General features: G+C 66.4%; 59 protein-coding genes and 3 tRNA genes (2 of these 62 cut by a window edge). 27 read left to right on the top strand and 35 right to left on the bottom strand.

Features of this window, described 5'->3' with window-relative positions; genetic code table 11:
• Positions 1-672: the 3' portion of a site-specific integrase gene (locus EF834_RS07865; RefSeq protein ID WP_127946621.1), read on the top strand. 456 nt of this gene lie to the left of the window's left edge; only the last 672 of its 1128 coding nucleotides appear in the window; its start codon lies beyond the left edge, outside the window; the stop codon is at positions 670-672.
• Between the two features lie 51 nt (positions 673-723).
• Here EF834_RS07865 and EF834_RS07860 read toward each other — a convergent pair.
• The 3 genes from EF834_RS07860 to EF834_RS07850 form a co-directional block, all read right to left on the bottom strand.
• Positions 724-795 (bottom strand) — tRNA-Val (locus EF834_RS07860).
• A 31-nt stretch (positions 796-826) separates the two neighbouring features.
• The gene (locus EF834_RS07855; RefSeq protein WP_127946620.1) at positions 827-1291 is read right to left on the bottom strand and encodes a peroxiredoxin; all 465 of its coding nucleotides are present in this window, start codon (positions 1289-1291) and stop codon (positions 827-829) included.
• Between the two features lie 109 nt (positions 1292-1400).
• Entirely contained in the window at positions 1401-1823 is a 423-nt protein-coding gene (locus EF834_RS07850; RefSeq protein ID WP_127946619.1) for a DUF3052 domain-containing protein, read from the bottom strand.
• A gap of 365 nt (positions 1824-2188) precedes the next feature.
• Between EF834_RS07850 and aceE the strand changes: the two genes are divergently transcribed.
• The 6 genes from aceE (at position 2189) to EF834_RS07820 (ending at position 10787) form a co-directional block, all read left to right on the top strand.
• A complete protein-coding gene (gene aceE, locus EF834_RS07845) occupies positions 2189-5080 on the top strand; it encodes a pyruvate dehydrogenase (acetyl-transferring), homodimeric type (RefSeq protein WP_127946618.1) in 2892 nt (963 codons plus the stop codon).
• A 122-nt stretch (positions 5081-5202) separates the two neighbouring features.
• Entirely contained in the window at positions 5203-6564 is a 1362-nt protein-coding gene (locus EF834_RS07840; protein ID WP_127946617.1) for a PucR family transcriptional regulator, read from the top strand.
• 127 nt (positions 6565-6691) lie between these two features.
• The gene (locus tag EF834_RS07835) at positions 6692-7609 is read left to right on the top strand and encodes an ACP S-malonyltransferase (RefSeq protein ID WP_127946616.1); all 918 of its coding nucleotides are present in this window, start codon (positions 6692-6694) and stop codon (positions 7607-7609) included.
• A gap of 80 nt (positions 7610-7689) precedes the next feature.
• Complete coding sequence (gene acpM / locus EF834_RS07830; RefSeq protein WP_127946615.1) at positions 7690-8001, top strand: meromycolate extension acyl carrier protein AcpM; 312 nt, start codon at positions 7690-7692, stop codon at positions 7999-8001.
• A gap of 7 nt (positions 8002-8008) precedes the next feature.
• The gene (locus EF834_RS07825; RefSeq protein ID WP_127946614.1) at positions 8009-9256 is read left to right on the top strand and encodes a KasA/KasB family beta-ketoacyl-ACP synthase; all 1248 of its coding nucleotides are present in this window, start codon (positions 8009-8011) and stop codon (positions 9254-9256) included.
• A gap of 97 nt (positions 9257-9353) precedes the next feature.
• Positions 9354-10787 carry an acyl-CoA carboxylase subunit beta gene (locus tag EF834_RS07820; protein ID WP_127946613.1) on the top strand — a complete coding sequence of 478 codons (1434 nt, stop codon included), beginning with the start codon at positions 9354-9356 and terminating at the stop codon, positions 10785-10787.
• 90 nt (positions 10788-10877) lie between these two features.
• On the opposite strand, the gene EF834_RS07815 is transcribed toward EF834_RS07820, so the two are convergent.
• The 5 genes from EF834_RS07815 to EF834_RS18175 all read right to left on the bottom strand — a co-directional run bounded on the left by EF834_RS07815 (position 10878) and on the right by EF834_RS18175 (position 15620).
• Positions 10878-11390: a DUF3145 domain-containing protein gene (locus EF834_RS07815; RefSeq protein WP_127946612.1), complete on the bottom strand. Its 513-nt coding sequence runs from the start codon at positions 11388-11390 to the stop codon at positions 10878-10880.
• 142 nt (positions 11391-11532) lie between these two features.
• Entirely contained in the window at positions 11533-12354 is an 822-nt protein-coding gene (locus EF834_RS07810) for a serine hydrolase domain-containing protein (RefSeq protein ID WP_127946611.1), read from the bottom strand.
• Between the two features lie 34 nt (positions 12355-12388).
• The gene (locus EF834_RS07805; RefSeq protein WP_127946610.1) at positions 12389-13516 is read right to left on the bottom strand and encodes an NDMA-dependent alcohol dehydrogenase; all 1128 of its coding nucleotides are present in this window, start codon (positions 13514-13516) and stop codon (positions 12389-12391) included.
• Between the two features lie 655 nt (positions 13517-14171).
• A complete protein-coding gene (locus tag EF834_RS07800; protein ID WP_127946609.1) occupies positions 14172-14846 on the bottom strand; it encodes a hypothetical protein in 675 nt (224 codons plus the stop codon).
• Between the two features lie 222 nt (positions 14847-15068).
• Positions 15069-15620 carry a hypothetical protein gene (locus tag EF834_RS18175; RefSeq protein WP_164874083.1) on the bottom strand — a complete coding sequence of 184 codons (552 nt, stop codon included), beginning with the start codon at positions 15618-15620 and terminating at the stop codon, positions 15069-15071.
• A gap of 170 nt (positions 15621-15790) precedes the next feature.
• On the opposite strand from EF834_RS18175, the gene EF834_RS07790 reads away from it, so the two are divergent.
• From EF834_RS07790 to EF834_RS18630, 5 genes are all read left to right on the top strand, one after another.
• Positions 15791-15973, top strand: coding sequence for a hypothetical protein (locus EF834_RS07790; RefSeq protein WP_127946608.1), 183 nt, complete (start codon positions 15791-15793; stop codon positions 15971-15973).
• Positions 15970-16281, top strand: coding sequence for an HNH endonuclease (locus EF834_RS07785; RefSeq protein ID WP_127946607.1), 312 nt, complete (start codon positions 15970-15972; stop codon positions 16279-16281). Before EF834_RS07790 ends, EF834_RS07785 begins: the two co-directional genes overlap by 4 nt.
• Positions 16282-16734: 453 nt before the next feature.
• On the top strand, positions 16735-17112 hold the full coding sequence (locus EF834_RS07780) for a helix-turn-helix domain-containing protein (RefSeq protein ID WP_127946606.1): 378 nt from the start codon (positions 16735-16737) through the stop codon (positions 17110-17112).
• Positions 17109-17483, top strand: a complete 375-nt coding sequence (locus tag EF834_RS18470) for a hypothetical protein (RefSeq protein ID WP_235871037.1) — start codon at positions 17109-17111, stop codon at positions 17481-17483. The genes EF834_RS07780 and EF834_RS18470 overlap by 4 nt, the downstream gene beginning before the upstream one ends.
• 55 nt (positions 17484-17538) lie before the next feature.
• A complete protein-coding gene (locus EF834_RS18630) occupies positions 17539-17670 on the top strand; it encodes a hypothetical protein (protein ID WP_268960953.1) in 132 nt (43 codons plus the stop codon).
• 84 nt (positions 17671-17754) lie between these two features.
• Here the strand turns inward: EF834_RS18630 and EF834_RS07770 are convergent, their stop codons facing one another.
• Both EF834_RS07770 and EF834_RS18295 read right to left on the bottom strand, forming a co-directional pair.
• On the bottom strand, positions 17755-18213 hold the full coding sequence (locus EF834_RS07770) for a hypothetical protein (RefSeq protein WP_127946605.1): 459 nt from the start codon (positions 18211-18213) through the stop codon (positions 17755-17757).
• 459 nt (positions 18214-18672) lie between these two features.
• Positions 18673-19092 (bottom strand): putative Ig domain-containing protein, encoded by a 420-nt coding sequence (locus EF834_RS18295; protein ID WP_206615203.1) that lies wholly within the window; start codon positions 19090-19092, stop codon positions 18673-18675.
• Positions 19093-19281: 189 nt separating this feature from the next.
• Here EF834_RS18295 and EF834_RS07760 point away from each other — a divergent pair, with 189 nt between their 5' ends.
• Entirely contained in the window at positions 19282-19791 is a 510-nt protein-coding gene (locus EF834_RS07760; RefSeq protein ID WP_206615202.1) for a tyrosine-type recombinase/integrase, read from the top strand.
• An 83-nt stretch (positions 19792-19874) separates the two neighbouring features.
• On the opposite strand, the gene EF834_RS07755 is transcribed toward EF834_RS07760, so the two are convergent.
• A tRNA-Ile gene (locus EF834_RS07755) sits at positions 19875-19948 on the bottom strand.
• Positions 19949-20118: 170 nt separating this feature from the next.
• Here EF834_RS07755 and EF834_RS07750 point away from each other — a divergent pair.
• Positions 20119-20832, top strand: a complete 714-nt coding sequence (locus EF834_RS07750) for an exonuclease domain-containing protein (protein WP_127946603.1) — start codon at positions 20119-20121, stop codon at positions 20830-20832.
• A gap of 144 nt (positions 20833-20976) precedes the next feature.
• Here the strand turns inward: EF834_RS07750 and EF834_RS07745 are convergent.
• Positions 20977-21049 (bottom strand) — tRNA-Asn (locus EF834_RS07745).
• Positions 21050-21181: 132 nt separating this feature from the next.
• Between EF834_RS07745 and EF834_RS07740 the strand changes: the two genes are divergently transcribed.
• Positions 21182-21430 carry a hypothetical protein gene (locus EF834_RS07740; protein WP_127946602.1) on the top strand — a complete coding sequence of 83 codons (249 nt, stop codon included), beginning with the start codon at positions 21182-21184 and terminating at the stop codon, positions 21428-21430.
• Positions 21431-21446: 16 nt separating this feature from the next.
• Here EF834_RS07740 and dnaG read toward each other — a convergent pair whose 3' ends face one another.
• From dnaG to EF834_RS07725, 3 genes are read right to left on the bottom strand one after another with little or no spacing between them, the layout of a single operon-like run.
• The gene (gene dnaG, locus EF834_RS07735; RefSeq protein ID WP_127946601.1) at positions 21447-23369 is read right to left on the bottom strand and encodes a DNA primase; all 1923 of its coding nucleotides are present in this window, start codon (positions 23367-23369) and stop codon (positions 21447-21449) included.
• A gap of 33 nt (positions 23370-23402) precedes the next feature.
• Positions 23403-24692 (bottom strand): deoxyguanosinetriphosphate triphosphohydrolase, encoded by a 1290-nt coding sequence (locus EF834_RS07730; protein WP_127946600.1) that lies wholly within the window; start codon positions 24690-24692, stop codon positions 23403-23405.
• The gene (locus tag EF834_RS07725; protein WP_408014483.1) at positions 24689-25309 is read right to left on the bottom strand and encodes a YdcF family protein; all 621 of its coding nucleotides are present in this window, start codon (positions 25307-25309) and stop codon (positions 24689-24691) included. Before EF834_RS07725 ends, EF834_RS07730 begins: the two co-directional genes overlap by 4 nt.
• Positions 25310-25464: 155 nt before the next feature.
• Here EF834_RS07725 and EF834_RS07720 point away from each other — a divergent pair, with 155 nt between their 5' ends.
• On the top strand, positions 25465-27519 hold the full coding sequence (locus tag EF834_RS07720; RefSeq protein WP_127946598.1) for a TPM domain-containing protein: 2055 nt from the start codon (positions 25465-25467) through the stop codon (positions 27517-27519).
• A 136-nt stretch (positions 27520-27655) separates the two neighbouring features.
• Here EF834_RS07720 and EF834_RS07715 read toward each other — a convergent pair whose 3' ends face one another.
• Positions 27656-29047, bottom strand: coding sequence for a glycine--tRNA ligase (locus tag EF834_RS07715; RefSeq protein ID WP_127946597.1), 1392 nt, complete (start codon positions 29045-29047; stop codon positions 27656-27658).
• 186 nt (positions 29048-29233) lie between these two features.
• Here EF834_RS07715 and EF834_RS07710 point away from each other — a divergent pair, with 186 nt between their 5' ends.
• Both EF834_RS07710 and EF834_RS07705 read left to right on the top strand, forming a co-directional pair.
• Positions 29234-29599 (top strand): ArsR/SmtB family transcription factor, encoded by a 366-nt coding sequence (locus EF834_RS07710; RefSeq protein WP_206615201.1) that lies wholly within the window; start codon positions 29234-29236, stop codon positions 29597-29599.
• Positions 29596-30033: a Fur family transcriptional regulator gene (locus tag EF834_RS07705; RefSeq protein WP_127946595.1), complete on the top strand. Its 438-nt coding sequence runs from the start codon at positions 29596-29598 to the stop codon at positions 30031-30033. The genes EF834_RS07710 and EF834_RS07705 overlap by 4 nt, the downstream gene beginning before the upstream one ends.
• 18 nt (positions 30034-30051) lie before the next feature.
• On the opposite strand, the gene EF834_RS07700 is transcribed toward EF834_RS07705, so the two are convergent.
• From EF834_RS07700 to recO, 3 genes are read right to left on the bottom strand one after another with little or no spacing between them, the layout of a single operon-like run.
• Positions 30052-30447 (bottom strand): hypothetical protein, encoded by a 396-nt coding sequence (locus tag EF834_RS07700; protein WP_127946746.1) that lies wholly within the window; start codon positions 30445-30447, stop codon positions 30052-30054.
• Between the two features lie 11 nt (positions 30448-30458).
• Positions 30459-31256 carry an isoprenyl transferase gene (locus EF834_RS07695; RefSeq protein WP_235871036.1) on the bottom strand — a complete coding sequence of 266 codons (798 nt, stop codon included), beginning with the start codon at positions 31254-31256 and terminating at the stop codon, positions 30459-30461.
• Entirely contained in the window at positions 31222-32037 is an 816-nt protein-coding gene (gene recO / locus EF834_RS07690) for a DNA repair protein RecO (RefSeq protein WP_127946593.1), read from the bottom strand. Before recO ends, EF834_RS07695 begins: the two co-directional genes overlap by 35 nt.
• A gap of 122 nt (positions 32038-32159) precedes the next feature.
• Between recO and EF834_RS07685 the strand changes: the two genes are divergently transcribed.
• On the top strand, positions 32160-33587 hold the full coding sequence (locus EF834_RS07685; RefSeq protein ID WP_127946592.1) for an amidase: 1428 nt from the start codon (positions 32160-32162) through the stop codon (positions 33585-33587).
• A gap of 2 nt (positions 33588-33589) precedes the next feature.
• Positions 33590-34159: a TetR/AcrR family transcriptional regulator gene (locus EF834_RS07680; protein WP_127946591.1), complete on the top strand. Its 570-nt coding sequence runs from the start codon at positions 33590-33592 to the stop codon at positions 34157-34159.
• Between the two features lie 2 nt (positions 34160-34161).
• Here EF834_RS07680 and EF834_RS07675 read toward each other — a convergent pair whose 3' ends face one another.
• The 9 genes from EF834_RS07675 to hrcA form a co-directional block, all read right to left on the bottom strand.
• The gene (locus EF834_RS07675) at positions 34162-34674 is read right to left on the bottom strand and encodes a nitroreductase/quinone reductase family protein (RefSeq protein ID WP_164874082.1); all 513 of its coding nucleotides are present in this window, start codon (positions 34672-34674) and stop codon (positions 34162-34164) included.
• Positions 34675-34769: 95 nt separating this feature from the next.
• Positions 34770-35675 carry a GTPase Era gene (era, locus tag EF834_RS07670; protein WP_127946589.1) on the bottom strand — a complete coding sequence of 302 codons (906 nt, stop codon included), beginning with the start codon at positions 35673-35675 and terminating at the stop codon, positions 34770-34772.
• On the bottom strand, positions 35672-37003 hold the full coding sequence (locus EF834_RS07665) for a hemolysin family protein (protein WP_127946588.1): 1332 nt from the start codon (positions 37001-37003) through the stop codon (positions 35672-35674). Before EF834_RS07665 ends, era begins: the two co-directional genes overlap by 4 nt.
• Positions 37004-37027: 24 nt before the next feature.
• Positions 37028-37570: an rRNA maturation RNase YbeY gene (gene ybeY, locus EF834_RS07660; RefSeq protein ID WP_127946587.1), complete on the bottom strand. Its 543-nt coding sequence runs from the start codon at positions 37568-37570 to the stop codon at positions 37028-37030.
• 86 nt (positions 37571-37656) lie between these two features.
• Positions 37657-38748: a PhoH family protein gene (locus tag EF834_RS07655; protein ID WP_408014479.1), complete on the bottom strand. Its 1092-nt coding sequence runs from the start codon at positions 38746-38748 to the stop codon at positions 37657-37659.
• Between the two features lie 228 nt (positions 38749-38976).
• The gene (locus EF834_RS07650) at positions 38977-39732 is read right to left on the bottom strand and encodes an alpha/beta hydrolase family protein (protein ID WP_127946586.1); all 756 of its coding nucleotides are present in this window, start codon (positions 39730-39732) and stop codon (positions 38977-38979) included.
• Between the two features lie 52 nt (positions 39733-39784).
• Positions 39785-40546 (bottom strand): 16S rRNA (uracil(1498)-N(3))-methyltransferase, encoded by a 762-nt coding sequence (locus EF834_RS07645; protein ID WP_127946585.1) that lies wholly within the window; start codon positions 40544-40546, stop codon positions 39785-39787.
• A gap of 16 nt (positions 40547-40562) precedes the next feature.
• On the bottom strand, positions 40563-41711 hold the full coding sequence (gene dnaJ / locus EF834_RS07640) for a molecular chaperone DnaJ (protein ID WP_127946584.1): 1149 nt from the start codon (positions 41709-41711) through the stop codon (positions 40563-40565).
• Between the two features lie 108 nt (positions 41712-41819).
• On the bottom strand, positions 41820-42863 hold the full coding sequence (gene hrcA, locus EF834_RS07635; protein ID WP_127946583.1) for a heat-inducible transcriptional repressor HrcA: 1044 nt from the start codon (positions 42861-42863) through the stop codon (positions 41820-41822).
• A gap of 267 nt (positions 42864-43130) precedes the next feature.
• On the opposite strand from hrcA, the gene EF834_RS07630 reads away from it, so the two are divergent.
• Positions 43131-43463: a type II toxin-antitoxin system VapB family antitoxin gene (locus tag EF834_RS07630; protein WP_127946582.1), complete on the top strand. Its 333-nt coding sequence runs from the start codon at positions 43131-43133 to the stop codon at positions 43461-43463.
• A 32-nt stretch (positions 43464-43495) separates the two neighbouring features.
• Here EF834_RS07630 and hemW read toward each other — a convergent pair whose 3' ends face one another.
• A complete protein-coding gene (gene hemW, locus EF834_RS07625) occupies positions 43496-44761 on the bottom strand; it encodes a radical SAM family heme chaperone HemW (RefSeq protein WP_127946581.1) in 1266 nt (421 codons plus the stop codon).
• A gap of 325 nt (positions 44762-45086) precedes the next feature.
• On the opposite strand from hemW, the gene EF834_RS07620 reads away from it, so the two are divergent.
• The 5 genes from EF834_RS07620 to EF834_RS07600 are packed head-to-tail and all read left to right on the top strand — an operon-like array spanning position 45087 to position 50667.
• Complete coding sequence (locus EF834_RS07620; protein WP_127946580.1) at positions 45087-46802, top strand: nitrite/sulfite reductase; 1716 nt, start codon at positions 45087-45089, stop codon at positions 46800-46802.
• Positions 46799-47512: a phosphoadenylyl-sulfate reductase gene (locus tag EF834_RS07615; RefSeq protein ID WP_127946579.1), complete on the top strand. Its 714-nt coding sequence runs from the start codon at positions 46799-46801 to the stop codon at positions 47510-47512. Before EF834_RS07620 ends, EF834_RS07615 begins: the two co-directional genes overlap by 4 nt.
• Positions 47509-48495 carry a sulfate adenylyltransferase subunit CysD gene (cysD, locus tag EF834_RS07610; RefSeq protein WP_206615200.1) on the top strand — a complete coding sequence of 329 codons (987 nt, stop codon included), beginning with the start codon at positions 47509-47511 and terminating at the stop codon, positions 48493-48495. The genes EF834_RS07615 and cysD overlap by 4 nt, the downstream gene beginning before the upstream one ends.
• A 2-nt stretch (positions 48496-48497) precedes the next feature.
• Positions 48498-49826, top strand: a complete 1329-nt coding sequence (locus EF834_RS07605; protein ID WP_127946578.1) for a sulfate adenylyltransferase subunit 1 — start codon at positions 48498-48500, stop codon at positions 49824-49826.
• Positions 49827-49830: 4 nt separating this feature from the next.
• Positions 49831-50667, top strand: coding sequence for a sirohydrochlorin chelatase (locus EF834_RS07600; protein ID WP_127946577.1), 837 nt, complete (start codon positions 49831-49833; stop codon positions 50665-50667).
• Between the two features lie 42 nt (positions 50668-50709).
• Here EF834_RS07600 and EF834_RS07595 read toward each other — a convergent pair whose 3' ends face one another.
• The 6 genes from EF834_RS07595 to EF834_RS07575 all read right to left on the bottom strand — a co-directional run bounded on the left by EF834_RS07595 (position 50710) and on the right by EF834_RS07575 (position 54983).
• Positions 50710-51657, bottom strand: a complete 948-nt coding sequence (locus EF834_RS07595; protein WP_127946576.1) for a sulfate/molybdate ABC transporter ATP-binding protein — start codon at positions 51655-51657, stop codon at positions 50710-50712.
• Positions 51654-52460, bottom strand: coding sequence for a sulfate ABC transporter permease subunit CysW (gene cysW / locus EF834_RS07590; RefSeq protein WP_127946575.1), 807 nt, complete (start codon positions 52458-52460; stop codon positions 51654-51656). The genes EF834_RS07595 and cysW overlap by 4 nt, the downstream gene beginning before the upstream one ends.
• Complete coding sequence (gene cysT, locus EF834_RS07585) at positions 52457-53278, bottom strand: sulfate ABC transporter permease subunit CysT (RefSeq protein ID WP_127946574.1); 822 nt, start codon at positions 53276-53278, stop codon at positions 52457-52459. Before cysT ends, cysW begins: the two co-directional genes overlap by 4 nt.
• On the bottom strand, positions 53278-54309 hold the full coding sequence (locus EF834_RS07580; RefSeq protein WP_127946573.1) for a sulfate ABC transporter substrate-binding protein: 1032 nt from the start codon (positions 54307-54309) through the stop codon (positions 53278-53280). Before EF834_RS07580 ends, cysT begins: the two co-directional genes overlap by 1 nt.
• Positions 54310-54538: 229 nt before the next feature.
• Positions 54539-54628 carry an Ms4533A family Cys-rich leader peptide gene (locus tag EF834_RS18735; RefSeq protein WP_408014478.1) on the bottom strand — a complete coding sequence of 30 codons (90 nt, stop codon included), beginning with the start codon at positions 54626-54628 and terminating at the stop codon, positions 54539-54541.
• Positions 54629-54761: 133 nt separating this feature from the next.
• Complete coding sequence (locus EF834_RS07575) at positions 54762-54983, bottom strand: hypothetical protein (RefSeq protein ID WP_127946572.1); 222 nt, start codon at positions 54981-54983, stop codon at positions 54762-54764.
• A gap of 102 nt (positions 54984-55085) precedes the next feature.
• On the opposite strand from EF834_RS07575, the gene EF834_RS07570 reads away from it, so the two are divergent.
• Positions 55086-56550, top strand: the 5' portion of a protein-coding gene (locus EF834_RS07570; protein WP_127946571.1) for a glycoside hydrolase family 15 protein. It continues 506 nt past the right edge of the window; only the first 1465 of its 1971 coding nucleotides appear in the window; it begins with the start codon at positions 55086-55088; its stop codon lies off the right edge, out of view.

Here is a 56550-nt window from a genome sequence, read left to right as displayed (position 1 = left end):
ATCGCATCGAATCCGGCACGCGGTGTTAAGTTGCCACGCAAGCGGAAGAAACGACACGTCTACCTCGATCACGAGCAGGTGGCTCTACTCGCGCGCGCAGCAGGCGAGCACGAGACCCTGATCTACATGCTCGCCTATACCGGCGTGCGCTGGGGCGAGGCAACAGGAATGCGCGTGCGCGACCTCGACCTGCTACGGCGCCGCGCAACAGTCGACGAGAACGCCGTCGAGATCGGCAATCAGATCGTCGTCGGGACAACCAAGGGACACAAGCGGCGCACAGTCCCGCTCCCCGACTTCCTGATTCCATATCTTGCCCGCCAATGCGAGGGACGAGCCCGCGACGCACTCGTATTCCCCGACGAGGCCGGCAACCATCTCAGTCGGCCGCATACCAAGTCCGGTTGGTTCGACAAGGCCGTCACGGCCGCGGGTATCGCTCGAGTCACTCCCCACGATCTACGGCACACTGCGGCGTCACTGGCAGTCTCAGCTGGCGCGAACGTGAAGGCAGTACAGAGGATGCTCGGACACGCTTCCGCCGCAATGACGTTGGACGTCTACGCCGACCTGTTCGACGACGACCTCGAGGCAGTGGCGACCGCACTCAGTGACGCTCGATCTCGGGCAAGTGTGGGCAAAATGTGGGCAGACCGCGCCCGAGGTTCGTAAAAGAATGGCTCCGACCTGCACTTACACGCAGACCGGAGCCAATCTGTTGAGTGGGCGCGGAGGGTTTCGAACCCCCGACCGCTGGTGTGTAAAACCAGAGCTCTACCACTGAGCTACACGCCCCAGACCCGGCGGTCTAACCGCCGGAACCGCATCAGGACTTTAGCGCGGTGAGCGCTTTCTCCCAAGCCGCCTGGTCACGGGGCTCGCCGGGACCGTTCATCTCGGCGAATCGGATGATGCCGTCCTTGTCGATCGCGAACGTGCCGCGATTAGCGAAACCGAGCGCGTCGTTGAATACCTCATATGCCTGGGCGACAGCGCCGTGCGGCCAGAAGTCCGACAGCAGCGGGAACGTGTAGCCCTGTTCGGCCGCCCAGATCTTGTGAGTCGGCGACGGCCCGACCGAGATCGCGAGGATCTCGGCGGCGTCGTTCTGGAACTTGGGCAGCTCGTCGCGCACGCGGCACAGCTCGCCCTGGCACACACCGGTGAAGGCCAGTGGGTAGAAGACGAGCAGAACGTTCTTCTTGCCGCGGAAATCCGACAGGGTGACTTCCTGGTTGTCTTGATCCTTGAGTGTGAAATCGGGCGCGATGGCGCCCACCTCGAGAGGCATACGTGGTCCTAACGTCGGATATGTCAGCGCATCCGCCACGACAAACCTACGCCGCGTGGATGAGGCGGATGAACCGGAAAGGGACATCGAGCGTGATGAGCGCTCTCGATCAGCGTTTCGGGGCGCGAGCCTTCGGCTGAACCAGTCGACTACCGCTCCACGACCCGAGGTTCGACGCGGAGGTCTGCGTCAGCCCCGCGGTGGGCGCCGATTCGGCGATCTCGCTGGGCTCGACGTGCCCCGGCTGCCCTGTCTTGGGGGTGAGGACCCACACGAAGCCGTCGTCGGAGAGCGGACCGATTGCATCCATCAACGCATCGACCAGATCGCCGTCACCGTCCCGCCACCACAGCAGCACGACGTCCACGACCTCGTCGGAGTCCTCGTCGACCATCTCTCCACCGATGGCGTCCTCCACCGCTACGCGCAGTTCGTCATCGGTGTCCTCGTCCCAGCCCAGTTCCTGAACCACCATGTCGTGGGTAATGCCAAGCTTCTGAACGAAGTTCTGAGCGTCCGCCGCGGCGACCACGGTGGTGTCCTCCTTTGTTCGGTGGGGTGCGGGTATCACGCACATCGGGTCGGGATCGAGCGTGCCTCGATCAGTAGATGAAAGCGAACATGGTCGAAGCCATTCGCGCAAGCCGACGAACCCGAAAATCTCGAGAAAGTGTGCGGAAGGCCCGGCAGATCGCCTCGATCAGGGCAAACCGACGAGATCACATCTGGTCGCGACGCGCCGAGTACCGAAGTACGGCGGTGGGGGTGATCCTCCCGCTCGGATGGTGAAAGATGAGAGTTGCGCCATATTCATAGGGAAACTCGGACGTCCCAACAAGGACGGTCCGTACGGAGCGGACGCGACACCACGCGTCTCACCACAACGAGGAGCACACCTTGTCAGACCTGATCCAGGGGCCCGCGACTTCACCGAATGCCGACACGCCACGCATCTCCGGGGAGTCCTCGTCATCCGCTGCACACGCACCCGGATCCGACGGTCGGGTACGCGTCATCCGTGAAGGGGTGGCCTCCTATCTGCCGGACATCGATCCGGACGAGACGAACGAGTGGCTCGAATCGTTCGATGGCTTGCTCGCTCGGGCTGGTCACTCCCGCGCTCGCTATCTGATGCTGCGCCTGCTCGAGCGCGCCGGTGAGAAACACGTCGCCATCCCCGCACTGACGTCCACCGACTATGTCAACACGATCCCCACCGAGAACGAGCCGTGGTTCCCCGGCGACGAGGAAGTCGAGCGTCGGTACCGCGCCTGGATCCGCTGGAACGCCGCAATCATGGTTCATCGCGCACAGCGTCCCGGCGTAGGCGTCGGCGGCCACATCTCGACCTACGCCTCCTCGGCAGCGTTGTACGAGGTCGGCTTCAATCACTTCTTCCGCGGCAAGGACCACCCGGGCGGTGGCGACCACATTTTCGTCCAGGGCCACGCCTCGCCCGGCATCTACGCTCGCGCCTTCCTCGAGGGCCGCATCGACGCCGAGCAACTCGACGGGTTCCGCCAGGAGGCCAGCCACGCGAAGTCCGGCGGCGGCCTTCCGTCGTATCCGCACCCGCGGCTGCTCCCCGACTTCTGGGAATTCCCGACGGTGTCGATGGGCCTGGGCCCCATGAACGCCATCTACCAGGCGCGTTTCAACCACTACCTGCACGACCGGGGCATCAAGGACACGTCCGACCAGCACGTGTGGGCGTTCCTCGGCGACGGGGAGATGGACGAGCCGGAATCGCGCGGTCTCGCACACGTCGCGGCCACCGAAGGCCTCGACAACCTGACGTTCGTGGTCAACTGCAACCTGCAGCGTCTCGACGGCCCGGTGCGCGGCAACGGCAAGATCATCCAGGAACTCGAGTCGTTCTTCCGCGGCACCGGCTGGAACGTCATCAAGGTCGTGTGGGGTCGCGAGTGGGATGCGCTTCTCCACGCCGACAAGGACGGCGCTCTCGTCAACCTGATGAACGAGACACCCGACGGTGATTACCAGACGTACAAGGCCAATGACGGTGCCTTCGTCCGCGAGCACTTCTTCGGACGCGACCCGCGGACCAAGGCCTTGGTCGCCGGTCTCACCGACCAGGAGATCTGGAACCTCAAGCGCGGCGGCCACGACTACCGCAAGATCTACGCGGCGTACGCCGCCGCGATGGCGCACAAAGGCCAGCCGACCGTGATCCTCGCCCACACCATCAAGGGCTACACGCTGGGCAAGCACTTCGAGGGCCGCAACGCGACCCACCAGATGAAGAAGCTCACGCTGGACGATCTCAAGCGCTTCCGCGACATCCAGCGCATCCCGATCTCCGACGAGGAACTCGAGAAGGACCCCTATCTGCCGCCGTACTACCACCCGGGGCCGAATTCGCCGGAGATCCAGTACATGCTGGAGCGTCGCAAGGCCCTCGGCGGATTCCTCCCCTCTCGGCGCACCGACGCCGCACCGCTGACGCTTCCGGACGACAAGGCGTACGCTCCTGTCCTCAAGGGTTCGGGCAAGCAGGACGTCGCCACCACGATGGCGACCGTTCGCGTGCTCAAGGAATTGTTGCGGGACAAGGAGATCGGTCACCGTATCGTGCCGATCATCCCGGACGAGGCGCGCACGTTCGGGATGGACTCGTGGTTCCCCTCTCTGAAGATCTACAACCCCAACGGTCAGCTGTACACGTCCGTCGACGCCGAACTGATGCTCGCCTACAAGGAGAGCGTGGTGGGCCAGATCCTGCACGAGGGCATCAACGAGGCTGGTTCGACGGCGTCGTTCACAGCGGCGGGGACGTCGTACGCCACGCACGGCGAGCCGATGATCCCGGTGTACATCTTCTACTCCATGTTCGGCTTCCAGCGGACCGGCGACGGCCTGTGGGCGGCAGCGGACCAAATGGCTCGCGGCTTCGTGCTCGGCGCGACCGCAGGCCGAACGACGCTCACCGGCGAGGGCTTGCAACACGCCGACGGTCACTCGCTGCTGCTCGCCTCGACCAACCCGGCCGCGGTCTCCTACGATCCGGCGTTCTCGTACGAGATCGCGCACATCATCCGGGACGGCCTACGTCGCATGTACGGCGGAACCCGGAACCCGGACGGAACGACGGTGCCGGGATTCGGCGGCGAGAACATCTTCTACTACCTCACTGTCTACAACGAGCCCTACATCCAGCCTGCCGAGCCCGAGGACCTCGACGTCGACGGCCTGCTTCGGGGCATCTACCTCTACAAGGCGGCAGCGATCCCTGGCGACGCGGCGGGACGCCCTGTACCGCGTGCCCAGATCCTCGTCTCGGGCGTCACGATGCCCGAGGGGCTGCGCGCCCAGGAACTGCTCGGCGAGGAGTGGGGCGTCGCCGCAGATGTGTGGTCGGTGACGTCGTGGGGCGAGTTGCGGCGTGAGGGCCTCGAGTGTGATCGGGAGGCGCTGCACAAGCCTGGCATCGACGCCCCGCAGCCGTACATCGCCAAGGTCCTGGCGCAGGCTCCGGGTCCGTTCGTCGCCGCATCGGACTGGATGCGGGCGGTGCCGGACCAGATCCGCCAGTGGGTACCGGGCCCGTACACGACGTTGGGAACCGACGGATTCGGTTTCTCCGACACCCGACCGGCTGCCCGCCGGTACTTCAACGTGGACGCGGAGTCCATCGCAGTCGCGGTGCTCTCTGCCCTTGCAGAGACGGGCGAACTCGACCGTTCCAAGGCTGTCGAGGCGGCCGCGCGCTACCGGATAGACGACGTTCTCGCCGCACCGGAGCAGACATCGGACCCCGGCGTGGCGTAGGGCTGCACCAACCAGCAGGACCGACACGTGGGACCGACACGTGGGACCGACAAAGCACGCACCCGGAGCCGGCACGAGTGTCCGCGAGGCCTCGTGCCGGCTACGGGCGTAAGTTCCTTCTCATGACAGTGGATCAGCCGGAGAGTTCCCCCACCTCCCCGCCTCAACCGGCCGGCACGGAGGCTTCATCTCCGCTGCGTCCACGTCGCACGCGCTACCAGCCATCCGCCCAGAACACCTCGAGCAGGCCGAGCCGTGACTCCCTGCCCGATGCGCTGCTGCGTCGGGTCAAGCAGTTCTCGGGTCGGCTCTCCACCGAGGCGATCGCCTCGATGCAGGATCAGCTGCCGTTCTTCGCCGACCTCGACGCCGAGCAGCGCGCAAGCGTGCAAATGCTCGTGCAGACATCCGTGGTCAATTTTCTAGAGTGGCTCTCCGACGCCGATACCGATATCGGTTTCAGCATCGACGCATTCCAGGTGATTCCGCAGGATCTCGCCCGACGCCTGACGTTGCGTCAGACGGTCGACATGGTGCGAGTGGCAATGGAGTTCTTCGAGCAGCGGCTGCCCGCGCTCGCGCGCAACGACCAACAGCTCGTCGCGCTCACCGAGTCGATCCTGCGCTACGGCCGTGAGCTGGGCTTTGCGGCCGCGGCCGTATACGCGGGTGCCGCTGAGTCCCGCGGGGCATGGGACACCCGACTCGAAGCGCTGGTCGTCGACGCAGTGGTCCGTGGTGACACCGGATCCGACCTGCAGTCACGGGCCGCGACACTGAACTGGGACGCGACCGCGCAGGCCACGGTGATCGTCGGCACGCCCCCACCCGAGGAGAGCGTGTCAGTGATCGGCACGGTGCACAGCACCGCACAGAAACACGGCCGGGCCGCGCTGGCCGTGGTCCAGGGTGAACTGCTCGTGATGGTGGTCAGCGGCGAGTTGCACGGCAGTAGGGGCGCGCGCAAGTTCATGGACGAGTTGATGGAGAGCTTCTCCGGCGGTGCGGTCGTGATCGGCCCCACCACCCCGACCCTCGGGGCTGCTCACTTCAGCGCGGTCGAGGCGCTGGCCGGAATGGAAGCAGTCGTCGGCTGGCGCGGCGCACCCCGGCCGGTGTTCGCCGCGGATCTGCTTCCCGAACGTGCCCTACTCGGAGACACCGCGGCGGTCGTCGCGCTCAACGAGCGCCTGATCCATCCGCTCTCGGTCGCCGGAACTGCACTCTCGGAGACCCTCGACGCCTATCTGGACTCCGGCGGCGCCATCGAGGCCTGTGCCCGTCAGCTGTTTGTTCATCCAAACACCGTTCGGTACCGCCTGAAGCGAATCTCGGAGATCACGGGACGCGATCCGACAAACCCGCGCGACGCGTATGTGCTCCGCGTCGCAGCTACAGTCGGCCGACTTGCCCAAACAAACACACATACTTCAACTTCTGACACATCTATCCCGAAATTCACATTCCGGAATGTCGGGGCGTAACACTCGGACCCCCGATTCCGATCTTGGGCTCCGACGTGCAATTTTGTAGGAAACCTACAAATCATGTGTGCAGAGTTCATCCTCGATAACATCTCGCGGGCGACGCTCACAGTGTTCCCATGAATGCGTGATTTCGTTGCTTGCCCCGGGTCAGGGCTCTCAAACTCCCGGCATGCTCGGCCCATGGCTGGAGCTGCCGGGCACACACGATCGCATGGCACTGTGGTCGAAGACATCCGGCCTCGACCTCGTTCGCCTGGGCACCACGGCGTCGGCCGAGGAGATCACGGACACCGCCGTGACCCAGCCGCTCGTAGTGGCTGCCGCCCTCCTCGCATACGAGGAACTCGAACGCCGGGACCTGGTCCCAGAGGACACCATCGTCGCCGGTCACTCCGTGGGTGAACTCGCCGCCGCGGCGATCGCCGGAGTCCTGTCCGCCGACGATGCCGTGCTGCTCGCCGCAATCCGAGGCAGGGAGATGGCGAGGGCGTGTGCGCTCGAACCCACCGGAATGTCCGCGGTCCTCGGCGGTCACGAGGCCGCCGTCTTGTCCCGGCTCGAAGAACTCGATCTCACGCCCGCCAACCGCAACGCGGCGGGTCAGATCGTCGCAGCGGGATCCCTCGACGCGCTCGAGCAACTGGCCGCGAACCCGCCCGAGAAAGCCCGCGTTCGGGCACTGCCGGTAGCGGGTGCGTTCCATACTCGGTACATGGCTCCCGCCCAGGACGCCGTCGCCGAGGCCGCGTCGCGGATCACACCCAGCGATCCCGCACGCACCGTGCTCTCCAACTCGGATGGCGCGCCGGTCACCTCCGGTGCCGACGCCCTGACCAAACTGGCCGCTCAGGTGACCCGACCTGTGCGCTGGGACCTGTGCACCGAAAGCCTCCGGGCTGCGCAGGTCACCGCAATCGCGGAACTCCCCCCGGCAGGAACCCTGATCGGGATCGCCAAGCGTGAGATGCGCGGCACACCGACCGTGGCGCTCAAAGAACCCGGAGATCTCTCGGCACTGACCGAGTTCACCGGAGGCGGCTAGGACACCACACGCTCACCCAGCGCGTGACCGATGGCCCAACGACCATCCCACCGAAACCCAACCAAGAAAGGAGCCACATAGTGGCCACCAACCAGGAAGACATCATCGCCGGCCTCGCCGAGATCATCGAAGAGGTCACCGGCATCGAGCCCTCCGAGGTCACGATCGACAAGTCCTTCGTCGACGATCTGGACATCGACTCGCTGTCCATGGTCGAGATCGCCGTCCAGACCGAGGACAAGTACGGCGTGAAGATCCCGGATGAGGATCTGGCCAGCCTGCGCACCGTCGGTGACGCGGTCGCGTACATCCAGAAGCTCGAAGCCGAGGGCGGCGAGGCTGCCGACGCGGTCAAGGCGAAGCTCGAGGCCGCCAAGAACGACGACGAGTGAGCCCATCGTGACTTCCGCTTCTACCAAAGGGAGATTTCCCAACATCGTCGTCACGAGCCTCGCGGCTACGACGTCGGTCGCCGGAGATGTGGATGGCACGTGGAAGGGCCTGCTTGCCGGTGAGAGCGGCATCGACGTGCTCGACGGCTCATTCGTTGAGGAGTTCGATCTACCGGTGCGTTTCGGTGGCCAACTGAAGGTCCCGTTCGACGACGCACTGAGCCGGGTCGAGATCCGTCGGATGAGCTACGTCGAGCGTCTCGCGTTGGTGTTGGGGCGGCAGGTCTGGCGAAACGCCGGCAGCCCCGAGGTCGACAAGGATCGTCTCGGGGTTGTCATAGGCACCGGGCTCGGCGGCGGCGAGGCGCTCATCGACGCCGTGGACAAACTGCGTAAGGGCGGATACCGCAAGGTGTCACCGTTCGCGGTTCAGATGGTGATGCCGAATGGTCCTTCGGCCACCGTCGGGCTCGAACTGGGCGCACGAGCCGGCGTCATCACACCGGTATCGGCGTGTTCATCCGGGTCGGAGGCCATCGTTCATGCGTTTCGCATGATCGCGATGGGTGACGCGGACATCGTCGTCACGGGCGGAGTCGAGGGCAACATCGACTCGGTGCCGATCGCGAGCTTCGCCATGATGCGAGCGCTCAGCACCCGAAACGACGACCCGAAGGCGGCCTCGCGCCCCTTCGACAAGGACCGGGACGGGTTCGTCTTCGGTGAGGCCGGCGCCATGATGGTCCTCGAGACGGAGGAGCACGCGAAGGCGCGCGGGGCGACGATCCACGCTCGCGTATTGGGCGCAGGCATCACCTCGGACGGCTACCACATCGTGGCGCCCGATCCGGAGGGCACCGGGGCGGCTCGCGCCATGACCCGGGCCATCGAGACCGCTGGTCTCACCAAGGCCGACATCAAGCACGTCAACGCGCATGCGACCGCAACGCCGATCGGCGACATCGCCGAGAGCATCGCCATCAAGGAAGCGGTCGGCACGCATCCTGCGGTGTACGGGCCCAAGTCGGCTCTGGGTCACTCGATCGGCGCCGTAGGCGCTCTCGAGGCAGTACTCACCGTCCTGAGTGTCCGTGAGGGCGCCATCCCCCCCACGCTCAATCTGGACAACCAGGATCCGGAGATCGATCTCGACGTCGTCAAGGGTGAACCCCGGTACGGCGACATCGACTTCGCGATCAACAACTCGTTCGGTTTCGGTGGGCACAACGTTGCTGTCGCCTTCGGCCGGGCGTAACCCATTCGAAGCTCGCTGGATCGCAGGGTGGGGACGCCGCACCCGGGGTCCCCACCCCTAACTTCCGCCTAACATTGGCTTAGCTCAGGAGGACACGATGACCGTCTTGGCCCCCGCGACGCACTCCGAAGCATCCGTCGATCCGCGCGACCCACTCGCGCGCCTCGCCAAGCTGTTCGATGCCGGAACCGTCGTACCCCTTCATCCCCGGGACAAATCCGGGGTGCTCACCGCATCGGGTGAGATCGACGGCGTTCGCACCATCGCCTATTGCTCCGACGCCACCGTCATGGGCGGCGCGATGGGCGTCGAGGGTTGTAGACACATCGTCGACGCGATCGATACCGCGATCGCCGAGAACGCCCCGGTCGTCGGCTTGTGGCATTCGGGTGGTGCCCGGTTGGCCGAAGGGGTCGAGGCCCTCCATGCCGTCGGTCTCGTCTTCGAGGCCATGGTGCGCGCGTCGGGTCTGATTCCGCAGATCTCCGTCGTGCTCGGCTTCGCCGCCGGTGGCGCCGCGTACGGCCCTGCTCTCACCGATGTCGTGATCATGGCCCCCGAGGGCCGGGTCTTCGTCACCGGCCCGGACGTCGTCAAGAGCGTGACCGGCGAGCAGGTCGACATGGAGTCGCTCGGCGGGCCTGATACGCACAGCAAGAAGTCCGGAGTAGCGCACATCGCGGCCCGCGACGAGGGCGACGCCTACCATCGCGCCCGGCGCCTGGTGTCGATGATGAGTGAGCAGGGCGAATTCGACCTCGCCGCCGCCGAACGCGGCGATCGCGACCTCCGTGAGCTGATGCCGGAATCCGCGAAGCGCGCGTACGACGTGCGCCCGATCGTCCGGGAACTGCTCGACAACGTCGAGGGCGAGTCGAGTTTCGAAGAGTTGCAGACCAACTGGGCGCGCAGCATCGTCACCGGTGTGGGCCGTCTCGGCGGCCGCACGGTCGGTGTGATCGCGAACAACCCGCTCCACCTCGGTGGTTGCCTCAACAGCGAGAGCGCGGAGAAGTCCGCGCGTTTCGTACGCCTGTGCAACGCCTTCGGTATCCCGCTGGTGGTCATCGTCGATGTCCCCGGCTATCTCCCCGGCGTCAGCCAGGAGTGGGAGGGTGTCGTGCGTCGCGGCGCGAAGCTGCTGCACGCGTTCGCGGAGGCGTCCGTTCCCCGCGTGACGCTGGTGACGCGGAAGATCTACGGCGGCGCATACATCGCGATGAACTCGCGGGCGCTCGGCGCAACCGCGGTTTATGCGTGGCCCGAGGCCGAGGTCGCGGTGATGGGCGCCAAGGCGGCCGTCGGCATCCTCCACAAGCGCGCCCTTGCCGCCGCACCGGAAGAGGAGCGCGAAGCCCTGCACGATCGCCTGGCCGAGGAGCACGAGGCCATCGCGGGCGGCGTCGGGCGGGCGATCTCGATCGGTGTCGTCGACGAGACAATCGATCCGGCCAAGACTCGCAGCGTCCTCGCCGGCGCACTCGCCGCGGTCCCCGCAACGCGTGCCCGGCACAAGAACATCCCGCTCTGACGCATCCCGCTCGGACGCACAGAATCCGACAAATCCCGACACGGGGCCCCGCCAGCGCGGGGCCCTTCTCTGTTATCCGACATCGCGGCGCTATCCGACATCCCGGCGCAGCCAGGTCACCTCGGCTCCCTCTCCCCCACTCCGATATGGCTCGAGTGCATCGTCCCAGGCGGTTCCCAGCGCATGCTCCACGGCAGCAGCGAAGCCGTCCCGGCCCTTCTCCATGAGGGCCCGCAATTGCATCTCACCGATGACCACATCGCCGCTCGCGCTGGTGTTCCCCCGCCACAGCCCCAACTCAGGAACGTGGCTGAAGCGTTCGCCGTCCACGCCGTCGCTCGGGTCCTCGGTGACCTCGAAGTGCAGGAGCGGCCAGGCCCGCATTGCTGCCGCCAACCGGGCTCCTGTGCCAACCGGGCCCATCCAGTCACACGTTGCTCTGAGCGTGCCGACGGCCGCGGGTTGCGCGGTCCAGCGCAGGTTTGCGCAGGCATCAAGGATCGACGTGAGCGCCCATTCGACATGCGGGCACAGAGCAGCGGGAGACGAGTGGACGTAGATCACTCCAGTCGTCGCATCCACGAACTGGTTCAACGAACGCACTACAACACCTCCAGCATCGACGAGGGACGTCTTCCCCAACGACCTCGCCAGAGAGCCAGAGCCGTGTGCCAGCGGTACAACACACAGTGCCCTAGTGTGCACTGTGATACCAGTGTTACGCCAGTGATAACAGTGAATTGGTTCAATCTCGTGCCGATAGTTCGGCAATCACCCCGTCGCTGACCTCGGACCACAGCGGTTTGGCCCAATCACCGAAGACCCGGTCGGTGAGCACTACGCAGGCCGCGTCGGCCCGTGGATCCACCCAGAGGAACGTGCCGGACTGGCCGAAATGTCCGTAGGTTGCGGGCGAGTTGTCGGCACCGGTCCAGTGCGGGTGCTTGCCGTCGCGAATCTCGAAGCCGAGCCCCCAGTCGTTCGGCCGCTGGGGTCCGTAGCCCGGCAGGAGCCCGGCAAGACCCGGGAACTGGACGGTGGTCGCCTCGGCATGGGTCTGGCGCGAGACCAGTGTCGGCTGCAGCAACTCCGCCGCGAATGCCGCGAGGTCGCGGACACAGGACTGGGCGCCATGCCCGGCCGAGCCGACAAGCGCCGAACTGCTCATGCCGAGCGGCTCGAGAACCCCCTCGGCGAGGTAATCCGGAAATGCGATACCGGTCTCGGCCTCGACGACGTCGGCGAGTACCTCGAAACCTGCACTCGAGTAGATGCGCTTGACCCCCGGCTCCGCCTGAACCGTTCGCTCGTCGAACGCGAGCCCGGACGCGTGCGCCAGCAGATGCCGCACCGTCGCCCCGGGCGGACCGGCGGGCTGGTCGAGGTCGATCGCGCCCTCCTCGACCGCGACGAGGGCGGCGTAGGCGCACAGTAGCTTCGTCACAGACGCCAGTGGATAGACCTGTTCCTGGCCCCCGAATTGCGAAACGCCCCGCCCGCCGTCGTAGATGACGGCGGCCGAGGCGTTGTTCACCGGCCATTGCCCGATTCGATCGAGGGTCTGCACCCGATCAGACTACGAGGGCCATGTGATCGACGATCTACCAGTCCGCTTCGGTGTAGCGGATCACGCCGCGAATGATCTTGCCGTCGAGCATGTCCTGGTAGCCCTCGTTCACCTGCTCGAGCGAGTAGGTCTTGGTGACCATGTCATCGAGGTTGAGCAGGCCCGCCTTGTACAGGTTCATCAGGTTCGGGATGTCCACGCGAGCATTGCAGCCACCGAAGATGTTGCCCTGCAGATCCTTCTGCAGCATCGCGAACAGGAAGGTGTTGAGCTTGACGTCCATGTCCGCCATGTGACCCATGGCGGTGACGACGCAGCGACCGGCCTTCGAGGTGAGCGTGAGGGCAGGGTCGATGTACTCGCCCTTCATCTCGCCGACCGTGATGATCGTCTTCTGGCACATCCGACCCCAGGTGATCTCCATGATCGGGCCGATTGCTTCTTCCATCGACGGGAAGGCGTGCGTGGCACCGAACTTGAGCGCCTGCTCACGTTTGAACGGCACCGGGTCGATCGCGAAGACGTGCCGCGCACCCGACGCCACGGCACCCTGAACAGCGCTCATACCGACGCCACCGACACCGATGACCGCGACGGACTCGCCCGGCTTCACATCGGCAACGTGGGTGGCCGAACCCCAGCCGGTCGGTACACCACAGCCCACGAGAGACGCCAGTTCGAACGGAATGTCCTTGTCGATCTTGATGACCGACGTCTCGTGAACCGTCATGTATGGCGAAAACGTGCCGAGCAGACACATCGGAATCACGTTCTGGCCGCGGGCCTGGATACGGTACGTGCCATCGGAGATTGCCTGGCCTTGAAGCAGGCCCATGCCGAGGTCGCACAGGTTGGATTGACCGGCCGAACACGAGGGACAGCGGCCACAGGCCGGAATGAAGGACAGCACGACGTGATCGCCGACCTCGAGATCGGTGACGCCTTCTCCGACCTTGGTGATCACGCCGGCACCTTCGTGACCGCCCATCGTCGGGTAGGACGGCATCGGGGTCGCGCCCGTCACGATGTGGTGATCGGAGTGGCACATGCCGGCCGCTTCCATGCGGATCTGCACTTCGCCGGCAACCGGATCACCGAGCTCGATCTCCTCGACCGACCACTTCTCGTTGACGCCCCACAGCAACGCGCCCTTGGTCTTCATTGCAACCGTCCTTCCGTAGCTAAGTACCGGTGGCTGTGACGATAGCCACAAATCATGCAAATTGAAACATGTTCTATCGGTTCAGCCATCAAACGGCCGCTCAGCGGAAGATTTGCGCAGTTCACGGCTTCGCGCCACATCGAGGCCGACTTGGGACGCAGCACGTGGAGGGGCTAACAAAGGGAGGGCGTTGAAGTGGGGCGGGCGGGGCTCGAACCCGCGACCAATGGAGTGGTCCGGTGGGTGGGGTTGTGGTGATTGGGAAGCCCCCTCCCCTGGCGCTTCCGCGAGAGGGGATTGCTGACTGGGTGTGGGGCTAAGGACATCGGATTCGGAATAGCTCACGTCCGGGCAGCTGCTCGGTATATTCCACTCGCTCACTCCCGGTTGCATCACGACGTGAATCCGAATCGAGGCCCGTTGAGTACTTCACAGCCCCCGAGCTCTCCAGTCCGGAGCTAGGCCCTAGCGATGCATCAAGCCTGCGAGCAGCACGCCAGCGCCCAGGGGAAAGCGCCCGCCGACACTCCCCCGATCGGCGGGCGCCCGACTTCCGCCCCACGGCAACACAACCCATTGGCCTGGCGAGCATGTCGTGGGGCGGAGCCAAGCCACACGAACGAACAGCTGCGTTCGGACCGGTAGGTGTGCGTTCTTACTCCACCAACTTCCAAATACCACAGCCGTCAGCAGTGAAACCGCTGTCGGTTGGCGCGATCGTGACTGTCACCGACGGCGCGAGGGTGACGAAGTTGTTGTCGATGATGTTGCCGTTGGCGTCGGAGCGCTCCCAATAGCAATCCGAGACAGGCTTCTCCGTCTGGTAGGTGCCAGGCGATAGGTAGAAATTCCCCCACGGAGTCCTCTCTAACCCGTTTCCGATGAGCCGCTTGCCGCCACGGAACGTCGTTTCTCGAACGTCACCGGCTATGGCTTGGTCCACGATCGGCTGCTGATCTGGACACAGGATTGGGACCATAGTGGCGATCCGGCGGCCGTTATTGTCCTGAAAGTAGACCCCTTCCCTGGTTGCAAGTTCATACGCCTCCAGTTCCCCAGAGCGCAACCAATCGCAAATCGACTGGTCGGTGGCCATCGTCCCGGAGTAACCGGAGCCAGGCCGGAAGTCGATTCCGGCCGCCCTAAGTGCGCTGTAGTACTCCGAGTACAACGCTTCCTCGGGGCTGACCGTCGTTGTCGGCGCTGCGGTTGTTGAGGTGGGGCTGGTCAACGACGATGCCGCGACGGTCGCTGAGTCTTCGGTCGACGGGCTTCCGCACGCGGTAGCCAGCACGCCTGCTGCCACAAGAACTACAACACGTTTCACCATGCGCATACCATATTCGAGAGACCCCGTCAGTGCTGATCTGGTTCCGGCACAACAGAGGTCGCATATCTAGAGGGCTTCCACGGAATCGACGTCCACCGCGCAACTGGGACAGCTGGCGGCAGCACACGCGGAAAGCCGGGTTACCTGGCGAACGACCGAACACCGGCCCCGAACATGTTTCTGGCCCGACACCGGTGATGGTGCCGGGCCAGGAAGGGGCGGCTAGGAGCCGCCGAGGCTGCCGCAGAAGCTGCCGAGACTGCCGCCGCTGCCGGAGTTGGCACTGCCGAGGCTGCCCGAGTCGGTGCTGCCGCCGCTGCCCAAGTCGGTGCTGCCGAGGCTGCCCGAGTCGGTGCTGCCGAGGCTGCCGAGGCTGCCGGCAATGTTGCAAGGCGGTGCGGTGAACGAGTACGGACCGGCCGTGCCGGTGTCCGGCGTGTTCCCCCACTTCTCGATGCTGAGTGTCGATATGCAGTTCCAACTGACGTCGTAGCGGCCATCGGCGACGACCAGCGGCTCGCGATACTCCCCGCCTGGCTGGACGGGCTCCATGAAGCGGAAGTAGACGTCACCTAAAAAGCCGCTCGTTGCCGTCCAGTTGCAGGCGATCCACCCCTGGGTGTTGTTGGTGATGATGACTTCAATGTCGTTGCCCACGACATCGACAGAGAGAGCGACGTCTTTGGGTGCGGCGTTTGCTGGCGCGGCGAACGCGGCGGCCAAGAGCGGGGCGGCCAAGGCTGCTGCGGCAGCGGCACGTACTGACTTGATCAAGGAATCTCTTTCTCTCGTTCTCCGTATGACGTGGTGCACCGGTGGCATCTCGAAAGAACGCGAGTAGATCCCCCCCGGGCGTGACGGAAGCTATCACCAGACGCCGACATTTCGGAGCAACCACGCCATTGCCGCCGCGTGAACCCGAGTATTCGCGTTGAGGAGGCGCTGTGAACCCGATCGACGCAATCACATCCATCACCGCGGGAGTTCTGCGCCGTATCGCCGACAGCATCGACGCACAGACGCCTAGTCAGCAGTCGAGCGGCGGCATCCACATCCACCTCCACATCACCGACGACCAACCGGACGGCGAGACCAAGCCGCGCGGTTGGGCACGGCTGAAACGATGAGCCTCACCGGGCACCGCACCTACCGCCGCAACCGCGACCGGATCCTGCGCACCTCCGACGTGTGCGCGCTATGCGGTCAATGGATCGACCCCGACCTGTCCTACCCAGACCCGATGAGCGCCAGCGCCGACCACGTCACCCCGGTCTCCAAGGGAGGGTCGAACACCGGGCCACTGCAAGCGACGCACCTACGGTGCAACCTGCGCCGCGGCAACCGAGACCGGCTCCCAGACGCCGGATACCGCGCGGACGGCGATGGTGAGGCGCGGCAAGGGTGGGGGGAGACCCCCTTCACGGAGGGGCGGTAGTCCCCGGGGCTTTGCAGCCGATATTCCCCCGAACGGCGAAAACACATCTCCGCGAACGCTAGGCGGGCGACGTGCGCGGCTGGGGCTCCTGTGAGCATCAGCCCCGCCGCGATGGCGGCGAAGGGTCTTGTTGTACGGCGTTGCCAGGAGTGGGGCGCGACTCCGGGACGGGACGAGTCAATGGTGTTGTGAGGCATCGTGATCTGGCATATTCGGCCAATGAGGCGAAGCGGATGGGACGGTACCTCTGCGGGCTGCACCCGGAGGGCGTAAGACTGAAACCGAATAGCCCCCCTGTGCGGGAGCGGGCTATAGGGGACACACCGTGGGAAATACGGGACATCCACGCGGGTCGGCAGGACGCTGGAGCACGCTGCCGATAGCCCCGCCTAGACCTACGGGTCGGCACTAAGAGTGGTGCGCGGGGAAGGTGATCGAAAGGACATCAGCCTGATGAGCGAGAAGACATACGAGTGGGGGCGGGCCGGGCGCCTGCGCGCGGCCCGGGACTACCTCGGGCTGTCCACGCGCGAGATGGCCGAGCAAATCGGCATGAGCCGCAACTCCTATCAGCGGATGGAGACCGGTGCCGCCGCGGTGCCGGTCTCGTTGTGGGACAACATCTACGAGCTGCACGACGAGTTCGACGCCGCCGTCCGACGGCTTATCACCGCCACCGAGCAAGACGGGATGAACGAACTCACGATGCCCGAGCGCGCGACCAAGTGGGAGCGAGCCATCGTCGCCCGCGCCGCCCGCCAGGTCGGGTTTGTCGCCCTGGACGTCCAGGTACCAGACGACGCCGTCGCACGAGAGGAGATGAGGGAATGAGTACAACCGTCTATCTGTCCCGCACCGAGGTCGCCGAGCGGGCCGGGGTCCACCGGGACTCGCTGAAGGAGAGCTACCACCTGCCCCCGCCGGATGCCATGATCGGCGACCGGCGCGGCTGGCTGCCTGAGACTATCGACGCCTGGATGGCGGCCCGCCCCGGGCGCGGCAATTGGGGCCGCGAAGACCCGGTGCTGGCAGAGGTCGAGTGGGTAACCGTGCCTGCCGTCGGGCGGATCTACGGATTCTCTCTCCGGGAGGTCGAGACCCGGATCGAGGAGACGAACATGACCGTGCACCGCCAGAAGAGGGTGCGGGTGCTCGCCTCCGTCGACGTGCTGCGCGAGTTCGGACCCCAGCCGGGCACGTAACGTCGCCCTGGGTGCGACGTTGGAACGAATCGCTCAGCCAGCGCGTCCAACCCACATGGACCCGATCGAAGCCGCAGCGATCCGCGACGAAGGCTTCGACCCCGACGACCCGCAGCTACGCGAGGCGATCGACCTTGTGCGCTGGGAGTTGGCGATGCACCGCTACTACGACGACGCCCCGCCGTAGAGGTAATACGGCGGGGCGATCGCATGGCCCGCTTCCAGCGGCTATGACGCGCGGTGCGCGCTTGGCCGACGGACGAAGTGTGGGCTACTCGATGTAGCCGATCTCAGTTCCGGCGAACATGCCGTCCGAGAAGATTGCGCGGCAGTTGAACTTGTTCCTGATGGTGGCTCCGAACCCGTTCTGTGCATCCACGGGACCTGTGACAACCCAGGTCGTCACGTTCTCCATCTCTCGGTAGCGAGCGGGGATGTCGTTGTAGACGTACTCGCCACCCTCATGTGCAGAGGTGTCCGGGAAGACTGCCGTCGATGGTGACCTGAGCCTGTTCTTCACTGCTGATTCGCAGTGCGAAATCGCATCTCGCTCCTCCGAGCCGCTGGTCCAGTACGACGTGACCCCAATGATCGCGGCCACAACCCCACCGAAAGCCAGTAGTCCGAGCAGCGGGACCTTCCAGGACTTGAGGTACGCGACGATCCCGTCTTGGCGGATGGTTGGCAGGCCACCGTCGGTCTCTTCGCCTTTTCCGGGCTGCTCAGTCACGTTCCAGCCCCTATCGCGAGTCTCCCCTTCATGCCGGTATCAAACCACGCGGCCGGTTCTGTGTTGGCGAGACCCCACGCATGAAGACGCCGCGCCGCAGGCAACACGGCGGGGCGAATCGTGGGGCCCGCTTCCCTCAGGCCTCGACGCAACCATAACACCACACTCGAACGTGTGTGCGAATGTGGGTGGGTGCCGAGGTGTGAACGCGCACCCAAGACCTGCCCGGCCGGCCACCAGCTCGGACCGGGTCGCGTCATCGTCGGATGGATGGCCTGCGGATGCACCGACTACGGCGGACACCGCACCTACGAATGCCGCACCTGCGGGGTGATCGCGTTCCGGCCGCCACACACTGGGCCGCTCGACTTCGGGGAGCGCTGGCGGCGAAGGTAGAGCGACACAAAGACAACGCCCCCACCTCAAGTTGAGGCGAGGGCGCGTTCATCGTCTCAGGATCTACGATCCCGAGGAGCCAAGCGACCCAGCGAACTCGGTCGACCCCAAGGATCCGAGCGACCCCAAAGATCCGGTTGACGATGTGTCGGTGATCTCGAGGACGACGGGCAGGGTGGCGTCGTCACCGATGCCGTTGCTGGCGGTGATGGTGAACTCGAACCGTCCGGCGGTGTTGGGGACGCCGGTAAGGAAGCCGTCGGCCGTGAGAACTAGCCCATCGGGCAGGGCGCCGGCGGTGACCTCAATGGTGGGCCTCGGCTCGCCGGTGATCGTGAGCTCGTGGTAGTAGAACTGGCCCTCGATACCAGCCGGTGGTGTGTCGATCAGTGTCGGTGCCTGGTCGATTGCGATCACCGACACCCGTCGGTCGTCGGGCATGGTGACGTAGGCATGGGTTCCGTCGGGCGTGATCGCCATCATAAATGTCTCCCGGCCCACCGGGATCGTGGCCGTGACTTTATTGGTCACGGTGTCGGTGATCGCGATCGGCGTGACACCCTCGACCGGGCACTTGGGATCGCTTGGGTCTTGGGGTTCGTTGGGGTCTTCGGGGTCGTAAACGCTGGCACGCCGAAAGCGCCCCCGCCCCCGCCCCCACCATCTTCCGTGATGGTGGGGGCGCTGCCGTCGGCGGAGGGACCCAACACTCAGATGCTCACATGGGGTACCCCCAAGACACATGAGGCGCGGTCACTCGCCGTTCCGCCATTCCTGGTTGACGAGATCGACGAGCTCACCAAGGGTCTGCGACCGGAGGATCTTCTGTTCCCTGCCCGCGGTGGTGGTGTGATGCGAAACAAGAATGCGCGCCGCGACTGGTTCGACCCGGCCGTGCTGAAGCTGTTCCCGCCCGTCGAGGAAGAGGAGGGAAAGACTCCGATCCCGTCGGTGAACTTCACCCCGCACGATCTACGGCACACCGCTGCCTCGATCGCGATCAGTCGCGGCGCGAACGTGAAGGCCGTGCAGAGGATGCTCGGCCACGCGACCGCCACGATGACGCTCGACCACTACAGGCACCTATTCGACGACGATCTCAACGAGGTGGCGGCCCGGATCGACCCGTTCCGAGATCAAGGCGAGGTCGTCGACCTCGCTACTCGCCGCACCGCCACTTGATCTGTGGGCAAGATGTGGGCAGAAACAACGTGGGGCCCGCCCTTCTGTATCCGGAAAGCATGCCCCAACTGCATCAACCGCAGTGGGGCGGGCGGGGCTCGAACCCGCGACCAATGGATTATGAGTCCACGGCTCTAACCGACTGAGCTACCGCCCCGACTCGCGACGACGTCTCGTCGACAGCCAAATGTTACCGCCTGCACGCGTCAGACTCCGCCCGCGGGGTGGCGAGTGTCGCGCACGGACGAAGGACTGTCGGTGCCTGCGCGCAGACTCAGCGGCAACACGTGCGAGCAGCAGGCTCCAGCGATATTCGGAGGACCGCCAATGAGCAACTCGACCAGGAGCGACTGGACCACTCGACCGATCTGTGCGTTCGATCTGGAAACTACTGGCCGAGACCCGCTCTCGGCCCGAATCGTTACCGCCTGCGTCGTCCTCTACGGCGTCCCGGCCGACGGGGCCCCGCCGCGGGCGCGAAACTGGATCGTCGACCCGGGGATCGAGATACCTGCGGACGCAGTCGCCATACATGGCATCTCCACCTCCTACGTGCGCCACCACGGCCAGGACTATGCCTCGGGATATCTCGAGATCCGCGAAGCACTCACTGACGCGTGGGCCGCTGGGTATGCCGTCGTCGCGTTCAACGCGGCCTACGATCTCACCGTGATGGATGCCGAGGGCCGTCGCCTCGGCCTGCCCCCATTGGATGGCTACGGGCTCGTGCTGGATCCGTACGTGATAGATCGCGAGGTCGACCGGGACCGCCGCGGCAAACGCACGCTCGGCGCGCTGTGCGAACACTATGGGATCAATCTCGGTTTCGCCCACCAAGCCGAGGCTGACGCTCTCGCCGCGGCCGAACTCGCTCGTCTACTCCCGCAGCGCTTTCCACACCTCGCCGACCTCGAGGACATGATGACCAGTCAGGCGAATTGGCATGCCAAGCGCCAGCTCGACCGCGTCGAGTATCTGCAACGCGAGGGCAGGGACGCGTCGGACGTCGACGGCCGATGGCCGATCCGAACCGTGGCCTGACCCGAGGAAGCGGCACGCCCGATCCACGCCAACGGGCCACGTGCCACGACCGAGGTGGCAGTGGACAAGGAGTGAATAGGGGGAAGGGGAAGATGTGGAAAAGGGAAGGCCCCCACCCAGTCGGGTGGGGGCCTTCCCTGAGAGCTCCCCCGGCTGGACTCGAACCAGCAACCGTTCGATTAACAGTCGAATGCTCTGCCAATTGAGCTACAGGGGATTGTCCTGCGTGCACCGCCTCTCGGCGGCGCCTGGAAAACTGTAGCCCATACCCCCACCCATGCACCAAATCGCCTGACCAGAGGCCGATCGGGCAGGATGTAGGCAGGCACTTCAACGGGAGGAATCCGGAATGTTGCAGTTGTTGGTTGGTGTTGCGGCGGGCTACGTCCTCGGCACCCGAGCCGGGCGGGCCCGGTACGAACAGATCAGCAAGGCGGCCAAGGCGGTGGCGACCAGTCCGGCCACCAAGAAGGTGGTCGAAGTAGGCCGGCAGAAGCTGTCGGACTCGCTCAACACGCAGCCACGACTCGAGCCGATGAAGCCGATCGACGAAACGACCACCGTCCTGGTCCCCCACGACCGATTACGGCGGAACTGACGCGAGAGGCGGCCGGTCAGGCGATCCCTTCACCGCTGGTGTCGCCGATCGCCTGATCGAGCAGGCTACGGCGGTATTGCTCGAGCGCGACGAGATCGCCCAGCAGGGAATGGAACTCGTCGGAGTCGGTGGTCGGCGAAACCCGCTGCAGCCTGGACTTGAGTTCGGCCACCTGTTCACCGACCCATGCCTCCTGCAGTCGCGCGAGCACGCCCCGGATGTACCGGGGGGCGGTGTCGTCGTCGGCCGGCAGCGGCTCGACTGCGAGTTCCATGACGATGGACTGAACAACGAGATCGCCGGCGTTGCGCCCGACTGCGTCGACCCACTCGCCGCCACCAAGGCCGGCGGATGTGCCACCCGCTGCGGCGACCGCTTCACGCACGGCGGCGTACGCCGGGTGCGTGAACGACTCACGTGGCAGTGAGTCGAAGACCGTGCCCGCGATCGCCGGGTATTGCAGTGCGGCCTTGAGTGCGTCCCGCTGCGGCCACAATGCCGGATCGTTCGGCCGCGGCCGCGACAGACCCGGGGTCGGCGAACCGACGTCGGCCTGAGACGCAGCGGCCGGACGGCGCTTTCCGGTCCCACCCCCTCCGCGCGTGATCTTGCGTGCCTCGTCGCGCACGCGGCGCCGGACTGCCGGGATGTCGTCCCACCCTACCCAGCCGGACAACTGCACGGCGTACCCGTCGCGCAGCGTCGGCTCCTTGATCCGCGCCACCACCGGGACGGTGCGCCGCAGGGCTTCGACCCGCCCTTCCGCGGTATCCAGATCATGTTCGGCGAGAAGTGATTTGACGACGAACTCGAACATCGGGGTGCGGCGCGCGACGAGGTCACGCACGGCGACATCGCCGGATTCCTGCCGCAGTTCGCACGGGTCCATTCCGTCGGGAGCGATTGCGACGAACGTCTGTCCGGCCATCTTCTGGTCACCCTCGAAGGCCTTCATTGCCGCCGCCTGCCCCGCGGCGTCGCCGTCGAACGTGTAGATCACCTCACCACGGAAGTAGCTGTCGTCCATGAGGAGTCGGCGCAGCATCGCAAGATGCTCGTCACCGAACGCGGTGCCGCACGACGCGACCGCCGTCTTCACGCCAGCGAGGTGCATCGCCATCACGTCGGTGTATCCCTCGACGACGACCGCCTGGTGCCCCTTGGCGATCTCCCGCTTGGCCAGATCCAGCCCGAACAGCACCTGCGACTTCTTGTAGAGGATCGTCTCGGGCGTGTTGACGTACTTACCGGGCATGGTGTCGTCGTCGAACAGCTTTCGGGCACCGAAGCCGATGACGTCGCCTGCAAGGTTGCGGATCGGCCACAACAGCCGCCGTCGGAACCGGTCGATCGGTCCGCGACGTCCCTCCTTGGACAGTCCGGCGGCCTCCAGTTCCTTCGCCTCGAATCCCTTCCCCATCAGGTGCTTGGTAAGGGTGTCCCACCCGTCTGGGGCGTAGCCGCAGCCGAACTGGGCGGCGGCGGCTGAGTCGAAGTTCCGCTCGGTCAGGTAGTCCCGCGCGGCCTGGGCGTCGGGCTGCCCCAGCCGCGCTGCGTAGAACTCCTGCGCGGCGGCGTTGGCGGCAATCAGACGCGCGCGGGTACCCCGGTCACGCTGGACCGACGTGCCACCACCCTCATAGGAAATCTGGTACCCGATGCGGTCGGCGAGTTGTTCGACCGCCTCGACGAAGCTGACGTGCTCGATCTTCTGCAGGAACGAGTAGACGTCGCCGCCCTCGCCACACCCGAAGCAGTGGAAGTGACCGTGGTTGGGGCGGACGTGGAACGATGGCGACTTCTCGTCGTGGAAGGGACAGAGCCCCTTCATGGAATCGCCGCCTGCGCGCTTGAGCGAGACGTACTCGCCGACGATGTCCTCGATCCGCGTGCGCTCGCGAACGGCCGCGATGTCTCTGTCAGGAATTCGGCCCGCCACGAGGGCAGTCTAGGCCGTATTCCTCGAACCCACCTACCCCCAGCTGGCCTGCGCGCCGAGGCTCTGCTTGTCGATGCGTTCGAGCCGACTTTCGGTGCACGACGCGATCTGGTCCACGATCACCCGCATCCGCGCGCCATCGTCCGGGGCGGCGGTCCAGGCGGGGAGGAACAGCGGGTCCAGACTGGCCGGCGCGGTCCGCAGTAGCCATTCCGCTACCCGATGTATCCGTTCCCGCTGCCGATCCTGCCGGTTCTTGTGACCGGCGTCGGACATCACGTAATGCAACGCGACTGTCTTGAGCAGGGCCACCTCGGCCGCCACGATCGGCGGCACCTCGAGGGCCGCCTGATACCGCGCAAGCCGACCCGGGCCGGTGACGGCGCGGGTACCACCGACGGCCGCAGAAGCGAACCGGCCCACGAGCTCGCTCGTGAGGTTCTTCAGAGCCACCGAACTGGTCAGCGTGCCGTCGTAGACGCCGACGGAAGCAACGACGGGAAGCTGCGACAACCGCTCGGCCGCCTCGACCAGTTCGTCGGCGATCAGGGCCGTGAACTGCGTAGCTCCCAACTCGGCCAGGGCTCGGACTTCGGATGGATCACCGAGGACACGTAGATCGATACGGCCCGCGATCACGCCGTCCTCGACGTCGTGCACCGAGTACGCTACGTCGTCCGCCCAGTCCATCACCTGCGCCTCCAAGCACTGGCTCTCCTCGGGCGCACCCTCGCGCACCCAGGCCAGGACCTCCGCGTCGTCGGCGTACGCACCGAACTTGGCGCCGCGCGCGGGCCGTGTCCACGGGTACTTGATCACCGCGTCGAGCGAGGCCCGGGTCAGGTTGAGACCGACGCTGCGGCCGTGCGGGTCGAGGACCTTGGGTTCGAGACTGGTGAGGATACGCAGGTTCTGGGCGTTGCCTTCGAAACCACCACAGTCGGCGGCCACCTCGTCGAGGGCCGTCTCCCCGTTGTGGCCGTACGGCGGATGACCGATGTCGTGAGCGAGGCCGGCGAGATCGACGAGATCCGGGTCGAGTCCGAGACCGTCCGCGATCCCGCGCCCGATTTGCGCCACTTCGATCGAGTGGGTGAGCCGAGTGCGGGGGGTATCACCGTCACGAGGGCCGACGACCTGGGTCTTGTCTGCCAGGCGACGTAGCGCCGCGGAGTGCTGTACGCGCGACCGGTCGCGGGAAAACGCCGAGCGATGCTGCGACGCTTCCGCCGCCGGCGCCAACCCGGCGGTCTTCGGCGCCTCGGACACTCGCCGTTCCAGATCGTGCGTGGTGTAGCCCGCGTGGGCCGCGGCACTGCTCATCGGCCCGCCGCGTAGGCGAAGTCCACGGAGAAGTGGGTGAGCTGATACCAGAGCAAAGCAGCTGTCTCCCTGGCAATTCCGTTCAACTGCGACTCCCGTGTGAACACCGCCGGACCCTGTCGGGTCGGCGCCGTCCATGCCTCGAGACCCGCGTCGCGCGCCATCGTTCGGGTGCGCAACGAATGCCATGGGTCACTCACGAGGACGGCCGAGTGCATCCCCTGGCGTCCCATCTCCCGACTGACCGCCTCGATGCTGAGCAGGGTGTCCGATCCTTCTTCGACGGCGATGATCGCGTCGGCCGGCACCCCCTCGTCGATCAGGAAACTCTTGCCCGACGCGGCCTCTGTGTACTGGTCACCATCCTGCTTGCCACCGACGGTCACGATAGTGGGTGCCACACCCTGCTCGTACAACTTACGGGCCTGGTCCAGCCGGGCCTCGAACACCGACGACGGAGTACCGGCGTACTGCGCCGCCCCGAGCACCACGATCGCATCGGCCGGCGTGGTGTCACTGATCCGGGCAACCTGCCATACGCGGACCGCGGTTCCAGCCACGAGGACGACCAGGATCACCACCCCGCCCAGCAGCAGTCGGCCGACCCAACGCCGGATTGTGGTACCGACCGAGCGACGCGACGAACGGCCCGGCACGGGAGGTGACGACAACCCCGGCGGATCGAAACTGGGCGCGGTACTCACCCCACGATTCTGCCAGTCGGTCGACCCGGCCGCGGCGGACGACGCGCCAGACCCGCTAGATTCGGAGGATGGTTCACGCTCCGTCGCGTCCGCTCCCACGCCACCACGTTTCGCGCCGACCGCTCGCCATGACGGTCATCGGCGCACTGCTGTCGGCGATAGTCCTCGCGTTCTCCCCCGCGACCGCGGCAGCGGAGGCCCCACTGCGGGTGCCAGAGCCCCTCACCGATTTGTCTGGGGTCCTCGACTCCGCCCAGCAGTTGGACGTCCGAACCACCCTGGACACTCTCTACGACCAGCACCGGGTGTCGCTCTGGGTGGTGTACGTCCCCAGCTTCGACGGGCTCTCCCCACAAGCTTGGGCCGAGCGCACCATCGGCCTGAGTGGGTTCGGCGACCGGGACGCCCTGCTCGCGGTCGCTACGACCGATCGCGCGTACTTCCTCAACATTCCGGTGGCGCTGTCGGAGGTCACCGCCTCCGACGCCCAGTCGATACGACAGGATTCGGTGGAACCCGCTTTGCGGCAGGAGGACTGGTCTGGCGCCGCGATCGCCGCGGCGGACGGGATCGGGAACGCGATGACAGCTACCCGCACGTCGCTGGCGGTGATCGGCATCGGGGTCGTTCTGCTCGTCGCCGTGGGGGCCGGAGTGTTCCTGTTCTCGCGCAGAAAACGCGCCGAGCGCCTCGAGCAGTCCGTTTCCGCTGCGCGCAATGTGGATCCCACCGACGCCGCCGCGCTTGCCGCGCTTCCCATTCCGGCGTTGGATGCGCTCGCCAAGGATGCGCTCGTCGAAATGGACAACGCGATCCGCACCAGTGAAGAAGAACTGAACCTGGCCGTCGGCGAGTTCGGCCCCGACACCACCGCACCATTCACCGCGGCATTCGAGCGGGCCCGCAGAACTCTGGCGTCCGCGTTCACCATCCGCCAGCGTCTCGACGACGACATCCCCGAGACTCCTGAGCAGCAGCGACAGATGCTCGTCGAACTCGTGACGACGTGCGCCCGCGCCGACAAAGAGCTCAATGACCGTGTGGACGAGTTCGACTCGATGCGTGATCTGCTGCTCGACGCCCCAGCCCGCCTCGACACGCTCACGCAGTCGGTCGTCGCACAGACCGTCCGGGTTCCCCAGGCCGACTCCAAACTGACCACCCTCCGCACCGAGTTCCCGGCTTCCGTGCTGGCCACGATCGAGCACAACCCAGCGATGGCTCGGGAACGGATCGAGCTCGCCGAGCAGAGCATCGCCTCCGGACGCGACGCGGTGGCACTCCCCGCCGGCAAGCAGGGCCCGGCGGTTGTCGCGATCCGCACGGCAGAGGGCGCGCTGGAACAGGCCCGCGCACTCCTCGACGCCGTGGACCGCGCCGACACCGACATCCGGCATGCGATCGCGACCCTGCCGGAAGCGATGGCCGACGTACAGCGCGGCATCACCGACGCAGAGGGACTCGCCGCCCAAGGCGGCCAGAAGCTCGCCGACGCGAAGGCGGCCGCTGAGGAGGCACTGCGAAACGCTCAGGCCACCAAGGACACCGACCCGCTCGGCAGTTTCAGCAAGGTCGTCGAGGCCGACGCGAAACTCGACGCCGCCCTGGCCGAGGCGCAGGAGTCCAAGCAGCAGGCCGATCGGGCCCGCGCGCGACTCGAGCAGGATCTGACCGCCGCCCGGTCGCAGGTGGCGGCGGCGTCGGACTTCATCTCCACCCGGCGCGGCGCCGTCGGAGCGGAGGCGCGTACGAGACTGTCGGAAGCGCAGCGGCACCTGCAGGCGGCGCAGCAACTGGCCGACTCGGATCCGTCGCAGGCGCTGCAGCATGCGCAGGCGGCAACCCAACTGGCTTCGCGAGCCCTGTGGGCGGCCCAGGCGGATGTGAACCGGTACCAGGACAGCCATCGGCCACCCAGCGGCGGCACCCGCGGCGGTGGCGGCAACCTGGGCGGTGCCATTCTCGGCGGCATCCTCATCGACGCCGTGCTGCGCGGCGGCCTCGGAGGCGGCGGTCACTGGGGCGGCCGGGGCAGCGGCGGTTGGGGCGGTCCAGGTCCCGGGTCGTTCGGCGGGCCGAGCAGTTCGGGCCGCATCGGTCACGGAGGCGGAGGCCGCTTCTAGGGGGCTGCTTCCAGGAGGGCTGCTTCTAAGAGGGCCTTATCTACTGGAGGTCCATCCATTACAAAGCGAGCATCTACTCGAAGACGAAACGGCGCGGTGTCCGGATCAGCTCCCGGACACCGCGCGTTCGCGAAGCTCAGGCGCCGACCAGGCGCTGGGCCAGGTAGCCCTCCACCTGGTCGAGGGCAACCCGATCCTGCGTCATCGTGTCACGTTCTCGGATCGTGACCGCTTGGTCTTCGGGGGTGTCGAAGTCGACCGTGATGCAGAACGGTGTACCGATCTCGTCCTGGCGGCGGTAACGGCGACCGATGGCGCCGGCGTCGTCGAACTCGACGTTCCAGTACTGACGCAGGGTGGTCGCCAGTTCCTTCGCCTTTGGAGACAGGTCGGCGTTGCGGCTGAGCGGAAGGACCGCGGCCTTGACCGGTGCGAGACGACGGTCCAGGCGCAGCACCGTGCGCTTGTCGACGCCTCCCTTGGCATTGGGGGCCTCGTCCTCGGTGTACGCGTCGACAAGGAAAGCCATCAGCGAGCGGGTGAGACCGGCTGCGGGCTCGATGACGTACGGCGTGTAGCGCTCACCGGTCGTCTGGTCGAAGTAACCGAGGTCCACGCCCGAGGCCTTGGCGTGAGTGGCGAGGTCGAAGTCGGTGCGGTTCGCGACGCCCTCTAGTTCACCCCACTCGCTACCCGGGAACTGGAAGCGGTACTCGATGTCGACGGTGCGCTTGGAGTAGTGCGACAGCTTGTCCTGGGCGTGCTCGTACAGGCGCAGGTTGTCCTTGTTGATGCCGAGGCCGGTGTACCAGTCCATGCGGTAGTCGATCCAGTACTGGTGCCATTCCTCGTCCTCGCCCGGCTTGACGAAGAACTCCATCTCCATCTGTTCGAACTCGCGGGTGCGGAAGATGAAGTTGCCCGGTGTGATCTCGTTGCGGAAGCTCTTGCCGATCTGGCCGATGCCGAATGGGGGCTTCTTCCGCGACGTGGTGAGCACGTTGGCGAAGTTCACGAAGATGCCCTGCGCGGTCTCGGGGCGCAGGTAGTGCAGTCCGGTCTCACTGTCGACGGGGCCGAGGAACGTCTTGAGCAGCCCGGAGAACGCCTTGGGCTCGGTCCACTGGCCCTTGGTGCCACAGTCGGGGCACACGACCTCGGTCATCGGAACGGCGTCCGGGTCGTCGAGGTTGTTCTTCGCGGCGTACGCCTCCTGCAGGTGGTCCTGGCGGTGACGCCTATGGCAGTTGAGGCACTCGACGAGCGGGTCGGTGAACACCTCGACATGGCCCGACGCCTCCCACACCTGGCGGGGCAGGATCACCGACGAGTCAAGGCCGACGACGTCGTCACGGCTGGTGACCATGTTGCGCCACCACTGCTTCTTGATGTTCTCCTTGAGTTCCACGCCGAGCGGACCGTAGTCCCAGGCCGACTTGGTACCGCCGTAGATCTCCCCGCATGGGTAGACGAGGCCCCGGCGCTTGGCGAGGTTGGCGACGGTATCGATCTTGGACTTGGGTGCCACTGGGATGCTCTCCATCTGGGTAATAGATGCGTGGTTCACATGCGGATTTCGCCCGTCCAGACTATCGGTAGCCGCACCGGAGCCCCACGGGCCCGGTTGACATGCACATTCGTGCATATAAAAATGGAATTGATTTGCAATAAGGGACGTGTCCGACCACCGTCGATCCATGTGAGGAGTTCCGCCGTGAGTGTCGCCGATGCGGGCCACCGGCACCCGGAAGCAGCCGACCACGGGGCGTGCGCCGAGACCCCACCGGCCCCGATGCCGTCGAAGGAGACACTCGCCGCCGCAGGCGAGATCCTGCGCGCCCTCGCCGCACCCGTACGGATAGCAATCGTGCTGCAACTCCGCCAGTCGCAGCGGTGCGTTCACGAACTCGTCGGGGCGTTGGGCGTCACCCAACCCCTGATCAGCCAGCACCTGCGGGTACTCAAAGCTGTGGGTGTCGTGCACGGCGAGCGCACCGGTCGCGAAGTGATGTACCGGCTCGTCGACGACCACCTCGCCCACATCGTGGTCGATGCCGTCGCCCACGCGGAGGAAGAATGACCGAGAATGCAACGGACGGGATCGGCCCACGTGGACGCGCTGTCGTCGGCGTACGCGCCACCAAACAACGCAGTGCCATCTCTGCGCTGCTCGACGAGATCTCCGAGTTCCGGTCGGCCCAGGAACTGCATGACGAGCTCCGCAAACGCGGCGAGGGAATCGGACTGACCACCGTGTACCGGACCCTCCAGGCCCTCGCCGAGGCCGGCACGGTCGATGTGCTGCGTACCGACACCGGCGAATCGGTCTACCGCCGTTGCTCGTCCGGACACCACCATCACCTGGTGTGCCGCGGGTGTGGATTCACGGTCGAGGTCGACGGTCCCGCCGTTGAGCAGTGGGCCGACACCATCGCCGAGAAGAACGGCTTCACGGACGTCAGCCACACCGTCGAAATCTTCGGCACGTGCCGCGAGTGCTCCGTGACGGGATAGCAGCAGCACTGACGCCCCTTACGCCAGCAGGCCCTTTCGTGCTTCTTCGATACCGGAGAGTACGAGCAGCAGCATGGTCGTGAGTGGCGCGTCGGCCAATCCCGTCGCCGGAAACGTGTAGCGCAGCACCACGTCGGCGTACTTGCCTCGCATGATCACACTGATGGTGCCGAACTGAACCTGCGAATTCCGCTCGGCCACCCGCTTGTGCAGGGTGGGCTTGACCGTGCAGTCCCACGCCAGCACGCCCGTCAGCGACAGCACGTCCAGGCCTTCGGCGAGGGTGACCGCACGCAGCGAGCACAGAGCGCCCCCGTACTCGAAGCGCAACGAACCGTCGTCGTCGGCTTCGACGGCAACGAAGTTCCCGAGCGTTGCGCCCGCCCGCGCCTGCAACTCCTCGGCCGCATCCATCCCGGTGCTCACTACTTGACACCACCAAAGCGGCGATCGCGCGACGCGTACTCGACGCACGCCGCCCACAGGTCGCGGCGATCGAAGTCGGGAAACAACTTCTCCTGGAACACCATCTCCGCGTACGCCGACTGCCAGATCAGGAAGTTCGATGTCCGCTGCTCTCCGGACGGACGTAGGAACAGGTCTACGTCGGGCATGCCCGGTTCGTCGAGGTACTTCGCGAATGCCGCTTCGGAGATCTTCTCGGGGTCGATCTCCCCTGCGGCAGCCCGACGAGCGATCTCCCTTGCCGCGTCGGCGATCTCGGCCCGGCCGCCGTAGTTGACGCACATCGTGAGCGTCATGGTGGTGTTCTTCTTAGTGAGCTCCTCGGCGATCTCGAGTTCCTTGATGACGCTGCGCCACAGACGCGGCCGGCGACCCGCCCAGCGGACCCGCACACCCATCTCGTGCATCTCGTCACGACGGCGCCGAATCACGTCTCGATTGAAGCCCATCAGGAACTTGACTTCGTCGGGGCTGCGCTTCCAGTTCTCCGTGGAGAAGGCATACGCAGACAACCACTTGACACCGATCTCGATGCACCCCGCGACGGTGTCCATGAGGACGTCCTCGCCGCGCTCGTGCCCGGCGGTCCGCGGCAACCCACGCTCCTGCGCCCATCGGCCGTTACCGTCCATCACGAGCGCCACATGGTTGGGGATCAGTTCGGGCTGCAAAATGGGCGGGCGGGCGCCCGAGGGATGCGGGAACGGCGGGCGGATCTCCCTTTCAGGCCGAGCTTGCGGATCGCGTCGTCGAATCACGCTCCCCATCCTGCCTGACCCCTTCGCCGTCCCCTACCGCCGCATGTGAACGGTCACGTTCGATCAGGGGCAGTGTGCGCAACTGTCGTTCGAGATGCCACTGCAGGTGCGCGGCAATGAGCCCACTCGCCTGGCTACGCGTCGTTGGTGTCGCGGACTCGGCGTCCTGCCACTGCCCGCGCGCGAGCGCGTCCATGAAGTCGAGCACGCCGGGCGCCGGAGTGACTGCGCCCGGCGGCCGACAGTGCACGCATACTGCGCCACCGGCAGCAACGTGGAACGCACGATGCGGCCCGGGGGCCGCGCACCGTGCGCACTCGCCGAGGGCGGGTGCCCACCCCGCATATCCCATCGCCCGCAGCAGGTAGGCGTCCAGGATCAGTTCGGCCGGTCGGGTTTGCTCCCCCACCGCTCGCAGGGCTCCGACGGTGAGCGTGTGCAACCGCGGTGCGGGGGCCCGCTCCTCGCCTGCGAGACGCTCGGCCGTCTCGAGAATCGCGCAGGCGGTGGTGTAGCGGCCGTAGTCGTCGACGATGTCGGCACCGAACGCGTCGATGGTGTGTACCTGGGTGACGACGTCGAGACTGCGGCCGGGATGCAACTGCACGTCGATGTGCGCGAACGGTTCGAGGCGGGCCCCGAACTTCGACTTGGTCCTCCGCACTCCCTTGGCAACCGCGCGCACCAGGCCGTGCTGCCGGGTCAACAGGGTCACGATGCGGTCGGCTTCGCCCAGCTTGTGCAGGCGCAGCACCACCGCATTGTCCCGGTACAACCTCACGTGCCCCAGTCTCCCACGCCACGGTGACGTCGTTGGACAGGCACGTCCGCCGTACCATTTCCCCGAGAACTAGAACTTGTTACTGTTCGTTCGAACGAGCAGCGCGATCGAACGGGACAGGAATGACAACTGAACTGCGGGAACAGTCCGCCGAAGAGCACGCGCCAGGGCTCGAGGATCAGGCCGCCGCCCTCGCCGCGGGCCACACGTCGTCGGTTGCCGCTGTCACCGCCGCCCTGGACAGGATCGAAGCGAGCCAGTCGACTCTCAACGCATTCCGGATCGTGCGCCGTGACACCGCGCTCGCCGAGGCCGCCGACGCGGACCGCCGCCTGGCCGCCGGGGAGCGACTGCCCCTGCTGGGGGTACCCATCGCAGTCAAGGACGACGTCGACGTGGCGGGCGAGCCGACGGCTTTCGGGTGCCCTGGCGATTTCCCAGCGAAGCGCGCCGACTCCGAGGTGGTTCGACGGCTGCGGGCCGCCGGCGCGGTGATCGTCGGAAAGACGAACAGTCCAGAACTCGGGCAGTGGCCGTTCACGGGGGGCACGTTCGGCCACACCCGCAATCCGTGGGCCAGCAGGCACACCCCGGGCGGGTCCTCCGGCGGCGGAGCCGCTGCGGTCGCGGCCGGCCTCGTTCCCGCCGCGATCGGATCGGACGGCGCCGGGTCGGTCCGCATCCCCGCAGCCTGGACGAATCTTGTCGGCATCAAGCCTCAGCGCGGTCGCCTCTCGACGTGGCCCGAGCCCGAGGCGTTCAACGGTTTGACAGTCAACGGCCCCTTGGCCCGTACGGTCGCCGACGCTGCACTGCTGTTCGACGTCGCCGCCGGCAACCACGACGGCGACCTGCACAAGCCACCACCGGTCACAGTGCGCGACGCGGTCGGCCGCGACCCCGGGCGCCTGCGGATCGCGCTGTCGTTGCAGATCCCGTTCAAAGCGACGCCGATGGAACTGCATCCGGAGATCCGGGCCGCCGTCGGTCGCATGGCGCACACCCTCCGACGACTCGGTCACGACGTTGTCGTCGACGATCCCGCGTACGGACTACTGCTGGGACTCAACTTCCTTCCCCGCTCACTCGCCGGGGTACACGACTGGCTCGACCAGCTTCCCGACCCCGCACTCGTCGACCCGCGTACCCGATCCAACGCCCGCACCGGGCGGCTGCTGTCGGGCTGGCCCTTGCGAGCCGCCCGGGCAGTCGAACCTCGGCTTCGACGCCGAATCGGCGCGATCTTCGACGACTACGACGTGATCCTCGCCCCCACAACAGCAACTCCCCCGCCGCGGGTGGACGCCATGGACGGGATCGGGGGCATGAAGACCAACAAGGTGATCACCACCGCGTGCCCCTACACGTGGCCGTGGAACATTCTGGGCTGGCCCGGTGTGAACGTTCCCGCAGGGTTCACCGTCGACGGGCTACCGATCGGCGTCCAGCTCATGGGCCACGACAATGCGGAGCCGCTCCTGGTTTCTCTTGCAGCGCAGCTCGAGTCGGTCGAACGGTGGCACGAACGCAGACCTGAGCAGTGGTGGTGACGGTGGGGAATACAGACGTCCGTGAGCGAATCCTCACCGCGGCGCTGCACATCGTCGGCACCGAAGGTGTTCCGGCGGTGACGAATCGGCGTATAGCCACCGAGGCGGCTGTTTCGCTGGGATCGATTACCTACCACTTCACATCGCAATCGGACCTGCTGCGAGCGGCGCTCACGGAGTTCGTCGCCGGCGAGACGGCACGGCTGCGCGACCTCGCTGAGACCTATCGAGGCAACGGGCTCAGCCTCGAGGACGCCGCCACGCTCACCGAGCAAGTCGCGCTCGACCTGGCGTTCTCGGCGGAGCGGATTGCGCCGTTCGAGCTCTATATTCAGGCCGGACGCGATCCGGAACTGCGCAGCGCGGCGGCCGCGTGCTTCGCAGCCTACGACGAGTTGACTCTCACGATCCTGACCGCGCTCGGCGTCCCGCAACCGGAGACCCTGGCGTCGACGGTCGTGGCCACGATCGCTGGACTACAGTTGCGTCGACTCGCCACCGGCGCTGGTGGACAGGAGATTTCGAGTGCATTGCTGCAGCTGATCGGGGGCGCGTTCATGCTGGATCGGTGAGCTCAATCCGTTTCGGGCTCGAGGACCATTACGGGGATCCGGCGACCCGTGACCCGCTGCTCGTAATCCGCCCATCCCGGGTAGTACTCCAGCGCCAGCCGCCACAATCGCTCGCGCTCACTGCCTTCTGCCTCGCGCGCGAGGACCTGCTGTGAGGGTCCGCCAGCAACCGTCATCGAAGCATGCGGATGGGCGCGCAGGTTGTGGTACCAAGACGGATTGCCGGCCTGTCCGTAGTTCGACGCGATCACCACAATTCGGTTCCCGTCCGGGAGGCCGAGGAGCGGAACCGTTCGGGACAGGCTACTTCTCGCACCAACAGAGGTCAGCATGACGATCGGCCAACCCAGCGCCATGCTCGTCAGCGTTCGCCGGCCCTTACTGATCCGGAAGATCAGTGCATCGATGTGACGCTGCGTGGGGGCAAGGATCCGACCCGCGGCCACCGACGCGCCGTTCCTGATGACGAACCTCTGCAGCGGATTCGCGGCTCGATACCTTCCGTTCTCGGACATCGGATCCCTCGTTTCGTCCGGCATCGGGAAAACGTCCAGGGTCCGATGATCGCATAGGACACCAGTCCGGACCTGGCACCGGCGCGCCCGCGGAACTAGAAACCCAGTCGGCCCAACTGCTTCGGGTCGCGCTGCCAGTCCTTCGCAACCTTGACGTGCAGGTCCAGATAGATCTTGGTGCCGAGCAACTTCTCGATCTGCTTGCGCGCCACCGTGCCGACCTCACGCAGCCGCGCGCCGCCCTTGCCGATCACAATGCCCTTCTGACTGGGCCGCTCGACATACAGCAGCGCATGAACATCGAGCATGTCTTCGCGACCCTCACGCTCGCGCACCTCCTCGATGACGACGGCCAGCGAGTGCGGCAGCTCGTCCCCCAGGCCTTCGAGGGCGGCCTCCCTGATCAGCTCGGCCATGAGGGTTTCCTCGGGCTCGTCGGTGAGCTCACCATCCGGGTAGAACGCCGGACCGGGCTCCATCAGCTCGGCGAGCACCTTGACCAGCAGCTCAACCTGCTCACCTGACACAGCGGATACCGGGATCACCTCGGCCTCCGAGCCCAGGAGCTTGGAGACCGCTACGAGTTGCGCGGCGAGAGCGTCCTTGCTCACCTTGTCGATCTTGGTGACGATGCCGACGAGCTTGGTCTTCGGTGCCATTCGCCGGACCTGGTCGAGAATCCACCGGTCGCCCGGGCCGATCTTCTCGTCGCCGGGGATGCAAAGACAGATCACGTCGACCTCGGAATACGTATCGCGCACGAGATCGTTGAGGCGCTGACCCAGCAGGGTCCGTGGTCGATGCAGACCCGGCGTGTCCACCAGGATCAACTGCGCGAAGTCGCGGTGCACGATGCCGCGGATCGCATGTCGGGTCGTCTGTGGCCGGGACGACGTGATCGCGATCTTCTCGCCCACCAAGGCGTTTGTCAGCGTCGACTTACCAGTGTTGGGCCGCCCTACGAAACAGACGAAGCCGGAACGGAATTCGTTGTCGGTCATGGTCGCTCCTGGTCCACGTTCCCGTCTTCGTTCACATCATCGACCGCAGCCGACTCGTCGCTGGGCACACGCTCGACGTGCACAGTGCTGATCCGCACCCGCCCGCGCGCGTCGGCGCCGCCCTCGCCACGAAGCCGCAGCCCCGTTGTGACAACCTCCGCCCCGGGCAGCGGCACGCGTCCGAGTTCGTAGCCGAGCAGTCCACCGACCGTCTCGACCTCGTCGGTCTCGATCTCGAGGTCGAACAGTTCCCCGAGGTCCTCGACCGGCAGGCGCGCCGAAACTCGGTACGTGCCATTACCCAGGTCCTCGACCGGCGGCGTTTCATCGGTGTCGTACTCGTCGGCGATCTCCCCGACGATCTCCTCGAGCACATCCTCGATCGTGACGAGTCCAGCGATACCGCCGTACTCGTCGACGAGGATGGCCATGTGGTTGCGGTCGCGCTGCATCTCGGCGAGGAGGCTGTCGAGCGGCTTCGAGTCGGGCACGAACACCGCCGGGCGCATCACCTGCGACACGGTGACGCTGCGGCCACCGTCCGACGAATAATAGGTCTGCTGCACAAGGTCTTTGAGATAGACCACACCCAGCACGTCGTCGACGTTCTCACCGATCACCGGAATACGGGAGTGCCCGCTGCGGACCGCCAATGACGTGGCCTGACCGGCTGTCTTGTCCACCTCGATCCACACCATTTCGGGCCGGGGCACCATGACCTCACGAGCCGAGGTGTCACCGAGTTCGAACACAGACTGAATCATTCGGCGTTCCTCGGCCGCCACCACGCCGCGCTCCTGCGCCAGGTCGACCAACTCACGCAACTCGATCTCGGACGCGAAGGGCCCGGCGCGGAATCCTCGGCCCGGGGTGAGCGCGTTGCCGACCACGATCAGTAGCCGGGTGACCGGGCTGAGCAGCACCCCGAGCGCGACCAGGGGCATCGAGCCTGCGAGTGTGAGCGGGTAGGCGTGCTGACGGCCCAGGGTGCGGGGACCGACCCCCATCGCGACGTAGTCGACGAGAACCATCACCACGATCGTGACGACCACGCCCCAGACTGGGCCGATCAGCTCGATCAACGCCCCGGCGAGTAGGACCGCGGCTGCGATCTCGCACAAGATTCGCAGCAGGACCATGAGATTGATGTACCGGGGCCGGTCCGAGACTATCCGCACCAGCCGCGCCGCGCCGGCGTGTCCATCCTTCGCCAGTTCCTCGACCCGAGCGGGTGAGAGCGTGTTCAGTGCCGAATCCAGGGCGGCGAATAGACCGCCGAGCGGAACGAGGACGGCCGCGATCGCTATCAGGATGACGACGTCACTCACCGGTCGATCACCATCCGTCGCGGGTCACTGCCCGGCCCCATCGACAAATCCCGTGTTGCCCAGCAGCCGCTGGTCCCGCGCCGCCAGCTCGGCCTCTTGCTCCGCGCGACGCAGGTCCTCGTACCACCCGGCGAGCAGCTCCTTCTGCAGACCGAACATCTCCTTCTCCTCCTCGGGCTCGGCGTGATCGTAACCAAGGAGATGAAGGACGCCGTGGACGGTCAGCAGCGCCAGCTCGTGATCGACGGAATGACCCGCCTTCTCGGCTTGTTCGGCCGCGAAGGACGGGCACAGCACGATGTCGCCGAGCATCGCCGGTCCGGGCCCCGGCGCGTCGGGACGTCCGCCGGGCTCGAGTTCGTCCATCGGAAAGGACATGACGTCGGTCGGCCCGGGCAGGTCCATCCAGCGCATGTGCAGATCCGCCATGGTCGCCGAATCGACAAGCACCATAGACAGTTCCGCCGCGGGGTGAACGTCCATGCGAGCGATCACGAATCGAGCGACACTGATCAGTTCCTCGCCGGAGACTTCCATCCCCGATTCGTTGGAGATCTCGATGCTCATCTACGTCGCTCTCTGGTCGGTCGCGGGCCATCCGTGGCCCTCTCGCGCGGAAACTGTCGCACGGAAACTGCGGGGCGGGGACAACCCTACCGCCGGTGCGAACGCGACTGGACGGCTCGCCGCTGCGCGCGGTTCCCGAGCGGCAACTCGTCGGCACGAGACGCCTCGAAGCGGTCGTACGCCTCGACTATGTCGGAGACAAGGCGGTGCCGCACCACGTCGCTGCTGTCGAGGACGGCGAACTGTATCCCGCCGATGCCGTCGAGGATCTCGGTTGCGGCGCGCAGACCCGAACGTGCCCCGCCCGGAAGGTCGACCTGAGTGATGTCGCCGGTGACGACGATCTTGGAGCCGAAGCCCAGCCGGGTCAGGAACATCTTCATCTGCTCGGCCGTCGTGTTCTGCGCCTCGTCGAGGATGATGAACGCGTCGTTGAGGGTGCGGCCGCGCATGTACGCGAGCGGGGCGACCTCGATGACCCCGGCCTGCATCAGCTTCGGGATCGCCTCCGGATCCATCATGTCGTGCAGGGCATCGTGCAGGGGACGCAGGTACGGGTCGATCTTCTCGTGAAGCGTGCCCGGAAGGAAACCCAGCCGCTCACCTGCCTCGACGGCGGGTCGGGTGAGGATGATCCGCGTCACCTGCTTGCTCTGCAGGGCCTGCACGGCCTTGGCCATCGCGAGGTAGGTCTTGCCGGTGCCGGCCGGGCCGATGCCGAACACGATCGTGTTCTCGTCGATCGCATCGACATATCGCTTCTGGTTGAGCGTCTTGGGCCGGATCGTCTTACCACGCCGGGACAGAATGTCGAGGCTAAGCACGTCGGCCGGCGACTCGGAGAGCCCCTGGGTGAGCATGCCGAAGGTGCGGCGGACCACATCGGCGGTGACCGGCTCATCGCGACGGACCAGCGCCGCGAGCTGCTCGAGGACCCGTTCGGCCAACGCAACCTCGGCCGGCGTCCCGGTCAGGGTGACGGAGTTCCCACGGACATGAATGTCTGCGTCGAGGACCCGTTCGAGAGCGATCAGATTCTCATCGGAGGCTCCGAGTAACGGCGGCACCACCTCGGGCGGCAGTTCCATACTCGAACGCACGGTGCGCTCGGCCGGCTGTGCAGGATCCTGCTGGGCGCCGCTGTAGCGCGGTGAGCCGTTCTCGATTTGTTCACTCACGTGAGGGCTATGGCCTTCTTTCAGGTCCGACGGGTTCTTACGCTCACACGACATGGTGTCGTGCGTGCCCAAAGTCTAGCGCCGACGACGACAGCGCACAGCGAGTTATCTGGCCGAACTCGTGCCGGCTTCCTAGCTGAGCAGGACCCCCACCTGCGCATCCTGCCGCTGCCCACGTCAAGGGAGGTCAGGCCTGATTATCGGGTCTGATCTGTCAGGTCTGATCTGTCAGATCTGACTATCGAGGAGCAGTTCGCGCGAGAGCTTCCAACTCCGCGTAGCCGGATCCAGGAAGGCGAAGTGATCCTCCCCATCGATCAGGTGCAGGGCCACGGGATCGCCGGCCGCGCGGGCAGCGTCGTGATAGCGGGACGCGATCTTCGCGGGAACCTGCGCGTCCTCGGTGCCGTGGATGCACACCACGGGCACACCGATCGGCACCCGATGCAGTGGCGACGCCGAACGGTACAGGTCGGGATCCTCCCCGTACGTAACCCCGAACAGGTCCTCTATGTAGCTGATCCGACGGCCCCGTTCCCCCGCCGACGCCAGATCCAATGCGCCGGCCTGCGACACGAACAGTTCGGGACGAACCGCTGTATCGCTTTGGCCCGCAAGCCAGATTGCGAGCTGCCCACCCGCCGAGTGGCCGACGACGCGCACTCGATCCAGGTCGAGCGGCACCGGTGACGCGTCGGCGACAGGACCGGCGATGGCCTCGAGCGCGGCGACGACGTCCGCCGACATCTCCGGCCACAGTCCTCCTTCACCGATCCGTCGGTACTCGACGTTCCACACCGCGACGCCGCTGCGGGCCAAGTCGACCGACAACGGCGTCCCGAGGTTCAGGTGGTACTCGCCGCTCCAGAAGCCGCCATGGAGCACCATGACGACCGGAACGGGCCCCTCACTTGTCCCCTCCGGCGGATAGAAATGTCCGAACTGTTGCGGCTCGGGGCCGTACTCGATGCGTGTTCTGGTCAAATTGGTCGCTCCGCTCCTGGGCACGAGTCGATTGACGGTCAGTCGAGGGGTATCAGTCGATCGGCGCTGAGGCCCAGCGCTCGGTGAGCACTCCGATCGCGCCGAGCGCGACCGCCGCCGCCGTCGAAGTCCGCAGCACGGTCGGGCCCAGCAGCACCGCCGTGGCGCCGGCGTCGGTGAGGTCGGTGACCTCCTCGTCGGACAATCCACCCTCGGGACCGACGACGAGCACCAATTCGGGGACCTCCCGCAGCCGCAGTGATGCCAGCGGCGCCCGTGCCGACTCGTGCAGCACCGCGACAGCGCCGCCGCGACCGACGACGCCGCGGACCAGCTCGAGCACCTGGGGGGTGTGGTGCAACTCCGCGACATCGGGTACGAACGAGCGTCGGGACTGTTTGGCCGCCGCGATCGCCGCGTTGCGCCAGCGAGTGACCCCTTTGTAGGTCTTGGCGCCCTCCCAGCGCGCAATACATCGCGCCGACTGCCACGGCACCACCGCATCGACGCCCGCTTCCGTCGCGAGTTCGACGGCAAGCTCGGAGCGCTCGGCCTTGGGAAGCGCCTGCACCAGCGTCACCGTCGGCGTCGGCCGATGCTGCTCCCGGCGGGCAGTGACCTCGAGGTCCAGGCGGTCCTTCGCAGCTGCGGTGACGGTCGCGTCGGCGATCCCGCCGCGACCGTCGGCGAGCAGCAGTCGCTCACCCGGCTTGATCCTGCGCACCGTCGCAGCATGACGCCCCTCGGGACCGTCGAGCACGGCGGGCTGCCCGACGGCGGGCAGCGGCTCCAGGTAGAAAACCGACGCAACCATAAGCGGCCCGCTCCGGTCAGCGACCGCTGAAGGCGTCACGCAGCCGAGAGAACAGACCCCCGCTGTGTTGCGACCCCGTGGACACCACCTCGGCGTGATCGCGGTCGCGGTGGGCCTTGAGCTCCTCCAGCAACTTGATCTGCTTACCGTCGAGGCGGGCCGGGATGACCACCTCGAGGTGCGCGTGCAGGTCACCACGGACGGTCGACCGCAGCTTCGGCATGCCGTGCCCGCGCAACACCGACACCGAGCCGGGCTGCGTGCCGGGATCGACGGTGATCTCGGTGGGACCGTCCATGATCGTGTCGAGCGTGACGGTGGTGCCGAGAGCCGCGTCGACCATCGGCACCCGGATCGTGCAGTGCAGGTCGTCGCCGTCGCGCACGAAGGTCTCGTGCGGCTGCTCGACCACCTCGACATACAGGTCGCCGGCCGGACCGCCGCCCGGTCCCACCTCACCCTGTGCGGCGAGCCGGATCCGCATGCCGTTGCTCACGCCCGCGGGCACCTTGACGTTGATGTCCCGACGTGCACGCACCCGACCGTCGCCGCCACACTTGTGACACGGGTCGGGGATCGTCTCGCCGGCACCACGACAGGTGGGGCACGGTCGCGAGGTCATGACCTGGCCCAGGAACGAGCGCTGCACCGACTGGACCTCGCCGGCACCGCCGCACGTCTCGCAGCGGATCGGCTTGGAGTTGTCGTGGGTTCCCGCACCGGCACAGCCGTCGCACAGGATCGCCGTTTCGACCGTGATGGTCTTGGTCACACCGGTGGCGCACTCGGCGAGCGTCAACTTGGTGCGCAGAAGCGAATCGGCGCCAGGCTGGACACGCCCCCTGGGCCCGCGGGAGGCCCCGCCACCGCCACCGAAGAACGCCTCGAACACGTCCCCGAGACCACCGAAGCCGGCACCAGCGAACCCGGCACCACCCCCGGCAGCTGATTCCATGGGGTCGCCGCCCAGGTCGACGATGCGACGTTTCTCCGGGTCCGACAGCACCTCGTACGCCGTGGAGACCTCACGAAAGCGGGTCTGCGCCGACTCGTCCGGGTTGACGTCCGGATGCAGCTCACGGGCCAGTTTTCGGTATGCCCGCTTGATCTCCTGATCGGTCGCCTTCGGCCCGACGCCGAGGATGCCGTAGTAATCCCGTGCCACTTTGGGTATCTCGTCCTTCTCTACTTCGTTCGCACCACGCGGTGAACAGCTCCGACCCCGGAGCAACCTGGACGACGTCCGGTCCGACACCGCCGCCCCGGACGCACACTACCGCTCGGCGAGTACCTCACCGATGTATCTCGCAACGGCAGCGACCGACGCAATTGTTCCCGGATAGTCCATTCGGGTGGGACCGAGGACCCCCATACCGCCGAGGATGGTGCCGGCGGCGCCGTAACCGGTCGAGATCACCGACGTGCCCCGCATCTCCTCGACCTGCGTCTCCTCGCCGATCCGCACCGTCACCCGGCCCGCGCCCTGCGTCGCGGCGATCAACTTGAGGACCACGACCTGTTCCTCGAGCGCCTCGAGCACGGATCGCAGCGAACCGGGCAGGCCGGCCTGGGGCGCAAAGTCGGCCGCGTTGCGGGTCAGGTTCGCGGTACCACCGAGCAGCAGTCGATCCTCGGGATGCTCGACGAGCGTCTCGACCAGGACTGTCGCCGACCGGACGACGGCGTCACGGATGCTCTCCGGCGCGTCCTCCGCGAGTTCGGACACCGCGATCGAGGCCGCGGCGAGCCGCTTGCCCTCGAGCGCACCCCCGAGCAGGGACCGCAGCCGCGAAAGATCCGCGTCGTCGATCACGTCTCCGAGTTCGACGATCCGCTGATCGACCCGGCCGGAGTCGGTGATCAGAACCAACAACAGACGAGCCGGCGTGAGAGCAACCACCTCGATGTGGCGTACCGACGACGCCGACAGGGTCGGATACTGCACGATCGCGACCTGCCGGGTGAGCTGCGCCAGCAGACGAACCCCTCGCCGCAAGACGTCGTCCAGGTCGACTCCGGATTCGAGGAACTCGAGAATGGCGCGGCGTTCCGCTGGTGACAGCGGCTTGACCTCTGCGATGCGGTCGACGAACTGACGGTATCCCTTGTCCGTCGGTACCCGACCCGAGCTCGTGTGCGGCTGGGCGATGTAGCCCTCGGCCTCGAGAGCGGCCATGTCGTTGCGGATCGTGGCGCTCGACACACCCAGGTTGTGGCGCTCGACCAGCGTCTTCGACCCGATCGGCTCCTTGGTGGAGACGTAGTCGGCGACGATCGCCCGGAGTACCTCGAATCGCCTTTCCTCCGTGCTTGGCACCGTCGACCACCTCCACTTCGCCACAAGATCTGAGCCTGCCGTAGGCACCCCCCGGCATCGGATACCGCGGTTCGTGGCACCCACCTCGGTACTCAAGTCTAATGGCCGGTTGGAATGCTAACGGCGCAGGCCGCACGGGACATTCGTCACCTGCCCGGCATCCCGCCAAGCCGTAGGGTTGTCGTCGGGTCGGTATGTAGGTCCGGCCGGAGGCGCAGAACGCCACAGAGCTAAAGAACGCCGTAGACAGAACACAGGCGGAACGCAATGATCTTCAAGGGTGTCCGGGACGGCAGGCCATACCCAGATCACGGACTGACGCTGAGGGACTGGTCCCGGATACCGCCTCGCCAGATACGCCTGAACGAGATCGTGACCACCACGAAGGTCCTCGAACTCGACCGACTGCTCTCCGAGGACTCCACCTTCTACGGCGATCTGTTTCCGCACGCGGTGCTGTGGCACGGCGTGCTCTACCTCGAGGACGGCGTACACCACGCGGTGCGGTCGGCACTACGTAACCGGACTGTCCTCCATGCGCGGGTCTACGACCTCGATGCCGAGCAGGGCCTCGATGCGGAGCAGGCCACCGAGCAGTGAACATCTACTGGCACGGATGATGTGAGGACCGCCTACGCGAGGATGTCCCGCACCACCGCGTCAGCGAGCAGGCGCCCCCGATCGGTGAGCACCAGGTGATCCGCCTCGACCACCCCGAGACCGTCGTCCACGACGCGCTCGGCGGCGGCGCGCTCGCCATCCCGCAGATCCGAAAGCGGCAGCCCACTGCGCAGGCGGACGGTCAGCAGGACTCGCTCGACGTGGATGTCCTCCTCGGTGAGCGCTTCGCTGCCGTCGACGGGCAGCTGCCCAGCGGACAGCCGATCCGCGTACCGGGCCGGATGCTTCACGTTCCACCACCGCACGCCGCCGACGTGGCTGTGTGCGCCGGGCCCGACCCCCCACCAGTGACCGCCGTCCCAGTAGCCGAGGTTGTGCCGGCAGCGCGCGTCGTCGTTCGAGGCCCAGTTCGACACCTCGTACCAGTGCAGCCCGGCATCGGCCAGACGCGAGTCGATCCGCTCGTAGCGAGACGCGAGGACGTCGTCGTCGGGGGCAGGCAGTTCACCGCGCCGTACCTTCCGAGCCAGCGCCGTCCCGTCCTCGACGATCAGCGCGTACGCGGAAACGTGGTCGACGCCGGCACCGAGCACGGCGTCGAGGGACGCGTCGAGATCGGCCTCCGTCTCACCGGGCGTGCCGTAGATGAGATCGAGGTTGACGTGATCGAATCCAGCGGCCCGTGCCTCCCGCGCCGCCGCGACCGCCCGGCCCGGGGTGTGGGTGCGGTCGAGGACCTTCAGCACATGCTCGGCCGCGGACTGCATACCGAGCGAGATCCGGGTGAACCCCGCCTCGCGAAGGGCCGCGAAGAACTCCGGTGACGTCGACTCGGGATTCGATTCGGTCGTCACCTCGGCACCGCCCGCGAGCCCGAAGGTCGCCTTGACCGCCCCGAGGACGCGCGCGAGTACCTCGCCGCCCAGCAGCGACGGTGTCCCGCCACCGACGAAGACGGTGTCGACCAGGGGGGCGCCGGTGATCTCGGCGGCCCGCGTCAGCTCGCGCTCGACTGCCTCGAGCCACGACCGCGGCGAGGCGGAGGTACCCAACTCACCGGCCGTATAGGTGTTGAAGTCGCAGTAGCCGCACCGTGTCGCGCAGAACGGGACGTGGACGTAGATACCGAACGGACGAGTGCCCACCTCGGCCAGCGCCGAATCGGGGAGTTCGAAAGGTGTCGAGGCGACCGCGGGGGTCGAGAGGGCGGATCCACTCACGGCTCCAGTGTCCCAGTCGCCCACGTTCGCGCCAGGGCCGCCTCGGCGATCAGGCATTTCCCGCTGTTTCGAGGGAAATATGCTCCCGGCGGTCGGCACAGCGAGATTCCCATGGCACAATGGCCCGCATGACAGATGCAGGGGTGCGATTGGTGGTCAGGCGCCACGTCGACCTCAAGCGTGTCTGTAGCTGTTGTTGTCTGTCCTGCGGCGCGTAAGCAGCCCAGCGATTCCCTGCCCCAGAGCAGTCGACGCTGGCCTGCCTCTCCCCCCGTTTCGCCCGCCAATCCCGGCCGGCCGAGCCTGACTCCGTGAGGAAGCAGCCCTCCTCCCGTGTCTTCGACCGGTGCACTGCGAGATTGCACACAATTCAGGAGCATTCATGACGTCGACCACCGACGCCAACTCGACGACGAGCCCTCCCGGCAAGGCTCGTGCCGCCCGTCCGAAAAAGCGCCGATCCGAAGGCCAATGGGTGCTCGGCTACCGCGAACCGCTCAACGCGAACGAGCAGACGAAGAAGGACGACAACCCGCTCAACGTCCGCGCTCGCATCGAGAACATCTACTCGAAGCAGGGTTTCGACAGCATCGACAAGGCCGACCTACGGGGCCGGTTCCGCTGGTGGGGCCTGTACACACAGCGTGAAGAGGGCTACGACGGCACCTACACCGGTGACGAGAACATCGACCTGCTCGAGGCCGAGTACTTCATGATGCGGGTGCGGTGCGACGCCGGCGCTCTGAACGTCGAGCAGTTGCGCACCCTCGGGGGCATCTCCACCGAGTTCGGTCGGGACACAGCTGACCTGTCCGATCGCGAGAACGTCCAGTACCACTGGATCCGCATCGAGGACGTCCCGGAGATCTGGAACCGCCTCGAGTCGGTCGGCCTCCAGACCACCGAGGCGTGCGGCGATTGCCCGCGCGTCGTCCTCGGCTCCCCGCTGGCGGGCGAGTCCCTGGACGAGATCATCGACCCGACGCCGGCGATCGACGAGATCGTCCGCCGGTACATCGGCGATCCGCGCTACTCGAACCTTCCCCGCAAGTTCAAGACCGCGATTTCCGGGCAGCAGGACGTGGTCCACGAGATCAACGACGTCGCGTTCGTCGGGGTCGTCCACCCCGAGCACGGACCGGGACTGGATCTGTGGGTCGGCGGTGGCCTCTCGACGAACCCCATGCTGGCGCAGCGCGTCGGCGTCTGGGTTCCGCTGGACGAGGTGCCGGACGTGTGGGAGGCCGTCGTCTCCATCTTCCGGGACTACGGATATCGCCGCCTGCGCGCCAAGGCACGGCTGAAGTTCCTGATCAAGGACTGGGGCATCGAGAAGTTCCGCGAGGTTCTCGAAACCGAATACCTGAAGCGCAAGCTCATCGACGGCCCCGCCCCGGAGAAGCCGGCCCGCCCGATCGACCACGTCGGCGTCCAGCGACTGCGCAACGGCCTGAACGCCATCGGGTTCTCGCCCATCGCCGGTCGGGTCTCGGGCACGATCCTGACCAAGGTGGCCGCCGCGGTCGAGGCCGTCGGCTCCGACCGCGTGCGCTTCACCCCGTACCAGAAGCTCGTAGTGCTCGACGTTCCGGACGACAAGGTCGAGTGGCTCATCGACGAACTCCGGCCACTGGGCCTGCACGGCCGGCCGTCGCATTGGCGGCGAAACCTGCTGGCGTGCAGCGGCATCGAGTTCTGCAAGCTGTCGTTCGTGGAGACCCGCAAGCGGTCGCAGGTGCTCGCCCCGGAACTCGAGGAGCGACTCGCGGACGTGAACGCGCAGCTCGACGTCCCGATCACCGTCAACATCAACGGTTGCCCCAACTCGTGCGGTCGATCACAGATCGCAGACATCGGGTTCAAGGGTCAGCTGGTCGACGACGGTGAGGGCAATCAGGTCGAAGGCTTCCAGGTGCACCTGGGCGGCAGCCTCGGCCTCGACAGCGCCTTCGGGCGGAAGCTGCGACAGCACAAGGTGACCAGCGCCGAACTCGGCGACTACATCGACCGTGTAGTACGCAACTTTGTCAAGAACCGTCACGAGGGCGAACGGTTCGCACAGTGGGCGATTCGAGCAGACGAGGGAGATTTGCGATGACGGTGGATCTGACGACGGCAACCGCGGACGAGCTCCGCGCGCTCGCCGCCCGCGGGGCGGCGGACCTGGACGGCGCGTCCGCACTCGAGTTGCTGCGGTGGACCGAGGACACGTTCGGCTCGAGCTACATCGTGGCCTCGAACATGCAGGACGGTGTGCTGGTCCACCTCGCGACACAGGTGCGTCCCGGCGTCGACGTGCTGTTCCTCGACACCGGATACCACTTCGCCGAGACCATCGGTACCCGGGACGCGGTCGAGCAGGTGTACGGCGTCAACATCGTCAATGCGAGGCCGGCCACCACGGTCGCCGAGCAGGACGCGATCGAGGGCAAGGACCTGTTCGCGCGTGATCCCAACCGCTGCTGCGCGCTGCGCAAGGTCGCGCCGCTGAAGGCGACGCTCAGTGGCTACCAAGCGTGGGTCACCGGCATCCGCCGGGTGGAGTCCCCCACCCGGGCGAACGCCCCCCTCGTCTCGTTCGACGAGGCGTTCGGGCTGGTGAAGATCAATCCCATCGCCGCATGGTCCGACGAGGACATGCAGGCATACATCGACGAGCACTCGATTCTGGTCAATCCGCTCGTCGACGAGGGATATCCGTCCATCGGGTGCGCTCCCTGCACCGCCAAACCACTCCCCGGCGCCGATCCGCGTAGCGGTCGGTGGGCCGGTTCGGCCAAGACAGAATGCGGGTTGCACGCGTCATGACAATCGACATCACTGAGACCGTCCCGACTCTCGACGCCGCGGTGCCGCGACCTGAGCTCGACCACACCGAGCGAGTTCAACTCGACGGCAACAAGTTCGACACCCTCGACGCTCTCGAGTCCGAGGCCATCCACGTATTCCGCGAGGTGGCCGGCGAGTTCGAGCGGCCCGTGATCCTGTTCTCGGGTGGCAAGGACTCGACGGTGCTGCTGCACCTGGCGATCAAGGCGTTCTGGCCTGCGCCGCTGCCGTTCGCGCTGCTGCACGTCGATACCGGCCACAACCTGCCCGAGGTTCTCGAGTTCCGCGATCACGTCGTCGCGAAGTACGACCTGCGTCTGCACGTCGCCAAGGTCGAGGACTACCTCGCCGACGGCCGGCTCACCGAGCGCCCCGACGGGATCCGGAACCCGCTGCAGACGGTTCCGCTTCTCGATGCCATCACCGAGAACCGCTTCGACGCGGTCTTCGGCGGCGGCCGCCGGGACGAGGAGCGTTCGCGAGCCAAGGAGCGGATCTTCTCGCTGCGCAACGCCTTCGGGCAGTGGGATCCCAAACGGCAGCGCCCCGAGCTGTGGAACCTGTACAACGGGCGGCACGCGCCGGGCGAGCACGTGCGGGTGTTCCCGCTGAGCAACTTCACCGAGCTCGACATCTGGCGGTACATCGCTCGCGACGACGTCGAACTCGCGAGCATCTACTACGCCCACCAGCGTCAGGTCTACCGGCGCGACGGCATGTGGATGACGCCGGGCGTGTGGGGTGGTCCCGCCGAGGGCGAAGAACTCGAGGTCCGGTCGGTGCGCTACCGCACCGTCGGCGACGGCTCCACCACCGGCGCCATCCTGTCCGACGCCGCCGACAACGACGCCATTCTGGCCGAGGTCGCGGCGTCCCGACTGACCGAACGCGGCGCCACCCGCGGCGACGACCGAGTGTCCGAGGCCGCCATGGAAGACCGCAAGCGAGAGGGCTACTTCTGATCATGAGCGACCTTCACGAGCGTAGCCCGCGAAGCGAAACGAAACTACTGCGCCTGGCCACGGCCGGCAGTGTCGACGACGGCAAGTCCACCCTGGTGGGCCGGCTGCTGTACGACACGAAGTCCGTCCTGGCCGACCAGATCGACGCGGTCACCCGCGCTTCGGTCGACAAGGGCCTGTCCACCCCGGACCTGTCGCTACTGGTCGACGGCCTGCGCGCCGAACGCGAGCAGGGCATCACGATCGACGTCGCGTACCGCTACTTCGCAACCCCGCGCCGGTCGTTCGTCCTCGCCGACACCCCCGGCCACGTGCAGTACACCCGCAACACCGTCTCGGGTGCCTCGACCGCCCAGTTGGTGATCCTGCTCGTCGACGCCCGCAAGGGTGTCGTCGCGCAGACCCGCAAGCACGCCGCGGTCCTGTCACTGCTAGGCGTGCCGCGACTGGTGCTGGCGGTCAACAAGATCGATCTCGTCGACGATCCGGCGACGGTGTTCGCCGAGATCTCCAGCGAGTTCAACGAGCTGACCACATCCCTGGGCTGGGCGCCCGAGGACGTCGTGGAGATCCCGGTCTCGGCGCTGCACGGCGACAACGTCGCCGTGCACTCGGAGAACACGCCGTACTACGACGGCCCGACGCTGATCGAGCACCTGGAATCGGTGCCGGTGGACGGCGACAACGAGGGCAAACACGATGTGGGCCTGCGGTTCCCGGTCCAGTACGTGATCCGACCGCGCACCGCCGAGTTCCCCGACTACCGTGGCTACGCCGGTCAGGTGGCAGCCGGTTCGGTCGTGCCCGGCGACGAGGTCGTCATCCTGCCGTCGGGCACCCGGACCACGGTGTCCCGGATCGACACGGCCGACGGCGAACTCGACGTCGCCCACGCAGGGCGCAGTGTCACGCTGGTGCTCGCCGACGACGTCGACGTCTCCCGCGGTGACACGATCGCCTCTCCGTCGAACTCTCCCGAGCCGATCGACCAGTTCGAGGCGACCGTGTGCTGGCTCGCCGAGAAGCCGCTGCGCCCGGGCGCGCGCCTGCTGCTCAAGCACGGCACGCGTACCACCCAGGCGATCGTCGGTGCACTCGTCGAACGCCTGGACGAGCAAGAACTGGTATCCGAGGCGTCCCCGGAGACGCTCGAGCTCAACGAGATCGGCAAGATCTCGGTGCGTGTCGCCGAGCCGATCGTGGCCGACGACTACACCGTCAACCGGCACACCGGCAGTTTCCTGCTGATCGACCCTGCCGGCGGCAACACGCTCGCGGCCGGACTCGTCGGCGACGCGATCGCCGAGGTCGAACTCGGCGAACGGGTCTGAGACTGTGCACCCGCAGGTCGCTGCCGCGAGGGGGCACCCGCAGGTCGCTGCCGCGACGGGGCACCCCCAGGTCGCTGCCGCGACGGTTCCACTCGTCGCCGTCGCTCACGGCAGCCGTGACCCCCGCTCCGCGCGGGTGGTCACGGCCGCCGTGGCAGCGATCCGCAGCCGGCACCCGGAGCTCGACGTCCGAGCGTGTTTTCTGGACCTCACCGCGCCGTCGGTCGACCAGGTGCTCGACGCCGTCGCCGCAGAGGGCCATTCGACGGCCATCGTTGTTCCGCTCCTGCTCGGCAGTGCCTACCACGCACGGGTCGACCTGCCGGGCCTCCTGGCGACAGCCCGCGCCCGCCATCCGCAGTTGACCGTGATCCGGTCGGACGTACTGGGTCACGACCCCCGCCTGGTCGCTGCGGTGCGGGAGCGAATCGTCGCGGCGGGTGTCGCGACGGATGACTCCGAGATCGGGGTAGTACTCGCTGCGGTCGGCTCGTCCGATCCGGCGGCGAACGACCGCACCCGCGCGCTCGCCGACGTCCTCGGCGAGGGGACGGGGTGGGCGGGTGTCGAGACCTGCTTCGTGACGTCCTCGGAGCCCACAGTCGCGCAGGCGATCACCCGGCTGCGTTCGCGGGGCGCCAGGCGGATCGTGATCGCCCCGTGGTTCCTGGCGCCCGGCCGCCTGACCGACCGCCTCGGCCGAGCCGCGCTGGAAGTCGCCCCCGATGCCGTATTCGCTGACACCATCGGCGCGCACCCCAGCGTCGCCGAGGTCGCCCTCGACCGCTACGCGTCCGGTATGGCCCAGGCCTTCCTGCCACAGGCCAAGCGATCGGCCTGAGGGCCGATCGCTGCGAGGGGACTGCCTGGAGGGCCGGCTCGGCTAACCGGAGATGTCGGTCGGCCGAATGTAGATCGTCTCCCCCTCGCGGAGGTCCAGTGCCTCCGCGTCGCCACGCGTGATCTGCGCGGATAGTTCCTGCGCACCGGTCTTCGGCTGCAGTTCCACCCGCACCTCGAAGCCGAGGCGCACGACGCGGGAGACAGTGGCCGCGAACGACTGCGGGAGCTGATTGCGGTCCAGTCGCAGGTCGTGTGGGCGCACCAGCTGCCCGTTGAGCCGGGCAACCGGTCCCAGGAACGACATCACGAAGTCGTTGGCGGGGGTGTCGTAGAGCTCCTGCGGGGTTCCGACCTGTTCGATCCTCCCCCGGTTGAGCACCGCGATCCGGTCGGCGACATCGAGCGCCTCCTCCTGATCGTGGGTGACGAGCACGGTCGTGACGTGGACCTCGTCGTGCAGTCGCCGCAGCCATGCGCGCAGGTCGTCACGCACCTTGGCGTCGAGCGCACCGAACGGCTCGTCGAGCAGCAACACCTGCGGATCCACCGCGAGGGCACGCGCAAGGGCCATGCGCTGACGCTGGCCACCCGACAGCTGCGCGGGGTAGCGGTGTTGGAAGCCGTCGAGCCCGACGATGCCGAGCAGGTCGTCGACCTTCCTGGCGATTTCCGCCTTCGGACGCTTGCGGATCTTCAGGCCGAAGGCAACGTTGTCGCGCACCGTCATGTGTTTGAACGCGGCGTAGTGCTGGAAGACGAACCCGATGTCGCGTTTCTGCGGCGGCACACCGGTGACGTCCTTGCCGGCGATCGTGATCGTGCCCGAATCCGGATGCTCGAGTCCGGCGATCGACCGCAGCAGCGTCGACTTGCCCGAGCCGCTCGGGCCGAGCAGGGCCGTCAGCGAACCCGAGGGAATCTCGAGGGTGACGTCGTCGAGCGCAGCGAAGTCGCCGTAGTTCTTGCGCGCTCCGGTCACGGTAATCATGTCGTGCTCCTCTTGCGGTCGAGCAAAGTCATCAGCAGCAGGGTGAGCAGCGCGATCGCCATCAGTAGCGTGGCCGCCGAGTACGCCCCGAAAGTGTTGTGGTCGTCGATGTACCGCGCATGCACCAACAGCGTCAAGGTCTGAGACTCACCTGGAATGCCGGACGAGACCATGATCACCGCACCGAACTCGCCGAGCGCGCGCGCCACCGTGAGCACGACACCGTATGTGAGACCCCAGCGGATGGCCGGCAGCGTGATCCGAGAAAACGTCTGCCACTTCGACGCGCCGAGGGTCGCGGCGGCCTGTTCCTGCTCGTCGCCGATCTCATGCAGAACCGGTTCGACTTCGCGAACCACGAACGGCAGTGTCACGAAGATCGTGGCGATCACCATTCCCGGCAGCCCGAAGATTACCCGGAAGCCCAACGATTCGACGCCGCCGAACCAGCCACCGGCGCCCCAGAGCAGGATCAGTGAGACACCGACGACGACGGGAGAGACCGCGAACGGAAGGTCCACGACCGACTGCAGCAGACCGCGTCCAGGGAAACGACCGCGGACGAGGGCGAGCGCCGTGACGATGCCGAAGACCACGTTGATGGGGACGACGATCGCGACGATCAGCAGCGACAGATTGAGCGCCGAGATCGCGGCGGGCGTGCTGATGGACTCGTAGAACGCGACGAACCCGTTCTCGAAGGTGCGGTAGAGGATGACCGCGACCGGGGTGAACAGGAGCGCGAACAGATACACCAGCACAACCGTGCGCAGACTGACGCGCGCCAGCGGGGAGATCTTCACTGTGCGTGCTCCTCTCTGCGCTGGTTGCGGGCCGCGAAGACACGGAGCACGAACAACGTCGCGAACGCGATCGCGAGCAGGGCCATCGACACCGCGGCCGCACTGACCGGCCTGTCGATCTCGATCTGCTGCTGAATGTACTGCGATGCCACCTGGGTCTCACGTGGGATGTTGCCGCCGATCAGTACCACCGAGCCGTACTCACCGATCGCGCGGGCGAATGCCAACCCGGCTCCGCTGATGATCGCCGGGGTCAGGGTCGGCAGGACCACGCGACGGAAGATGGTCCAGTTGCTCGCTCCGAGTGAGGCGGCCGCTTCCTCGACTTCGCGGTCAGCTTCGATCAGTACGGGCTGCACGGACCGCACGACGAACGGCAGCGTCACGAACGCCAGCGCAATGATCAGGGCGGGCCGCGTCGCACTCAGGTGCACGCCGATCGGGCTCTCCGGCCCGTACAGCGACAACAGCACGATGCTCGCGACGATGGTGGGCAGCGCGAACGGCAGATCGATGAGCGCGTTGATGATCCGCTTGCCGGGGAACTCGTCGCGCACGAGCACCCACGCGATCATCGTTCCCATCACGACGTTGATCAGTGCGACGATCGCCGACACCGCTACCGTCACCTGGAGAGCGGCGAGCGCGCTGGGTGCGGTGATCGCCTCCCAGAACCCACCGATGCCGTCCTCGAGCGAGGCCACCGTGAGCGCGGCCAGCGGCAGCAGCACGATGACGCTGAGCCACAGCGACGCGACTCCGATACCCAGCGGGCCGACGGTCCCGGTGACCGCGAGCCAGTTCTTGCGGCGCGCCACTACTTCGTCGCGCTGTCGTAGACGGCGGCGATGGTGCCGGTCCGCGAATCGAACAGTTCCGCGTCGACGGTCTCCCAGCCACCGAGGTCGGCTACAGTCCACAGCTGCTCCGGCTGCGGGAAGTCGTCGACGAACTCCTTCGCAACCCCCGGATCGACCGGACGGAACCCGGCCTCGGCCCACAGTCGCTGCGCCTCGGGCGTGTACAGGTAGTCCCGGAAAGCGGTCGCCTGAACAATGTTCGGACTGTTCTTGATGACCGCAGCCGGGTTTTCGATCTTGAACGTTGTCGGCGGAATCACGTGCTCGACCGGGTCGCCGCTCCGTTCGATGAACAGCGCCTCGTTCTCGTAGCTCAACAGGACATCGCCGCGACCCTGCAGGAAGGCCTCCGTCGCCTCCCGGCCGGACTTGGGCTGCACCTTGACGTGCTCGCCGACCAACTTCTCGAGGTAGTCGATCCCGGCCTGCGGATCACTGCCGCCTCCGCTCTCGGCGGCATACGGCGCCAGGAGGTTCCACTTGGCCGAGCCCGAACTGAACGGATTCGGGGTGACGACCTCGATACCTGGCCGAATGAGATCGTCCCAGTCCTGAATGTTCTTCGGGTTGCCCTCGCGGACGACAAACGCGACGACCGAGCCGAAGGGAATCCCGTGGTACGCGTCACTGTTCCAGTGCTCGTCGACGCGACCTGCGTCGACCAGTCGAGTGATGTCGGGTTCGACCGAGAAGCTCACGAAGTCGGCCGGGGCACCATCCTCGACCTTGCGGGACTGATCTCCCGATGCACCGTAGGCGGGCTTGAAGGCGATGCCCTCGCCTTCCTCGGTCTCGGCAAACCCCTCCATGACCTTGTCGAAACCGGGCTTGGGAACCCCGTATGCGAACAGGCTGACGGTGCCTCTACTGCCGTCCCCACCGATATCGCCGCCGCCCACGACGTCACTCGAGCCGCCGCTGCACGCGGTCAGCGCGACTGCGCCGATCGTGGCGAGCGCGGTCAGTAACAGGCGGGAACGGTGCCTCATGGCGGATAACCTTCCAAGCGAGCCGGCAAGTGCAGAAGACCACATACGGAATCAACCCGGCAAACACCGGGTCTCGGCGTTCGGAACTCTCACAGAGTTCCTGGAGGCGGCGCTCGGCGCGATGACGCTCTGAGGACGGACCACACCACGTCCGCGGTCGACATCGCATGAGCAGGGCCGCGGTAGTCAGCGGCCGGGCCTCATGCGGGAGACAACGCCGAGAGTCGAATCAGCAACAGTGAATGTCGGCAACCGTCAGACCACCGACAGCGATCAACGCCAATTCATGGCGGACCCGGGGAGCGACGGCGGCAGACATGGGGCAGACTTTAGCAGAGGCGCGAAGGGGGTCCGAATCCGGAGAAAACGGGCGGCTCAGCGGGTCAGGAACCAGGCGACGACAATCAGCACGAGCAGCGCGATCAACGCGATGGTCACGCGTGAGCGTGGCATCAGGAACCCCCCACTCTCGTCTGCCCGTCCGCGCGAACAGCGGGATCAGCCTCGGCGCGCCCCACCAGGACGAACACTGCGGACAAGAAACGATCGAGCACCCAGGCGATGCCGAAACACAGCGGGATCATCACGGCCAGCACCAGGATGACCTGGGGTATGAACGGCAGCCCGGCGATCCACAACTCGGCGCCGTCCCACCAACTCGCGAGTTGGTTCACACGATCACCCTAGCCGCTGGCCTCGCCGTCACCGAACAGGCCGACCATCACAGGCCCTCCGAACCGTGGACGGTGACGGCGGTATGGGTCGATGATGAGGTGATGACGTCCGAATCCGAGCAGTCTATTGCCACTTCGGAGCGAGATTCCCACGCAGTGGCGCCCAAGCATCGCAGTGCCTTCCCGCCAATCGACGACTATGCGTTCCTGTCCGACTGTGAGACGAACTGCCTGATCGCCCGGAATGGCGCAGTGGAGTGGATGTGTATTCCGCGCCCGGACTCCCCCAGCGTGTTCGGCGCGATGCTCGACCGCAGCGCGGGGCACTTCCGGATAGGACCGTACGGCCAGAATGTGCCGGCATCGCGTCGGTACCTACCGGGAGGGTTGATTCTCGAAACCACCTGGCAGACGCAGACGGGCTGGTTGATCGTGCGTGACGCGCTCGTCATGGGGCCATGGCATGCGACCGAGCAACGCTCCCCTACCCGGCGTCGCACACCTTCGGACTGGGACGCCGAGCACATCCTGCTGCGCACCGTGAAGTGTGTGAGCGGAACGGTCGAGGTCGAGATGAGCTGCGAACCGGCCTTCGACTATCACCGCGCCCTCGCGCACTGGGAGTACACGGGCAAGGTGTACGAGGAGGCCACCGCGACCTGCCGCGCCACAGCGCCCGGCGAGCACCCGACGCTTCGTTTGACCTCGAACCTGCGGCTGGGACTCGAGGGGCGCGAGGCTCGGGCTCGCACCCGCATGGTGGAGGGGGACAACGCGTTCGTGGCGTTGTCGTGGGCCGAAGTGTCGGCCCCGCAGACATTCGCGGAGGCTGCCGAGAAGATGTGGCAGACCACCGAGTGCTGGCGGCAGTGGGTGACGATCGGACACTTCCCTGACCATCCTTGGCGCGGTCACCTGCAGCGCAGCGCTCTGACGCTCAAGGGTCTGACGTACGCGCCGACCGGCGCCCTCCTCGCGGCAGCGACCACGTCGCTGCCGGAAACCCCTGGGGGCAGCCGAAACTGGGACTACCGGTACGCGTGGGTGCGGGACTCCACCTTCGCGCTGTGGGGTCTGTACACCCTGGGACTCGACCGCGAAGCCAACGACTTCTTCTCCTTCATCTTCGATGCGGCACAATCCGACGATGGCGAGCCGACGCCCCTGCAGGTGATGTACGGCGTCGGTGGCGAGCGCACCCTCGTCGAAGAGGAACTCGGCCACCTGAAGGGCTACGACGGTGCACGGCCCGTGCGGATCGGCAACGGCGCCTACCACCAGAATCAGCACGATATTTGGGGCACCCTGCTCGACTCGGTGTACGTGCACGTCCGATCCCGCGACCAGGTACCCGAAACGCTCTGGCCGCTACTCCAGCGGCAGATCGAGGAGGTCGTCGAGCACTGGCACCAACCGGACCGCGGCATCTGGGAGGTGCGCGGGGAGCCGCAGCACTTCACGTCGTCGAAGATCATGTGCTGGGTCGCGTTCGACCGTGGCGCCAAGCTCGCCGCAATGCATGGCGAGAACGCCTACGCGGCGCAGTGGGCCGAGCTCGCGGAGGAGG

It is taken from the genome of Rhodococcus spongiicola, assembly GCF_004011835.1.
Taxonomy (GTDB): Bacteria; Actinomycetota; Actinomycetes; order Mycobacteriales; family Mycobacteriaceae; genus Prescottella; species Prescottella spongiicola.
Note: the sequence above shows the minus strand (reverse complement) of the source record. Positions and strands in the feature narration are given on the sequence as shown.

Excerpts from the sequence above, each read along its gene's own strand:
- EF834_RS07855 (WP_127946620.1), bottom strand. The coding sequence starts at position 1,291 with ATGCCTCTCGAGGTGGGCGCCATCGCGCCCGATTTCACACTCAAGGAT.
- EF834_RS07840 (WP_127946617.1), top strand. The coding sequence starts at position 5,203 with ATGACAGTGGATCAGCCGGAGAGTTCCCCCACCTCCCCGCCTCAACCG.
- EF834_RS07820 (WP_127946613.1), top strand. The coding sequence starts at position 9,354 with ATGACCGTCTTGGCCCCCGCGACGCACTCCGAAGCATCCGTCGATCCG.
- EF834_RS07805 (WP_127946610.1), bottom strand. The coding sequence starts at position 13,516 with ATGAAGACCAAGGGCGCGTTGCTGTGGGGCGTCAACGAGAAGTGGTCG.
- EF834_RS07800 (WP_127946609.1), bottom strand. The coding sequence starts at position 14,846 with ATGGTGAAACGTGTTGTAGTTCTTGTGGCAGCAGGCGTGCTGGCTACC.
- EF834_RS07785 (WP_127946607.1), top strand. The coding sequence starts at position 15,970 with ATGAGCCTCACCGGGCACCGCACCTACCGCCGCAACCGCGACCGGATC.
- EF834_RS07780 (WP_127946606.1), top strand. The coding sequence starts at position 16,735 with ATGAGCGAGAAGACATACGAGTGGGGGCGGGCCGGGCGCCTGCGCGCG.
- EF834_RS18470 (WP_235871037.1), top strand. The coding sequence starts at position 17,109 with ATGAGTACAACCGTCTATCTGTCCCGCACCGAGGTCGCCGAGCGGGCC.
- EF834_RS18630 (WP_268960953.1), top strand. The coding sequence starts at position 17,539 with ATGGACCCGATCGAAGCCGCAGCGATCCGCGACGAAGGCTTCGACCCC.
- EF834_RS18295 (WP_206615203.1), bottom strand. The coding sequence starts at position 19,092 with ATGATGGCGATCACGCCCGACGGAACCCATGCCTACGTCACCATGCCC.
- EF834_RS07760 (WP_206615202.1), top strand. The coding sequence starts at position 19,282 with ATGGTGGGGGCGCTGCCGTCGGCGGAGGGACCCAACACTCAGATGCTC.
- EF834_RS07750 (WP_127946603.1), top strand. The coding sequence starts at position 20,119 with ATGAGCAACTCGACCAGGAGCGACTGGACCACTCGACCGATCTGTGCG.
- EF834_RS07740 (WP_127946602.1), top strand. The coding sequence starts at position 21,182 with ATGTTGCAGTTGTTGGTTGGTGTTGCGGCGGGCTACGTCCTCGGCACC.
- EF834_RS07730 (WP_127946600.1), bottom strand. The coding sequence starts at position 24,692 with ATGAGCAGTGCCGCGGCCCACGCGGGCTACACCACGCACGATCTGGAA.
- EF834_RS07720 (WP_127946598.1), top strand. The coding sequence starts at position 25,465 with ATGGTTCACGCTCCGTCGCGTCCGCTCCCACGCCACCACGTTTCGCGC.
- EF834_RS07705 (WP_127946595.1), top strand. The coding sequence starts at position 29,596 with ATGACCGAGAATGCAACGGACGGGATCGGCCCACGTGGACGCGCTGTC.
- EF834_RS07700 (WP_127946746.1), bottom strand. The coding sequence starts at position 30,447 with ATGGATGCGGCCGAGGAGTTGCAGGCGCGGGCGGGCGCAACGCTCGGG.
- EF834_RS07685 (WP_127946592.1), top strand. The coding sequence starts at position 32,160 with ATGACAACTGAACTGCGGGAACAGTCCGCCGAAGAGCACGCGCCAGGG.
- EF834_RS07675 (WP_164874082.1), bottom strand. The coding sequence starts at position 34,674 with ATGTCCGAGAACGGAAGGTATCGAGCCGCGAATCCGCTGCAGAGGTTC.
- era (WP_127946589.1), bottom strand. The coding sequence starts at position 35,675 with ATGACCGACAACGAATTCCGTTCCGGCTTCGTCTGTTTCGTAGGGCGG.
- ybeY (WP_127946587.1), bottom strand. The coding sequence starts at position 37,570 with ATGAGCATCGAGATCTCCAACGAATCGGGGATGGAAGTCTCCGGCGAG.
- EF834_RS07645 (WP_127946585.1), bottom strand. The coding sequence starts at position 40,546 with ATGGTTGCGTCGGTTTTCTACCTGGAGCCGCTGCCCGCCGTCGGGCAG.
- EF834_RS07630 (WP_127946582.1), top strand. The coding sequence starts at position 43,131 with ATGATCTTCAAGGGTGTCCGGGACGGCAGGCCATACCCAGATCACGGA.
- hemW (WP_127946581.1), bottom strand. The coding sequence starts at position 44,761 with ATGCCTGATCGCCGAGGCGGCCCTGGCGCGAACGTGGGCGACTGGGAC.
- EF834_RS07620 (WP_127946580.1), top strand. The coding sequence starts at position 45,087 with ATGACGTCGACCACCGACGCCAACTCGACGACGAGCCCTCCCGGCAAG.
- EF834_RS07615 (WP_127946579.1), top strand. The coding sequence starts at position 46,799 with ATGACGGTGGATCTGACGACGGCAACCGCGGACGAGCTCCGCGCGCTC.
- cysD (WP_206615200.1), top strand. The coding sequence starts at position 47,509 with ATGACAATCGACATCACTGAGACCGTCCCGACTCTCGACGCCGCGGTG.
- EF834_RS07605 (WP_127946578.1), top strand. The coding sequence starts at position 48,498 with ATGAGCGACCTTCACGAGCGTAGCCCGCGAAGCGAAACGAAACTACTG.
- EF834_RS07595 (WP_127946576.1), bottom strand. The coding sequence starts at position 51,657 with ATGATTACCGTGACCGGAGCGCGCAAGAACTACGGCGACTTCGCTGCG.
- EF834_RS07580 (WP_127946573.1), bottom strand. The coding sequence starts at position 54,309 with ATGAGGCACCGTTCCCGCCTGTTACTGACCGCGCTCGCCACGATCGGC.
- EF834_RS18735 (WP_408014478.1), bottom strand. The coding sequence starts at position 54,628 with ATGTCTGCCGCCGTCGCTCCCCGGGTCCGCCATGAATTGGCGTTGATC.